Here is a 40,745-nt window from a genome sequence, read left to right as displayed (position 1 = left end):
CTCCCCGGTCGGTCAGATGACGGTCATCGCATGGGCTGCTCGATGGGCATTACTTGCACGGTCGTCAAGATTTCGCGAATGAGTGAGGTCACGTCAGAGCTGGACCGGCCGGCGACGATGCCGCTGACGGGCAATTCGAAATCGAAATAACTCACGGTCTCCGGGAGGGAGGCGCCGGCATCCAGCTCCTTCCATCGAAGTACATCGGGGTGACCTTGGAATCTTTCTCCACCCGAAATCGCACAGTGCCGCGACCGAAGCAGGTGCCCCGGGAACATGAAGTCCCCGTAGACCTTGGTACTCGCCGTCCTTTCGAACCACCGTTTCAGTGGATTGGTGTCGAGAGGTGACCAATCGAGGTTGCAGGCCAAACCGGCTGCGACCAGGTCGATGCCCGTGGCGAGCCGGAATGTCTCCTTGATATGTCCGCCGCCGGGGCGGGCGCCGACCTCCAGGAACACCATTCCCTCTGCGGCCTCGATCATTTCGAGATGAAATGGGCCATTGTCGATACCCACTGCCCGAAGATACTCGACCGCTGCCGTGCAACGCCCGCCGTCGTCGTCGACTTGAATCGATCCCTGCGGAACTCCCTGGGCGAACTCGAGGCACGTGCCCAGATATCTGCTGGCGACGATCGCCACCGGCGCACCGGCAAGCATCACGCCATCGAAGTGGAAGATCGGCCCCTCCACATATTCTTCGAGCTGGAAGCGCTTCGGATCCCAGTCCTCCACACCTGCAGGGTGGTCGAGAATCGCAGCGCCGGCGTCAGCGTAGGTGGCGAAAACGACAACATTCTTGCTGGCGGTTCCATCGAGTGGTTTGAGCACTGTCTTCCCATACCAGGGAGCGACATCGGCGGACGACGCGGTGAGCGCCTCGTCGCAGCGAACAAATCGGGGCACGCGAAGTCCGCATCCTGCGACTGCGGCTTTCATCGCCACCTTGTCGTTCACGATGTGGACCTGCTCCGGGGATACTCCTTCGACGCCGAGGCTACGCCGTATCTGCGCTGCGTCCATCATCTCGTATTGGGAAACGCTGATCACTCTGTCGAAGGCATCGTCGGGGGAGAACAGGGTGCGAACCTCCTCGGCCACACCGGCGTGACCCGGCCGTTCAACCCTCGTACAGGGAAGGTCGGGCGGCACGGTGGCAAGTTGCGCAGCTGTGCCGACGTACACGACATCGTGAATTCCATGATCTATGACCCGGTGGTATTCGATGAAGGAATAGGGAACGCGGTGGAGGATGAGCAGTTTCATTCGGAAGACTCCGCTGGATGGAATGCCGATGGGCGTAAAAGGCTTTCGCCTTCCAGTATTGTCGCGAGCCGGCCGACGTGAAGCCAGGGACCCTGGGGGGAGAGATCACCCACCTTGCGCGGTCGTCATCGAATCGCGGACCGGCCGTGGGTCAAGTCCCGATACTCGGTGGCGATCGCACCGACCACTGCGGACTTCGCATACCGGATCCCGTCGATGCCGGCCACCCCCATGATCTCGATCGCAGTGCCACACAGAAATGCGGCATCGAACGATCCGATCTCGTCGTACGCGATGTCGCGTTCCGTGACCGAGAGATTCAGTCGCGGACACAGCTCATCGATGATCACCCTTCGGGTAATCCCGTCGAGGGCCAATTCGGTAGTGGGTGTGAACAGTGCGTCCCCGTCGACGAAGAACACGTTGGAGCCGCTCGACTCGCAGACAGCGTCGGCTGTCGAGAGAAAGAGCACGTCATCGTAGCCGTCAGCCCTGTGGCGGTGGCTCAAGTAGCTCAACGCATAGGTAGACGACGTTTTCGCCTGATACGGGTGGCACGAGGCGGGTGCCCGCCGCCACGCTGTCGTCGAGAGCCGATAGTGCTCCGCGGCCGAATGCGAAGGAAAGGGAAGGGCGAACAGGACCACCTTGCTGGACGATCCCTGCGCCTTGAAGCTCACATCGGCGTCGTCGTAGAAGACGAGGCACTTGATGTACGCATCGGTGAGATCGTTGGCCCTCACCAACTCGCGGCACGCATCGGCCAAGTCCGCATCCGAATAGTGCACTGTGTGCCCGAACAACTCGGCGGACCGTCGCAACCTGGCTATGTGGTCGTCACATCTGAAGATGTTTCCGCCGTACGTGCGGATGCCGTCGAACACCGAAGTGGCATAGGACAACCCGTGGGTGGCAGGCGACAGACTCATGTCGTCGAATCGGACGCACCGGCCGTCTTCCCAGGCTATTTCGCTGATCATCTAGTCTCCCAGCCGCGCTCTGGCGTATTCGTGCATCGCCTGTGTACGCCGTGTGTTGACCGGAATCAGCCAGTTCTCCAGGTCGACGATGTGAATTGCGCCTACCCGGACCTTGGCGTCAATGGCGCCTCGGCCGAGGCAGACGTCCGAGAAACCCAGCCGATCCGCGAAATGATACATGTGATAGTAGTCGGCGATATACAGATTCAACCCACGCGGAATTCGGTCGTGGTCCAGTCCCCGAACGAGTTTCGTGAACACGCCACGGTGATCGTCGGCATAGCTCAGTGATCCGGCCAACGGAGTAGTCGAAGACTTGTCGTAGTCCACCTTGACGAAGTATTTGGCACCTTCGGACGAGCGTGCAAGCATACGCAGCACATCTCTCGTATAGAGGTTCTTGGCGTGTCCGTATTTGGCCACGTTCAATGCCTGCAGGCCGGCGAAATCGTCCAGGACTCGACTGTCTTCCGCCACGTCCGAGAGACGGTGTATCTCGGTGGTGCACGCCGCCTCGGCCTTTCTCGTGATCCTGACTATCGATTTGTATTGACTGGCTCCTACCGCTGTTCGCAGGGCGAGGTCCACACTTCGCGAAGACCGGAAGAATGCCGCCTTCATGAAAGGAACTGCAATGACGTCGGCGCGCGGGCGACTATCGTTTCTGCGAAGGGAAGGGACCAGCAACCAGTCGGCGGTTGATGCCAGGCTCGACAACTCCGCCAGTGTCGAATCGTCGGGCTCGTCGCACACGGGCATGTAGAAGTATCCGGGTGCGACGTACGCCCGCTCGCGATGCAGGGCGTCGTCGCTGCTCACGCTGTCTCGGAGTACCGCGTTCCAGTGGGCGATGTCCCTCAGCGGAAGTTGTGGCCGTGGAACGTTGTGGCTGTTACAGAACGCATCTCGTTGGGGCAGCCATTCCATGGTCTTCCTCCTTTCCGTTCCCGTTCCGATCGGCGGTCGTGTGCGACAGCCCGGAATTCTCGAGAAGACGTCGCTCCCCGTTGAAATGGAAGACTCGATTGGCAAGTCCGGTCAGCCCGGGATTGTGCGTGATGATGAAGAAGAGTGTGTCCGGCAAGGCAGAGATCACGGTCTGCAGTATCGAGAGCTCTGCTCCTGTACTCAACTCGGAAGTCGCTTCGTCGAGAATTGCGACCGCAGGGCGAGTGATCAGGAGGTCGAGGAGCGCCAGCCGCTGCAGTTCCGTCTTGCTCAGATTCAACTGACCGGTGGCGGGGACGGGCTCGTCGAATCCGGACGGTAATCGTCCGACGACGTCTGCCACGTCGAGATAGTCGACGGCGCGTGCCAATTCGAGCGGTAACGGGCTGTTGAAGTGTTCGATCAATCTGCCCGGCTTGAAGATCGGACTCGACGTCAGGAGGAGGACGTCGTCGGCGTGGGAAGTCGAGACGTATCCCGTCGTCCGGCCCAATGTCGAGACGACGCCTGTCGTGGGCTGCAGGCTGCCGACGACCAGCTTCGCAAATGTCGATTTGCCGACCCCGCTCGGGCCCATGACGACCACGACGTCTCGGCTGGCGAAGGACTCGGAAAGCTCCTCCAGCAGCACAGCCCCGGTGTGCGGCGCGACGTACGTCACCTCCGAAAACGACACGAGCGCTGCGTCGTCGAGGGCCGCATCGGTCCGGCACGGCGCAGGGCCGGTCGGAGGCGTGCGGAGACGATCCGCGCTGTCGAGAACCTGTCTGAGGTCCACCAGGCAACGGCCCACCCGGGCGAAGACCGCGATGAGGCTGTACGAGAGACTCAGCGCGAGAACACCGCCGAGGCCGGGTCCCCCGCCGGCCTGGACGAACACGGTCGAACCGACGACGACCGACAGGAAGAGCACACCCATCAAATCGAGCTTGTAATTGAACCAGCGGCGCGCGCCCGCATTGTCCATCGACGCGAAGGCACGATTCATCAGACTGTTGTTCAGCCAATTGACGAGGGTCGAGTTGTCGCGTGCCAAGTCGAATCTCGCCGAGCTCCAGGTAATGGCCTCGACCCGCTCCAACACGGTCGTCGTCGTGCCGATCTCTCTGTCGTTGAAGTCCTGCAGCCGCCTTCCCGATCGCTTCGAACTGTGCCAGTAGGCGAAGCACATCCCCGCAAGGGGCAGCAGGACGAAGATGTTCCTGCTCGCGACGAACGCGGCGGTCGTGAGCAGCAACGTCACCGCACCCAGCGTATTCAGAAGTACTTCCGGCAGAAGTTCGTCGATACGTCGTTGATCCCACGTCAGTTTGCTCTGATAGTCCTGATCGACGTCGTCGAAGTCCGACCTGGAGGGCTTGGGACTCATGACCGTCGAGAAATAATTCCGACACTTTCGGGATGCCGCCATGATGCTGCGTTCGACTATGAACAGGGAGGTGAACATCGACAGGAGCGCCCCGGCGGACAGTGCGGCGATGAGGATTGTCACTGCTGTCCGAGCATTCGTGGTCGTAATTCCGCTGGCAGCTGTGTAGTCACCGACAATCGTCAGAACGTCGCGGCACGCGAACAGGACGCATGCGACAATTACGACCTTCGCGACACCCAGGCTCATCAGACTGTGGCGTGACGAGGTCGAGAATTCCGGTCGGTCCACGTCCTGAGGACGACGAGCGACCGGCCGATCCTCGTGAGCGAGCCGCCTTGTGCAGTCGTGAACTGGATTCGCGGCACGTGGTGTGGGGTTTCGCATCACCTCCACGACCTCGCCCCCGGCCACTACCCATATCTCGTCTGCGGCATCTCTTTCATCGGGCTTGTCCGTTGCATAGATGACCGTGGTGTCGTGCCACGGCCCGCGCAGAAGCGAGGCCAGCAGCCCCCTGGCCAGGTCGTCGTCCAGCCCTGCCGTGGGCTGATCCAGGTACACGAACGCAGGCTCTGCCACTATTGCCCGTGCCAGTTCCAGCCGCTTCCCCTGCCCGCGGGACACGTCCCAGCATTCGGTCCGGTCGCGTGCCTTGCTCGAGAGGTAGTCGCCGTAGAAGGTGTCGGGAAGTCGGGACAGTGTCAAGGCTCGACGGGCCTCGTCGTCGGTGAATTCGCTTCGATAGAGACACAAGTTCTCGTAGAGCCCGCCAGGGAATATCCACGGTTCATCCGGTACGAAGAACGTTCGGTCGCTCACCTCGCTGCTGCGGCGTGCACCGATTTTCAGAACGGATGTCTTGCCACTGCCTGCGGCGCCGACTACGGCGATGTGCTTCGCCGTTGTTGCCGGTAGGCGTGTTGCCGTCGCATCGGTGTCCAGTGGGTGGGGACTGGACAAGTACTTCGCAACGTTGGCGTGCCCGACGATGCCCTGAGAAAGGCTCTGAACAATGAAGGGGATATTGTTGGCGACGGATTTCAGACCTCCGACCAGTGCCATTGTGGACAACAGGCCCGCCGGATCGACGTACCCGACGTGGACCAGCTGGGCAAATACCGCGGCAAGTATGGCCACGATCGGAGTGAGTGTCGAGATGAGATTGATCCGCGCGACGAGACGGGCCGCCTTCAGGAGCGCGCGCTCCTCGCCGTCCCGTTTGTCGCCATAGCGCAGAAACAGTTCGTCGTTCCAGTTCTTGAGCCACACGAGCAGGCGATTGTTCATCGAGAACAGGCCGACGTCGATGCGATCTGCCGCCGTCGCCGACAGTGCGGCATGTGCGGCATTCAGTTGTCTGGCGTTCCCGTAGATCACCACGGAACTGATGAGGATCACGATCAGAGCCGCCAGCGCACTCAGCCCCAGTGCCACGAAGAAGTACGCGGAGGTGAAGGTGACGGTTACGAGTGCCAGGATGATGAAAATGAGTCCTGACCAAGCATTTTCGACGCGCGCTGCCTCCCGGTCCAGCAGGGTGACCAGGTCGGCTGGTTGGCCGGAAGGGGTAATGCTGCGTTTCTTGCGTAGCAGTCGTTGTTCGACGTATGTCCGGGCGCCGATTCCTACCACGTCCGCTTGCATGAAAGTGTGGTTCAACGCAAGCCACGCCACGTACGTCAGCACGATGCAGGTGATGCCGAGCGTGAGGTTCGTCGTGAGCGCGGAATCGCCGGCGACGAGGCGCTGGATCAGCGACTTCAGCGTGATCGCGGCACCGAAGGCGCATCCTGCGTTGATCGCGATGGCCACGAGCCCGAGCACGATGTCACGACGGAGCCCGCCGAAGACGGATCGGCCGAGTCGCTCGCCTCCGAGCGCGTTCATGCTGTCCCGCTGCGCCGCGTCGCACCACCGCCGCCATCTGGCAAGGTGTGAGGCGTTGGGCACCGGGTCTCGCCGAGTTCGGGGTGTGGGAACCTCGAACCAGACGATTTTCCTGAGGACGCTCAGCATGTGGAGTACGTGGGGGCCACCGGGTCGGCCAGGGCGATCGACGCGATTCTGTCGCACAATTGCGTGATCATCTTCCATCCGTCGGCGAGTGCTTCACGGAGTTCTCGGATCTCGGCCGCCGTTGCTCCATCGAGCAGGTCGATGCCCATGCTCACGTGCTGGCCGTCGTCTTCTCCGTGTTCTTGGAAGTGCGGAATTGCCGGAAACGCTCGTGCCGCTTCTCGATGCCAGATTTCGCCACTACCTTCCAGCACCACATGCATCAGCAGAGTGCGCACCATGTCGCTCCGGTACAGCATCTGATGTCGGAACCACTCCATCGCCGAGACGAACGTTGCATCGGTGACGGGCGTGTGCGCTGTACCCCGTTGGGTGCGCAGGTTGTCGTTGTGGCCCAGTTCCTCGACCAGATGGTCGAGCGCTACCTGCTTGTGTGCCACATCGGAAGTCATCGCGACACGCAGGTGCAGCAGGTCCTGAAACACGTCCGACCAGGTCTGCTGGCAGTCGAGCAGCCGTTCCCGAACGTGTGGGTTGTCGAACGCAGGGTCGTCGATCAGCCGTAACAGGTCGCTGGTTCCGAATTGCTGCAGGTATTTCTCGTTGTCGGCCAGGAGCACAGCCGCCCGATTCGGTGCCTCGCCTGCAAATACCGCGTTGGGCTTGTCTGCGTCCTCGTAGAGCGCCTTGCCGTTGAACTGGATCGAGAGCGCCCAGAAGCCGTTCCGGGTTCCTTCGAAGCCGTGCCAGGTGTCGCCGGGGACGAGGATCATGTCGCCCGCATCGACCTCCTGCTCCGCACTGCCCATCGTTCGTCCGGAACCCTCGCAGATCAGGATCAGGCTGGGCTCCGGGTGCTTGTGCACCGCGAGCACCTCACCGCACTCCAACCTGACCCAGCTGATCGCCAGATTGCTGGAAGCAGGAATGAATTGCGCCAACTGAGGGTGCTGGCTGAATATCTTCACGACCCCCAGGTTGTGGATGTCCCCGCCGACAACGGCTTCGTTGATCGTCTCGAGTGCGCTTCTGGCGATTATGTGCATAGATTTCTTCCTTCTGTGGGATCGACCTACCTCGAGCTCTTTGTCGTCCCCAATCGTGGGCACACGCCTTCCCGTCGAACAGGTACCCCAGGGTTGAAAACGTCACCCCCCCAGTGGAAAGGGTGTAGAAAACTCTCCCCAGGGTGTCTATCCGCATCAGCCGAGCGCCGCCGAAGATAGCTGAACACCGCAGTAAGAATGAAAGGCGAGTTTCGCATTGATTTCCGAAACGATGCTCGAAGCCGAGCAGAAATTTGTCCGCTCCGGCGTGATCGGCGTCGGGGGCACATGCCTTCAGACTGCTGAAGCGACGGCCGATGAATTATCCGGCCGCACTATCGAGAATGCGCTACGACGATGGGAAGCGGGGCACGCGGAGTTTCCCCATGCCGCCGTCGCGGCCCATTACCAGACAGTCGGGCGTCACGGGGTCCGGCCCCATCTGGTCGCCATGCTGCGAAACTTCCACAGCGACAACCGTTCGCATCATGTTCTCGGCGCCTGGCTCCCGATGACGTTCGATGCACAGAACGGCGACTACCTGTCCTACGTCGGGCTCGACTATTTCGACCAGGTCGTCCGGTCCGACGACGCGCGGCGCGTGGACGCATTCGTGGCTGCCGCGGCCATGGACCTTGCGTTGCTGGAGGCGCGAGCCCTCGGCAGGTCGGCACACGCACCCCAGGTGGCTCGGGCGCGCGCAGCGGCACGGGTCGTGACACAACTCGACAGGCTCGCCCCCGATTTCTCGCTCGATCCTTCCGTCGCCGCGGCCGGCCTTGCGGCGCTGGCTCAGCCGGGCACCGACTACGGTTCGTTTGTCTCAGTCGCCGCGCCGGCGCTGAACGGCGTCCCCGAAGAGATCGGAAGTGCAGTCCGGCTGACGTTGTTGCCGACGACTCGCCTGCACGACGAGCAGATGTTCATCCGCTGCATCCAGATCTTCGAAGGTCTGTATCGTCAAGTTGCGACGGCGATTTCGAGGGCAATCCGTGATCTGTGCCGCGGTCGGGCAGCAGCGGCAAAGGATCGCCTCGACCGGGCATCGATTCGACTCGAAGCGGTGCCTGCGCTCTTCCGGGTTCTCACGACGATGCCGGTTGACGCCTTCGCGATCATTCGCGGCTTCACTCACGGGCGGAGCGCGGTGCAGTCGCGCGCGTTTCGTGAAGTCGAGTTCGCGTGCGCTCCACTCGATCCCCGTGACTTCGAGCACGTTGCGACAATCGATGTCGGGGACACCACGTTGCAGGACGCCTATCTCGCGATGCGCAAGACGCATCCGGACGCAGGCGTTGTCGAGGAGTCGATGCGGCGCCTGGACCGTGCGTGGGTTGCGATGAAGCGAGGCCACTGGGGCATCACCCTGAAAGTCATCGGGACGGTACCTGGTACCGGCGGGACGGCAGGCGCGTCGTATTTAAAACAAGCTGCGATGATGTCACTCTTCCCGCGGCTGTCCGAGGTGGCGTGACCATGAGCGACATCAACCACCGGGTCCGAAAACAAATCATGGGATACATCGTGTCCCAATCCATTTCAGCCGTCTGTGAACTGGGTGTGCCCGACCGGTTGGCGGACGATGCGTGCTCGCTCGGCGATCTCGCGGCGAGCGTGGGTGTCGACGCCGACGCGCTCGGTCGATTCCTGCGGGTCCTCGTCGCGGAAGGCTTGTTTGCGGAAGACGGAGGACGGTTCGCGTTGACGGAGGCCGGTGAGCTCCTGCGGGCAGACACTGCGGGCTCGCTTCGGCACTTGGTCGGTTTGATGTCGAACGAGGCCTACCTCGTGTGGGGGCACGCGGCCCATTCGATCCGCACGGGGAAGGAATCGTTTTCGGCAGCCTTCGGCAAGCCGTACTTCGAATGGTTGTCCGACAATCCGTCGGCGGCCGACGAGTTCGCACGGGGCCAGGCAGGGCTGGTCGAGTTGCGATTGTTGCCTTTGCTCGACCACGACTGGTCCGGCGTGGGAACGGTCGTCGACGTCGGAGGCGGGACCGGCGCACTGATCACCCGGTTGCTCGATCGGCACGCGCATCTACGCGGAATTCTGTTCGATCTGCCCCATGTGGTCGAGGAAGCGCCGTCGACGTTGTGTTCGGCCGGTATCGGCGAGCGAACGACGGTTGTGGGGGGAAGTTTCTTCGACGACGTCCCGGGGAACGGTGACGTGTACGTGCTGTCTCAGATTCTGCACGATTGGGACGACGTGTCCGCCGGCAAGATCCTCAGCAGTTGTCGGCACGCGATCCCGGCAAGTGGACGATTGATGATCGTCGAGCAGATCCTCCCGGAATCGGCGACAACCCACCCCATGGCTCTGCTGGATCTCCACATGCTGGTTCTCCTGGGAGGCCGCGAGCGCACGATCACCGAATGGCGCCGACTGTTGACCGACCACGGATTCATGCTGGATTCGGTGACGCAGGGTCCCCGATCATCCGTCATCGAGGCGGTTCCGGTGTGAGCCGGCTGCCCTCGCCCGCGAGGGCGAAGAGCCCGTCGTCGGTCTGCTCGACGAGTCCGTCGATCAGCAGGGAGTGGAGTGCGCGGTCGCGTTGCCCGGGGTCGTCGAGCCACACCTGGTCGAGTAGGACGCGTTCGACCGGCGCGGTGCTTTCGCGGAGCACGGCCATGAGCTTGCCGCGCACCTGACGGTCGGTGCCTGCGAATTTCTGGACCTTCCGGCGCTCCCCGGTGTGCGCGGGACGTCCGGCGTCGACCCAGGCGCAGTTCGGCAGCGGGCAGCGGGTGCATTCGGGGGAGCGGGCGGTGCAGACGGTGGCGCCGAGTTCCATCAGGGCCGCGGAGAACGTGGCGGCGCGGGCACGGGTCCGGGGGAGCAGCGCGGACACGTCGGCGAGGTCACGGGTGGTCGACGGGTTTCCGGGCTCGGCGCTTCCGTGCACCGCCCTGGCGACCACGCGCCTGACGTTCGTGTCGACGACGGGGACCCGCTGCCCGTAGGCGAAGCAGGCGACGGCCCGTGCGGTGTAGGCGCCGATGCCGGGCAGTCGGAGGAGGGTGTCGACGTCGCTCGGCACCACGTCGCCGTGGTCGGCGGCGAGCACACCGGCGCATTCGTGGAGTCTCAGCGCGCGACGCGGGTAGCCGAGCTTGCCCCACGCGCGCAGGACGTCGGCCTGACTCGACGCGGCCATGCGAGACGGGACCGGCCAGCGCTGCACCCATTCCTCCCAGATCGGGGCCACCCGGACGACGGGAGTCTGCTGCAGCATGATCTCGCTCATCAGGATGTGCCAGGCGGTGACGCCGTCGCGGCGCCACGGCAGATCCCGCGCCTGTACCTCGTACCAGCTGAGCAGCGCGGAGGAGTCAACGGCCACTTCGTCCTCACAAGTCCCTTCGTTCACGGGTGAAACAGAATTTCCGGGCTCGTCATAATCCCGTCGCGACGGTGCCACACGCCCGGTGCACAATGATCCCATGCCTAATTCGAACCCGGTGTCCGCGTGGAAAGCCCTTCGTCAGGGTAACGACAGATTCGTCAGCGGCACCTCGCTCCATCCCAGCCAGGGCGTCGCCGATCGGGCGAAGCTCGTCGGCGGCCAGCACCCCACGGCCGTCCTGTTCGGTTGCGGAGACTCCCGCGTCGCCGCCGAGATCATCTTCGATCAGGGTCTGGGCGACATGTTCGTCGTCCGCACCGCGGGTCACGTGATCGACGACGCCGTGCTCGGGTCCATCGAGTACGCGGTCGGCGTGCTGAACGTGCCGCTGATCGTCGTGCTCGGTCACGACAGCTGCGGTGCCGTGAAGGCGACGCTCGACGCCCTCGACGACGGCAACGTGCCGCCCGGCTTCATCCGCAGCATCGTGGAACGCGTCGCGCCGTCGATCCTCCAGGGACGTCGCGAGGGCCTGAGCAGCGTCGACGAACTCGAGGGTCGCCACGTGGTGGAGACCGGTGCACTGCTCATGCAGCGTTCGCGGATCATCGCGGAGAAGGTGGAGAGCGGCGCGTGCGCCATCGCGGGTGTCACGTACAAGCTGTCCGACGGCCGCACTCACCTGCAGGGCGCTGTCGGGGACATCGGTGAGCTCACGGACTGACCGCGACACGCCGCAGCCGCTGAGCCGTTGCCGCGCGACGCCGAACTACCGTTGACGTCGTGCTGGAACCGAATGGACCGTTGCCCCCCGAGATTTACTGGCGCCGCAGGGCGCTGGCGATCGGCGGTGCCATCGTGGTGTTGCTGCTCGTGGTGTGGTTGATCAACTCGCTGCGTGGTGGCGGTGACTCCGAGACGGATCCGGCGGCAGCGAGTTCGTCGTTGACGACGCCTGTGTCGATTTCCCCGACAGCCTCGGGTTCGTCCACGTCCAGCGGAGGTTCGGGCGGTTCCGGTGGTGGCGGCGGTGGCGCCGCTGCCGCCGGCGGCGAGGCGTCGTCGGGTACGTCCGGGTCGTCGGGGGCGTCGAGCAGCGGTGCCTCGAGCAGCGCCGCTCCCAGCGGTCAGCCGGTCGCTGCGGGACAGTGCCCGGACCAGTCGCTGGCCATCAAGGTGGCGGCAGACAAGCCGACGTACCTGCCCGGTGAGGAGCCGAGCTTCACGACGGTCGTCACCAACATCGGCACCACGCCGTGCGAACGCGATCTGGGCAGCAGCCTGCAGCAGGTGCTCGTCTACACGATCGACGGCGCGGTGCGCCTGTGGTCCAACATCGACTGCTTCCCGCAGTCCGCGGCCGATGTGCGCACTCTCGCCGCGGGCGAGCAGGCCCAGTTCACCGTGAAGTGGTCGGCCAAGACGTCCGCCCCGGACTGCCTGACGCAGCCGGAACCCCAGCGTGATCCGGTGGGGCCCGGCGCGTACACGGTGGTCGGGCAGCTCGGTCAGCTCCGCAGTGCGCCGGAGCCGTTCAACCTCAGCTGATTCTCGGTGCGGGGTCGACGCGTGAGCGTCGATCGAATTCCTTGTCGAGCTCGGTGAGGTCGGGGTCGGCGAGCAGCGCCGCGAGCAGGATGCGGGCCTGACCTGCTCTGAGGTCGGTGGAGAACAGCGCCCCCGCCGAGACGAGGTCGTGTCCGCCGCCCCCGCCGCCATAGGTGGCGGAGGCCGGGCCGTGCGGCACCCGGGTGGTGACCACGACCGGGATTCCGGCGGACGTGCAGTCCCGGACCGCCTCGACGATCGCGGGGTTCGCGTTCCCGGACCCGAGCCCGTCGATCACCAGCCCCCGGGCTCCGGCCGCGATGCACGCGTCGAACTGGACGCGGTCCGCGCCCGGATAGGCGGCCACGATGTCGACGCGGGTTCCGGAGATCGGATGCCACGACAGCGGATCGAGACGGTGCGGCAGCAGGTCGCCGGTGGGGTGGACGGATCGGAACGCGTCCAGGGACGTCGTGTCCGCCTTGCGCGTTCCGGACGCCCGGTGCAGGACACCTCCGAACGCGATGAGGACACCCGCTCCGCGCAGGGCCGGGTTCGTTCCCGCGACGATCGCGTCGGCCAGGTTGGCGCGGGCGTCGGATTCCGGATGGTCGAAGGTGCGCTGCGCACCCGTGAAGACCACCGGCCGCGGGTCGTCGTGGTGGAGGTCGACCAGGAAAGCGGTCTCCTCCATGGTGTCCGTTCCGTGTAGGACGACCACCGCGTCGAGATCGGGGTCGCTCAGCTCCGAGGTGACGGTGTCGCGGACCCGGTCCATGTCGGCGAACGTCATGCTCGAACTGTCCTTCGACATCACGTCGACGACACGGATTTCCCTTCCGGTCCGGGTGCTGCCCAGCAGATCGGAGCCTGCGACCGCGGGCCTGCTGACACCCTGCCCGTCCCGCGTGCTGGCGATGGTGCCTCCGGTGGTGACGACGGCGACTTTCGGCACTGTTGTCCTTCCTGCTAGGCGTTGGGGCGGTCGGATGCCAGGGTCCGGATGCGGTTCCTCGCGCCGTACCATCCGATCACCAGCAGCGGGGCGATGATCGCGATGGATCCGACGGTCCAGGTTCCGACCGGGTGATCGAACGCCATCAGTATGACGACGCATCCGAGGAACACCAGAGTGAGGAGACCGGTGTAGGGGGCGCCGAACATCCGGAAGCCGGGACGGGTGAGGGTGCCGTCCTTCGCGAGTTTCCACAGTTTCAGCTGGCACAGAACGATGACGGCCCAGGCGCTGATGATCCCGAGTGCGGCGAGGTTCAGAACGATCTCGAATGCCTGCGTGGGAACGACGGCGTTGAGTCCGACGCCGAGCAGGATGACGAATCCGGTGAGGGCGATGCCGCCGTACGGTACTCCGGCCTTGTTCATCCGGGCGGCGAACGACGGCGCCGACCCGGCCATGGCCATCGAATGCAGTATTCGTCCGGTGGAGTACAGACCGGCGTTGAGAGACGACAACGCGGCCGTGAGCACCACGAGGTTCATGATCGCGTCGGCGCCCTGCACGTTGATGGAACCGAAGAACGTGACGAACGGGCTTTCGCCTGCGTGGTACTCGGTGTAGGGGAGCAGCAGCGACAGCAGCAGCACGGATCCGACGTAGAAGACGAGGATCCGGATGATGACCGTGTTGATCGCCTTGGGAATGACCTTCTGCGGGTTCTTCGTCTCGCCGGCGGTGGTGCCGACGAGTTCGATCGAGGCGTACGCGAACACGACGCCCTGGATCACCACGACCGCGGGCAGCAGGCCGTTGGGGAAGAGTCCGCCGTTGTCGGTGATCATGCTGAATCCCGAGGTGTGGCCTTCGATCGGCGTCCCGAACAGCACGAAATAGATGCCGAAGCAAAGGAACGCGGCCAAGGCGACGACCTTGATGAGCGCGAACCAGAATTCCAGTTCGCCGAACACCTTGACGGACACGAGGTTCAGCCCGAGGACGAGCACGACGGCGGCCAGGGCGAAGACCCATTGGTCGACGTTCCCGAGCGGTGCCCAGTACTTCTTGAAGAAGTTCATGTACAGAGCGACGGCGGTGACGTCGACGACGGCCGTCATCGCCCAGTTCATCCAGTACAACCAGCCCGCGGCGAAGGCCATCTTCTCGCCGAAGAATTCGCGGGAGTACGACACGAACGACCCGGAGGTGGGCCGGTGCATGACGAGTTCGCCGAGGGCCCGCAGGATCAGGAAGGCGAAGAACCCGCAGAGGGCGTAGACGAGGACGAGTGCGGGCCCGGCCTGCTGGAGGCGTCCGCCTGCGCCCATGAACAGGCCGGTGCCGATCGCACCGCCGATCGCGATCATCTGGATCTGTCTCGGGCCGAGCGCTTTCCGGTAGCCGAGATCTTCCTCGACGAAGATGTCTCCCGAGGTGTCGTCCTTCTCGATCGTCACGAGACCACCTCCGCGGTCGCGGCGACGGGCATCTGGCGTGGCGAACCGGACGCTCTCAGGTTGGCGAGATGCTCGGGGCTCAGGAGCCGGTCGAGTTCGTCCCGGTCGAGCAGGCCCGCCTCGATCACGAGGTCCGCGACCCTGCGGCCGGAGATCAGGGCCTCCTGCGCGATCCGGGTCGAGGCGGTGTACCCGATGTACGGGTTGAGTGCGGTGACGAGCCCGATCGAGTCCTCGACCCGGGCCCGCAGCAGATCGGCGTTGGCCGTGATGCCGAGCACGCAGCGGTCGGCCAGGATCCGGCAGGCGGCGCCGAGGTGGCGCATCCCCTCGGACAGGGAGTGCACGATGATCGGTTCGAACGCGTTGAGTTGCAGTTGGCCGGATTCGGCGGCCATCGTGATGGTGACGTCGTTGCCGATGACCTCGTAGGCCACCTGATTGAGGACTTCGGGGATCACCGGATTGACCTTGCCGGGCATGATCGATGAACCGGCCTGTACCGGGGGGAGATTGATCTCGTTCAGGCCCGCGCGCGGTCCCGACGACAGCAGGCGGAGGTCGTTGCACACCTTGGACAGCTTGACGGCGATCCGCTTGAGCACGCCGGAGAGGTGGACGAACTGACCGACGTCCTGGGTGGCCTCGACCAGGTCCGTTGCGAGCACGAGGGGGAGTCCGGTGAGTTCCCGCAGTGTGTCGCAGGCGGCCTCGGCATAGCCGGCGGGCGCGTTCAGGCCCGTGCCGATGGCGGTGGCGCCGAGGTTGATCTCGTGGACGAGGAGAGCGGCCTCGCCGAGGCGGGCGCGGTCCTCGTCGATCATCACCGAGTAGGTGGCGAATTCCTGGCCGAGCGTCATCGGCACCGCGTCCTGGAGTTGGGTACGCCCCATCTTCACGGTGTCGGCGAACTCCACGGCCTTGGTCGCGAAGGCCTCCTGCAGGACCCGCAGTGCGTCGAGGAGGTCGTCGATCGCAAAGATCGTCGCGATGTTGACCGCGGTGGGGTAGACGTCGTTGGTCGACTGGCTGAGGTTCACGTGCTCGTTGGGGTGGAGTTCCGCGTAGTCCCCGCGTCCGTGGCCGAGGATCTCGAGCGCCCGGTTGGCGATCACCTCGTTGGCGTTCATGTTGGTCGACGTGCCGGCGCCGCCCTGGATGACGTCGACGACGAACTGCTCGTGCCAGCGGCCGTCGACGATCTCCCGGCATGCCTGCCCGATCGCGTCGGCGCGGCGGCGATCGAGGATCCCGAGTTTCTCGTTGGCGCTCGCCGCGGCCCATTTGACGTATGCGAGTCCACGGATCAGACAGGGGTTGGTGGAGATGGTGCGACCGGTGATCGGGAAATTCTCGACGGCCCGCAGCGTGTGGATTCCCCAGTAGGAATCCGCAGGCACTTGGCGGTCGCCGAGCAGATCGTGTTCTGTTCGCGTTTCGAGCACTTGATCAATTCCTCACGGGGATTCGCGCGAGCGTTGCTCTGCACGGATGCGGTGGACGGAGTCTGCTGCTCGAAGAGGGTAGATTCTCGGTCGAGCCACCCGGCTATCCACCTGCCAGGCTGTCAGACAGGTGCAATTGTTACCTCGCTCACTCGCAGCCGTCAACCCGGGGCCCGCGCCGTGTTGACGTCGTCGCGGGGAAGTGAGCAGAATATCCCCATGAACCTGTCAGACAGCTGGGCAGCCAGGCGTCCTGTCACGGCGCGGGTCAGTGCCGCCGAGGCGGTCCTCGCGGATCTTCGTGACGCGATCACCTCGGGTGAGCTGTCGGTCGGTGAGCGACTTCCGTCCGAAGCGTCCCTCGCGGCGCGGCACGGAGTCAGCAGATCGGTGATCCGGGAGGCCCTGCGTTCCTGCCACGCGCTCGGACTCACGGAGACGAAATCGGGCCTCGGGACATTCGTCGTCAGCGATTCGATCGCCCGCGACCTCGACTTCGGAAACTACGCGGCCAACGAACTCGTCGAGGCGCGCCCCCACGTCGAGATTCCCGCCGCCGGATGGGCGGCGCAGCGGCACACCGCCGAAGATCTCGCCGCCCTGCGTGGCCTGGTGGACCAGATGCGGGACGAGGACGACCCGCTCGTGTGGGTCTCGCTGGATGCGCAGTTCCACGCGTACATCGCCCGGACGAGCCGGAACCGCGTATTCGAATCCGTGATCGTCGACATCCGCGAAGCCCTCACCCGCCAGTCCGAAACGCTGAATCTGGTTGCGGGACGGCAGCAGAAGTCGAACGACGAGCACGACCGGATCGTGGACGGCATCGCATCCGGAAACTACGACAAGGCGGCCCGCGCCATGGCCGAGCACCTGGACGCGGTGCGGGTCGCACTGGAATCCGTGGTCGGAGAAGGCAGCCCGGACCGCCGACGGTGAGCTGCGACCGCCGACGGTCAGTCGTACGGGCCGGAGATCGACGTCTCGGCGAGCCGGGACAGGCCCTCGCGGATGTGGCGCGCCCACAGCCCGCCGATCCCCTCCACCGACTGCAGGTCGGCGGCCGTCGCGGCCAGCAGCGACTGTAGCGTGCCGAACGAGCCGACCAGCCGGTGAATCTGGTTGAACTGCAACCGGGGAACGCGAGTCAGGACGCGGTAGCCGCGGGGGCTCATCGGCGCCTCGAGCGCCTCGATGGTGCCCGGGTAGCCGAACGCCCGCGCCAGCGTCGTGAGGTCGAGAAGATCTGCGTCCGTGATCCTGTCGAGCGCGGTGAGCGACTTCTCGACGTCCTCCGCGGGCGCCGGGCCCGAACCGGCCAGATAGTCGCGCACGATGAGTTCCCTCGCCACGTCGTTGTCGCCGACGAGTTCCTCGAGTTGCAGTGCGAGCTGCCGCCCGTCCGTCCCGAGTTCGAGCACGTCCTGCTCGATCTCCACGGACACGCGCCGCACCATCTCCAGGCGCTGCACCACGGTCAGGGCGTCGCGGAGCGTGACGAAATCCTCGATCTCCACCACCGACAGCTGGCGGGTCACCTCGTCGAGCCGCGCCTTGTACCGCTCGAGGGTGGCCACCGCCTGATTGGCGCGCGACAGGATCGTCGCGGACCCGTCGATGACGTGCCGGATGCCGCCGACGTACACGCTGACGATGCTCATCGACTGGCTGACCGACACCACCGGGTACCCGGTCTGCATCGCCGTCCGCTCGGCGGCGCGGTGACGGGTGCCGGACTCGACGGTCGGGATCTTGTGGTCGGGCACCAACTGGACGTTGGCGCGGACGATGCGGGACCCGTCGGTGGACAGCACCACGGCGCCGTCCATCTTCGACAGCTCACGCAGGCGGGTCGGGGCGAACTCCACGTCCAGTTCGAAGCCGCCGTCGCAGATCTCTTCCATCTGCTCGTCGTAGCCGAGGACGATCAACGCACCCGTTCGGCCGCGCAGAATGCGTTCCAGACCGTCGCGAAGTGCAGTTCCGGGAGCCAGCCGGGCAATCGTTTCGCGCAGTGCAGACGACGACTCGGCATCGTTCATCGCGCAATACTCCCGCTGAGGTAGACGTCACTTGTCGGGGACCGCCGCGCGAACACGTCCGGACCCGCGTTTAGATTACCTATCCATGAGTGGTACCTGGACTTTGCCCGACGACCTGACCCTGCCCGGCCGGGTCGGAAGCTTTCCCGCCGCAGGTCAGCCGGTGCCGCACCACTGGTCGAGGTGCTTCGGGTGCGGAGACCAGTCGCCCGCCGGGATGTCGATGAGCTTCACCGCCGGGGACGGTCTCGACGTGTGGGGGCGGCTCGAGGTGGCACCCCGCTACCAGGGCGGTCCTGGGGTGATCCACGGCGGCATCCTCTCGACCGCGTTCGACGAGGCGCAGGGCATGGTGTGCCGGTCCATCGTCGACGGACCGGTGGTCACGGGACATCTCGAGATCGACTTCGCCAGGCCCATACCGCTGGGTTCCGTCCTCGAATTCCATGCGCGGATCGACGGGTCGATCCGCCGCAAGGTCTATACGAGCGCCGAGGCGCGCATCGTCGAGGGGCCCACCGCCGACCCCGGCGTGGTGGTGGCGACGTCGCGGGGGTTGTTCCTCACCGTCACGGCCGAACACTTCGAGAAGACGAAGGACTTCGTGGACGGCGTGCCGGAGCGCCCGTTCGGAACGTCGTCGATCTGAGCGTCGGCGTCACCGCAGCGACGCGATCGCCGCTCCCAGGTTCCCGACCTCGGTGACCTTCATGCCCTTCGGCGCGGCCCCGGAGTCGAGGGGAACGATCGCGCGGGTGAACCCGAGGCGGTGCGCCTCGGCGAGCCTGCGCCCGACGCCGGGCACCCGGCGAACCTCGCCGGCCAGTCCCACTTCGCCGAGGATCACGAGCCCGTCGGGAACGGGACGGTCCTTCACCGCGGACGCGACGGCGAGGGCCAGCGCCAGGTCGGCGGACGGCTCGGTCATCCGCATTCCGCCGACGGTGGCGGCGTAGACGTCGTTCTTCGCGATCGGCACCCCGCACCGGCGGTCGAGCACGGCCAGGACCATGGCCACCCGGGCGCTGTCGAGTCCGCTGACGGCGCGGCGGGGCGCGGGCATGGACGTGGCGGCGACGAGTGCCTGCACCTCACCGAGAAGGGGCCGCTTGCCGTCCATCATGACGGTGACGGCGGTTCCGGGAACGGCTTCGGCACGGTGGTGGAGGAACAGTCCGGACGGGTCGCTGATACCGGCGATGCCGTCTTCGCGCAGTTCGAAGCAACCGACCTCTTCGGCGGCACCGAACCGGTTCTTGACGCCGCGCACCATCCGCAGCGTCGAATGCTTGTCGCCCTCGAAGTGCAGCACCACGTCGACGAGATGCTCGAGCGACCGCGGACCGGCCACCGCACCGTCCTTGGTGACGTGGCCGATGAGGAGCACCGGCACCCCGCTGGCCTTCGCGAGGGAGGTGAGGGCGCTGGTGACAGCCTTCACCTGGGTGACGCCGCCGACCACGCCGTCGACGTCGGCGGCCAGCATGGTCTGCACGGAGTCGACGATCAGCAGGGTGGGACGCACCTGCTCGACGTGACCGAGGATGGTCGCGAGATCGGACTCGGCGGCGAGATAGACCCGCTCGTGGACGGCGCCGGTACGGTCGGCCCGCAGTCGCACCTGACCGGCGGATTCCTCACCGGTGACGTAGAGCGACCGGTCGTCCGGGCTGCGCCGGGCCCACTGGTGGACCACCTCGAGAAGCAGGGTCGACTTGCCGACGCCGGGTTCGCCGGCGAGGAGAACGACGGAACCGGGCACCACACCGCCGCCGAGGACACGGTCGAGTTCGTCGATGCCGGTGGCCTTGGCGCGGGTGGACGTGCTGTCGATCCGCGTGATCGGAGTGGCGGGGGTCGACGGAAGGACCGCTCCGGCTCCGGCTTTCGCGAGCGAGGCGCCGGGGCGGCTCGCGACGGACGCGACGATCGGGGCCTCGTCCATCGAACCCCAGCTACCGCATTCGGGGCACCGCCCGACCCATTTGGGAACCGTGCACTGGCACGACGAGCAGCGGAAGCTGGATTTGAGTTTGGCCACCGGGCCAGCCTAGGTATCGGGTCCGACAGCGGACCCGGGCCGGCTGCTAGTGTCCGCCGCCCTCGGCTTCGGTTCCGGGCGACTTGTCGGAGACGTGCCGCTCGGTCTCGTGGCCGGCGTCGACGGGAACGGACACGGTGATGTCCCCGGCCTTCTCGAACGCGAACGTGACGGGGAAGGTGAGGCCCGGGCGGACGCCTTCCTTCAGGCTGTTCAGCGTCACCAGGACGACGTCGGTCGGCGCGTCGGCGGTCTCGCCCGTCTCGGCGGCGGCGTCCGCGCCGGCTTCGGCGTCCCCGAGCGGCAGGCCGGCGACGAGTGCGCTCTGCGGCGGAATCTCGAGTCCGCCGGACTTCTCGCCGAGCGTGACGGACTGCGCGAAGTCGGTGCTGATGCGGGTCAGCTTGTCCGGGGTGTCCTCGTTGTTGTTGATCGCGGTGAACGCGAGGACGGCGTTGCTGCCCGGCTCGAGGCTGTACTCGGCGGAGTCGGGGTAGACGACGTGCACGTTGCGCAGGGCGATCGACCCGGCCTCCGCGCTGTTGCCGTTGACCGCGGCGACCTGACTCGACGTCTGGGTGATCTGGCCCGCACTGCACGCGGACAGCGCGAGGGCCGCGCCGGCAGCGAGAGCGACGGCGGTAGCGACTCGGCGAGTCGACTTGTCGAGAGCAGTCACGAGTTGTCCTCCGGTGTCAGGTTCGCACTTCAACTAGGCAGAGTAGTAGTTCGCCCGCGTGGCCTGCTCGCTGGGTACTCACAATGGTTGTCTGCGTGCGGTTTCGGTGCCGGAGAACGGCCTTATCGGGGTGTCCGGAATGCACGTATCAGGACCCCTGTCAACCCCTAGGGTCAGGCCATGATGCCCCTGACCTGCACCGTTGATGCGACCAGGATCCGGACACGTGTTAAACTCGAATGATCGAAAGGGGCACGGGACAGATGATTTTTAAGGTCGGAGACACCGTCGTATACCCCCATCACGGTGCGGCGCTGATCGAAGCAATTGAAACCCGCACCATCAAGGGTGAGCAGAAGGAATATCTCGTTCTCAAGGTTGCTCAGGGCGATCTCACCGTACGGGTTCCCGCAGACAACGCAGAGTACGTGGGCGTACGCGACGTCGTCGGCCAGGAAGGTCTCGACAAGGTCTTCCAGGTACTGCGGGCTCCGCACACCGAAGAACCCACCAACTGGTCACGCCGCTACAAGGCGAATCTCGAAAAGCTCGCGTCCGGTGACGTCAACAAGGTTGCCGAGGTCGTTCGTGACCTGTGGCGTCGTGAGCAGGACCGCGGGCTGTCCGCGGGAGAGAAGCGCATGCTCGCGAAGGCGCGGCAGATCCTCGTCGGCGAACTCGCGCTGGCCGAAGGCACCGACAGCGACAAGGCCGAGACCATCCTCGACGAGGTCCTCGCGGCCGCGTCCTAGACAGTCGCGATACACGCAGTGGCCGAGGGAAGAGGTCCTGTAGTCGCGCTGGTTCCCGCCGCAGGTCAGGGAGTGCGTTTGGGCGAGAACAAGCCCAAGGCATTCGTTGATCTCGGTGGGACGACCATGCTGACACGCGCGGTCGACGGGCTCCTGCAGTCGGGGGCTGTCGACCGCGTCGTCGTGATCGTGCCGGAAGAACTCGTCGAGTCGACGCGCAACCTCCTCCCCGGTGACGTCACCGTCGTGGCCGGCGGCAGTGAGCGGACCGATTCGGTTCGCGCCGGACTCGCCGTCGCCGACGACGCCGAATACGTCCTCGTGCACGACGCCGCCCGCGCTCTGACGCCGCCGTCGCTCATCGCACGAGTTGTCGCGGAGTTGCGGTGCGGCCGCACCGCGGTCATCCCCGTCCTCCCGGTGGCGGACACCATCAAGACCGTCGACGTTCTCGGCGCGGTCACCGGCACACCCGAACGGTCCGAACTGCGGGCCGTGCAGACTCCGCAGGGTTTCACCGCGGAACTGCTGCGCCGCGCGTACGCCGCCGCCGACGGCATCGCCACGGACGACGCCGGCCTGGTGGAGCGGCTCGGCGAACGGGTCCGCAGCATCGTCGGCGAACCCACAGCATTCAAGATCACCACGCCGCTGGACCTCGTGCTGGCCCGCGCGCTGGTGGAAGAGGGAGCGCGCTAGTGCGAGTCGGAATCGGGACGGACGTCCACCCGATCGAGCAGGGACGGCCGTGTTGGATGGCAGGTCTGCTGTTCGAGGGCGAGAACGGCTGCGCGGGTCATTCCGACGGCGACGTGGCCGTCCACGCACTCTGTGACGCGCTGCTCTCCGCCGCCGGCCTCGGCGATCTCGGCTCCGTCTTCGGAACCGGCAGGCCCGAGTGGTCCGGGGTGAGCGGCGCCGCGATGCTCGCGGAGGTCCGCCGACTCCTGGAGGAGGACGACTTCGGTGTCGCCAACGCCGCGGTCCAGGTGATCGGGAACCGGCCGAAGATCGGCCCGCGCCGGGACGAGGCGCAGAAGGTGCTCAGCGACATTCTGGGAGCGCCGGTTTCGGTGTCCGCGACCACCACGGACGGGCTCGGTCTCACCGGGCGCGGCGAGGGGATCGCCGCGATGGCCACCGCATTGGTCATTCCCGATCGAAGCGCCAGGTAGGATCGCTGGTCGTGACCCTGCGCCTATTCGACACCGAGACGCGGGCCTTGCGTGACTTCGCTCCGCTGGCCCCTGGACACGCATCGGTGTACCTGTGTGGCGCCACGGTGCAGGGCGACCCCCATATCGGTCACGTACGCAGCGGAGTCGCCTTCGACGTGCTGCGACGCTGGCTGCTCGCCCACGACTACGACGTGGCGTTCGTCCGCAATGTCACGGACATCGAAGACAAGATCCTGAACAAGGCCGCCGAGGCGGGCAGGCCGTGGTGGGAGTGGGCCGCCACGTTCGAGCGGTCCTTCACGTGGGCCTACCAGCAACTGGGTGTGCTGCCGCCGTCCGTCGAACCGCGCGCCACCGGGCACATCACGCAGATGGTCGAGATGATGCAGCGCCTCATCGACAACGGCCACGCGTACGCGGCGGGTGGCGACGTCTACTTCGACGTCCGCAGCTACCCCCGGTACGGCAGCCTGTCCGGGCACAAACTCGACGACGTGCACCAGGGCGAGAGCGCCGGCGAATGCAAGCGCGACCCCCGCGACTTCACGCTGTGGAAGGCGGAGAAGCCGGGCGAGCCGTCGTGGCCGACGCCGTGGGGCCGCGGCAGGCCGGGCTGGCACCTCGAGTGCTCGGCGATGGCCGAGTTCTATCTCGGGGCGGCGTTCGACATCCACTGCGGTGGCCTCGACCTGGTGTTCCCGCACCACGAGAACGAGATCGCGCAGGCCAAGTGCGCCGGCGACGACTTCGCGCAGTACTGGCTGCACAACGGCTGGGTCACCATGGGTGGCGAGAAGATGTCGAAATCGCTCGGCAACGTTCTCTCCGTGCCGAACGTCCTGAAAAAGGTTCGGCCGCAAGAGCTTCGGTACTATCTCGGCAGTGCCCACTACCGGTCGATGCTCGAGTACTCCGACACCGCGCTCGACGAGGGCGCGGCCGCGTACCGCCGCATCGAATCGTTCGTCACGCGCACGCAGGAGCGCGCCGGTGAGGTCGAGGTCGGCCGGTGGACGGCCGCGTTCGCTCGCGCGCTCGACGACGACCTCGCCGTCCCCGCCGCGCTCGCCGAGGTGCACGGCAAGGTCCGCGAGGGCAACATCGCGCTCGACGGGGGAGATCTCGAGGGTGCGCGCGCGATCGCGTCGCAGGTCCGGGCCATGCTCGGAATCCTCGGCGTCGACCCGCTGGACGAGCACTGGACTCAGGAGACCGCGGACGCGTCCGCGGCAACCGATGCCCTGGACGTTCTGGTCCGGGCCGAACTCGAGCGCAGGCAGACTGCCCGCGCCGAGAAGAACTGGGCTGTGGCCGACGAGGTGCGTGACCGTCTCATCCGGGCGGGCATCGAGGTCACCGATACCCCCAACGGGCCCGAGTGGTCACTCAAGGCAGGACAGTAGTAATGGCTGGAAATTCGAGTAGGCGCGGAGCCGTCCGCAAGGCCGGTACCAAGAAGGGGCAGGTCGCCGGTTCCGGTGGGCAGCGGCGCAAGGGGCTGGAAGGCCGTGGTGCCACGCCGCCCGCGGAGGCCCGAACCAAGCATCCCGCCGCCAAGCGGGCCGCCCGCGCCGCCCGGGACGCCGAGAAGCAGCCGGGCCGCGGTCGTCAGACCGCCGGTCGCAAGGTGCTCGACGGCCCCGAGACCGTGCTGGGCCGCAACCCCGTCGTCGAGTGCCTGCGCGCCGGTGTTCCCGCGACCGCACTGTACGTCGCGGTCGGGACCGAGAGCGACGACCGACTGAAGGAATCCGTCCAGCGCGCGGCCGACGCGGGCATCTCCATCCTCGAGGTTCCCCGCACGGATCTCGACCGGCTCAGCGCCAACGGCATGCACCAAGGCGTCGCGTTGCAGGTGCCGCCGTACCGCTACGCGCACCCCGACGACCTGATCGCGGAGGCTCGCAAGCACCAGGAGGCGCCGCTGCTGGTGGCCCTCGACAACATCACCGACCCCCGCAACCTCGGTGCCGTCGTCCGGTCGGTGGCCGCGTTCGGTGGTCACGGCGTGGTAATCCCCGAGCGGCGCAGTGCGTCGGTCACGGCGGTGGCGTGGCGCACGAGCGCCGGTGCCGCGGCGCGACTGCCGATCGCCCGCGCCACCAATCTCACTCGCACGCTGAAGGACTGGGCGTCCAAGGGCGTCCAGGTGGTCGGGCTCGACGCGGGTGGCGACACCACGCTCGACGAGTTCGACGGCAGCGGCCCGGTGGTCGTCGTGGTCGGCTCGGAGGGCAAGGGACTGTCGCGTCTGGTGCGCGAGAACTGCGACGCCATCCTCAGCATCCCGATGGCGGGCCCCGTCGAATCGCTCAACGCGTCCGTCGCCGCGGGTGTCGTGCTCGCCGATATCGCCCGTCGTCGCCGGGGTTAGTTTTCCGCCCCGATCACTTCGGGATCGGCGACGTCACCACCCGGTGGAAGCGCACCCGGTGTCCGGGCCGCAGCTGCGCGGCCATCGGCAGGTCGGCCTCGGCGACCACGGCGATCACCGGGTAGCCGCCCGTCACCGGATGGTCGGCGAGGAACAGGATCGGCTGACCGTTCGGGGGCACCTGCAGGGCGCCCGCCACCATGGCCTCGCTCGGCATCTCGTCCCGCACGGATCGATGCAGCGCTCCCGGGCCCTCGAGTCGCGCCCCCACCCGGTTGGTGTCGGAACTGACCGTCCACGTCTCGCGGAGAAGGGCGTCGACGGACGCGGGCGTGAACCAGTCGTCCCGCGGTCCGAGGCGGACCCGCATCGTCAACGGATCCTCGGGGGTGACGGGTGGCGGGATGATCTCGTCCGCGGGCCAGTCGCCGGCATCCGCACCCACGAGCAACCGGTCGCCCTCGGCGACGGGATCGGGGCCGAGGCCCGACAGCGTGTCGGTGGACCGGCTCCCCATCACCGCGGGCACGTCGAACCCTCCCCGCACCGCGACGTAACTGCGCAGCCCCTCGGTCGCGAACGCGATCTCCAGTAGATCCCCCGTGTCCAGGTGGAGCATCGTGTAGTCGGGTCGGGGTTCGGAATTGACGGTGACGGGATTGCGGGCGCCCGTGACGGCGACGGAGACGGTCCCGGCCGCCCGCACGGCGAGCCCGCCGAGCGTGACCTCCAGTGTGGCTGCTCCGGAGTGGTTGCCCACCAACCTGTTTGCGCTGTCGTGCGCCTCGCGGTCGGCGGCACCCGACTCACCGACACCAATGGACGCATAGCCGGGGCGGCCGCGATCCTGCACGGTGGTGAACGGTCCGGTGCGCACGACCTCGAGCCAAGCCATCGTCCGATTGTCCCGCATCCCCGCGTCGTCTGGATACGCTCTCGACCATGTTGACCGCGACTCTGTACGGCCTCGGCACGGCCGTGCCCCTGCTGATCGGTGCCGTCGTCGGGCTGCGCTACGACCTGCCGCGGCCGGTCCTCGCGGCACTCATGGCGTTCGGTGCGGGAACGATGGTGGCCGCCGTGTCCACCGAATTGTTCCAGCCCGCGTTCGAGACCGAAGGGATCTGGACGGCAGGCGCGGCCCTGTTCACGGGGGCACTCGTCTACGTGGTCGCAGACCGGCTCATCGAGCAGAAGCTCGGTGCCGGCGCTCTCGGCTGGGCGTTGATGCTCGGCGCGCTGCTCGACGGCATCCCCGAGAACACCGCCCTCGGGGTGACGATCAGCAGTGCGGGCGGGGTGGTGCTGCTCGTCGCCGTCGCGGTCGGAAACGTACCCGAGGCGGTCGCGGGCGCGGCGTCCATGCGGTCACAGCCGCACTTCAGCCGCGGCCGCGCCCTGTCGGTGTGGGTGGCCACCGCCGTCTTGCTGGTGCTGGTGGTGATCGGTGCCGACGCCGTGTCCGACACCATCTCCGACGGCACCATCGCGACCATCCAGGCGTTCGCCGGTGGCGCGACAATCGCCGTCCTCGCGGACTCGCTGATGCCCGAGGCCTACCGGGAAGGCGGGTGGTGGGTCGGGTTGTCCACCGCGCTCGGGTTCCTCGTCGCGTTCGGGCTCGGCGCCTAGTCCGCTCAGGCGGGCAGGGTTGCGACCGGGTAGCCGTGCGCGGCAGCGACTTCGGTGGACAGCAGCGTGCCGTCGTGGGTGGACAGGCCTGCGGCGAGGCCGGGGACGGTCGCGGTCGCTTCCTGCCAGCCCTTGTCGGCGAGCGCGACGACGTAGGGAAGGGTGGCGTTGGTGAGGGCGTAGGTGGAGGTGCGGGGGACGGCGCCGGGCATGTTGGCGACGCAGTAGAACACCGAGTCGTGGACCTGGTAGGTGGGTTCGGCGTGGGTGGTAGGCCGTGAGTCCTCGAAGCAGCCGCCCTGGTCGATGGCGATGTCGACGAGCACCGAACCGGGCTTCATCCGGGAGACCAGGTTGTTGGATACGAGGGTGGGGGCCTTGGCTCCGGGGACGAGGACGGCTCCGATGACTAGGTCGGCGTCGAGGACGGCCTGCTCGAGTTCGAGGCTGTTGGAAACGATGCTCTTGACCTGGCCGTGGTACTGGGCGTCGATCTCCCGCAGCCGCGCGATGGACAGGTCGAGGACGGTGACGTCGGCGTGCATGCCGTGCGCGATGGCGATCGCGTTCTTGCCGGAGACACCGGCGCCGATGACGACGACCTTGGCCGGTCGCACCCCGGGGACACCGCCCATCAGAACGCCGCGGCCGCCGCCCTGGCGCATCAGGTGGTAGGCGCCGGCCTGCGGGGCGAGGCGTCCGGCGACCTCGCTCATCGGGGCGAGCAGCGGCAGCGAGCCGTCGGCGCCGGTGACGGTTTCGTAGGCGATGGAGGTGGTCTTCGACGCCAGCAGGGCGTCGGTGCAGTCCTTGGATGCGGCGAGGTGCAGGTAGGTGAACAGCACCTGGTCCTGGCGGAGGCGGGGGTATTCCTCGGCGATGGGTTCCTTGACCTTCAGCAGCAGGTCGGCACTTTCCCACACCTGATCGGCGGTCTCGAGGATCTGAGCGCCTGCGGCTTTGAAGTCTGCGTCGGCGAAGGACGAGCCGACCCCGGCGCCGGTTTCGATGATCACCTCGTGGCCGCGGCCGACGAGTTCGTGGACACCGGCGGGGGTGATGGCCACCCGGTATTCGTGGTTCTTGATCTCGCGGGGGATGCCGATCTTCATGAGAACTCCGTGCTGTTGGAAATTCGATTGGTAGGAGCCAATGGTGAAGAAAGCGATCATTCATGCCAATAGTTCTGAATATAATTCTCAAGATTGGGGTTCCGGCTCGCGACCATTCGGCCGTCGGCGGCCTGAGCCGGTTCTCGTCGAACGATGTTCGAGAGCGGCTCCGCCCCGTGAGTACTTGTTAACCGCCCGCCGTTAATAAGTACTCACGGGCGGCGGAGCTGCAGGATCAGCATGGCCGTGTGCAGCGACGTCCGGGACTCGGCGTCGTCGAGGTCGACACCGAGCAGACGCTCGATCGTGGCGAGCTTCGCGTAGAGCGTGGGGCGCGAGAGGTGGAGCCTCTTCGCGAGTTCCGTCTTGTTGCCGCCGAGTTCGAGGAAGCTCCGCAGGACTTCGACGCTGTCGCCACCGTGGCGCGCCCGATGCTCCAGCAGGCCGCGGAGTTCGGTCTCGGCGAACGCCTGCACCCGCGGATCGGTCCGGATCAGGGCGAGGAGACCGCGCAACCGGATGTCGGCTGCCCGGTGAAAGGCCTTGTCGTCCGGCGGCAACGACAGCGCGACGTCGGCGATGTGCGCGGATTCCGCGAGGCCGCCGGCGGCGTCGAGGAGCCGGGTCGATTCGGGGCCGACGCCGATCGTGCAGTGCAGGACGCCGTCGAGCCGGGTGAGTGCGGCGCGGATCGCCCCGCAGAGTTCGGTCAGCGCGCCGGGTGTGGACGCCGGCGGATGGGACAGGAGTAGGTCGATCTGCCCGGCCCGGGTGTTCGCGGTCAGTGCCGTCTGCCGCGACGTCCGGACCGCGTGACGCACGGCGTCGAGCATGGTGATCCGGCGTCGCTGGGCCAGAACCTGGTCGGCGCTGGCGGTTTCGCCGACCCGGACCGTCATCGGCAGGTACGTCAGTGCCGGCCGGAGGCCGAGTGCGTGGGCGCGCGCGGTCGCCTCGGCCTCGTCCTGGATGCGTCCGCGGCGGAGTTCGTCGATCAGCCCGCTCTGGGCCTGCTGCTCGAGCGCGGTCCGGTCCTGTTCGACCATGCGGTGCAGTGCGAGCGCCTGGGCCGCGCGTTCGAGGGTCATCCGCGCACGACCTTCCGCGGCGACGGGGCGGGGGGCGACGAGTCGTCCCCATTCCTGCCGATGCGCGCCGACGGGCGTCGTCGTCCACGACTCGGGCCCGTCGACCGCGGTCTGATGCGACACAGGTGTCAGCCGCGACCGGCGTTCCCACTCGGCGAGGAGGTCCGCCGTCGCGGTGCCCTGCGCCGCGAACGCCAGCACCTGCCGGTTGAGGTCTTCGAGCACGATCGGGGCGCCGAGCATGCCGGCCGCGGCGTCGACGATCTCGCCGAGCGACGCCCGCTTCATGCTGAGGTCGGTGAAGACCTCGTGGGCGTGCCGTGCGAACGCGACCTCGTCGTACTGCTCTGCGACGATCGACCGGTGCACAGCCTCGGTGACCTCGACGAACTTGATCTGACGGTGTAGCGCGATCACGGGGAACGACAGTCTGTCGGCGGCGCGTGCCACACCTTCCGGGACCGTGTCGACGTGGACGCCGAGTTCTACGACGAGTCCGGCTGCGCCCGCCGCGGCCAGTCCTTCCAGGTATTCCACGCTCGACGAGTCGTCGGCGAGGGGCTGCCCGGTGGTGAGGACGAGTTCGCCGCCCTGGAGGAGGTTCGACAGGTCGGGTAGATCGCTGACGTGCACCCATCGCACCGGCCTGTCGAGCGGTCCGCCGCCGATCACCTCGGGCGTCCCGGCTTGGACGACCGGGAGCGCCAGGATGTCGACGATGGTGGGCAGCATTTACGCAGTGTAAATCAGAAGGCGGATTGCTATACAGATCGTCGGGCTCTGGGGGCTGGTTCACGGACCAGAGTGGAGGCATCACGCGATCCGTGCGGATCGCCCCGGTATCCGCTCTCTCGGTAAGGACACCCATTTCATGACACACAGCGACGGCGCCGCGCAGACCCGAACGATCTCGCACTCCGGCGAAGGCCGGATCATCTCGCACTCCGGCGAAGGCCGGATCATCTCGCACTGGTTCGACAACAAGAGCTTCGCCGGCACGAGCGGCAACACCGCCCCCGTCACCAACCCGGCCACCGGTGCCGTCACCGGTCAGGTCGCCCTCGCCAGCGTCGAAGACGCCCGCGCCGTCATCGACTCGGCCGCCGCCGCCTTCCCCGCCTGGCGTGACACGTCGCTGGCCAAGCGCACCCAGATCATCTTCAAGTTCCGGGAACTGCTCAACGAACGCAAGGGCGAACTCGCCGAGATCATCACCGCCGAACACGGCAAGGTCGTCTCCGACGCGCTCGGCGAAGTGAGCCGCGGCCAGGAGGTCGTCGAATTCGCCTGCGGCATCGCGCATCTGCTCAAGGGCGGCATGACGGAGAACGCCTCGACGAACGTGGACGTGCATTCGATTCGTCAGCCCGTCGGCCCCGTCGGCATCATCTCCCCGTTCAACTTCCCCGCGATGGTGCCGATGTGGTTCTTCCCCATCGCCATCGCCGCCGGCAACACCGTCGTGTTGAAGCCGTCGGAGAAGGACCCCACCGCCGCGATCTGGATGGCCGAACTGTGGGCCGAGGCCGGACTCCCGGCAGGGGTGTTCAACGTCCTACAGGGCGACAAGACGTCCGTCGACGAACTCCTGACGAACCCGGCCGTCAAGGCCATCAGCTTCGTCGGCTCCACCCCGATTGCCCAGTACGTCTATGCCACCGGCACCGCCCATGGCAAACGCGTCCAGGCGTTGGGTGGGGCGAAGAACCACGCCATCGTTCTCCCCGATGCCGACCTGGATCTGGCCGCCGACGCCATGGTCAACGCCGGCTTCGGATCCGCGGGTGAGCGCTGCATGGCCATCTCCGCCCTCGTCGCCGTCGGCGACATCGCCGACGAACTCGTCGCCAAAATCAAGACGCGCACCGACACGTTGAAGATCGGCGACGGCACCAAAGATTCCGACATGGGTCCGCTGGTGACGAAGGTGCACCGCGACAAGGTCGCCTCCTACATCGACGCCGGGGAGAAGGACGGGGCCACCATCGTCGTGGACGGCCGCACCGTGCAGGCCGACGGCGGGGCGGACGGGTTCTGGCTCGGCCCGACGCTGATCGACCACGTCACCACCGACATGAGTGTGTACACCGACGAGATCTTCGGACCCGTCCTGTCCGTGATTCGCGTCGAGAGCTACGACGAGGCGCTGGAACTCATCAATTCCGGTCCGTTCGGCAACGGCACCGCGATCTTCACCAACGACGGCGGCGCGGCCCGCCGGTTCCAGAACGAGGTCGAGGTCGGGATGGTCGGCATCAATGTGCCGATTCCGGTCCCGACCGCGTACTACTCCTTCGGTGGCTGGAAGAACTCGCTGTTCGGCGACACCCACGCCCACGGCGCCGAGGGCGTGCACTTCTTCACCCGCGGCAAGGTCGTCACCAGCCGTTGGCTCGACCCGAGCCACGGCGGCATCAACCTCGGCTTCCCCCAGAACAACTGAGCAGGAAAGGACCCACGGTCATGACGACGACAGTCTCCCAGGAACTCCTGCCCACCGGTCAGCCCCTCGACGCGGCCCGTGCCGAGGGTGAGCGCGCCTACGCGCTCGACCGCGCGCACGTGTTCCACTCGTGGTCGGCGCAGGAGCAGATCACGCCGATGACGATCCTCGCGTCCGAGGGTTCGTACGTGTGGGACGGTGCCGGGAACCGCATGCTGGACTTCTCGTCCCAGCTGGTCAACACGAACATCGGGCACCAGCACCCCAAAGTCGTTGCCGCCATTCAGGAGCAGGCCGCGAAGCTGTGCACCGTCGCACCGCAGTACGCGAACGACGCCCGCTCCGAGGCCGCGCGGCTGATCGCCGAGCGGACCCCGGGTGACCTGAACAAGGTGTTCTTCACCAACGGTGGCGCCGACGCCAACGAGCACGCCGTGCGCATGGCCCGTCTGCACACCGGCCGCTACAAGGTGCTCTCCCGCTACCGGTCGTACCACGGTGGCACGGACACCGCGATCAACCTCACCGGCGACCCGCGTCGGTGGCCCAACGACTACGGCAACAGCGGAGTCGTCCACTTCCACGGACCGTTCCTGTACCGGTCGCAGTTCCACTCGGAGAACGAGCAGCAGGAAACCGAGCGCGCGCTCCAGTACCTCGATCAGCTGATCCGCCTGGAGGGGCCGAATTCGATCGCGGCGATCGTGCTCGAATCCGTTCCCGGGACCGCGGGGATCATGGTGCCCCCGCCCGGCTACATGGCCGGCGTCCGCGAGATCTGCGACCGCTACGGCATCGTGTTCATCGCGGACGAGGTGATGTCGGGGTTCGGCCGGACCGGAAAGTGGTTCGCGATAGACCATTTCGGTGTGGTACCCGACCTGATCACATTCGCGAAGGGCGTCAACTCCGGTTACGTTCCGCTCGGCGGTGTCGCGATCAGCGAGAAGATCGCGGCGACGTTCGCCAACCGGCCGTACCCGGGCGGACTCACCTACTCGGGACATCCGCTCGCCACCGCCGCCGCGGTTGCGACGATCACTGCGATGGAGGACGAGGGGATCGTCGAGAACGCGGCGCGGATCGGCAGGGAGATTCTCGGTCCCGGGCTGCGTGGCCTCGCCGACCGGCACCCGTCGATCGGTGAAGTGCGCGGGCTCGGCGTGTTCTGGGCGATCGAGCTCGTCGCCGATCGTGCCACGAAGGAACCGCTCGCCCCGTACGGTGCGTCCAGCCCGGCGATGAACGAGGTGATCGCGGCGTGCAAGGCAAGTGGTCTGTTGCCGTTCGCGAACTTCAATCGCATTCACGCTGTGCCGCCCTGCACCGTCACCGAGGCCGAGGCCCGTGAGGGTCTCGCGATCCTCGACACGGTTCTCGACATCGCGGACGCACACCGCAACTCCTGACACACCCCGTCCGACGACACCCTCGTGTCCCGACACTCGATCCGTCCCGCGGTCAATGGCGCCCGCGGGGCGGATCTTTCTCTATTCCACGACAACCACTCGGCGCCCGGATCTCAACGGAGAGAATCTATGAGCTCGATTTCGTCCACGCTCGCCCCGTCCCTGCCGGAAGGCTATGTCGAAGAACGGGATCGGCCGCCGGTCCCCGACGTCGCCATCCTCGACCAACTGACCGCCGACGCCTTCGACCTGCACGTCGACACCGCCGGAACCGGTGAGAACCCGCAATTCCGGGTCACGCTCTACAGCGGAGGGGCGACCGTGTCGCTCGAACGGGTGCTCCGACTCCTCGGCAGTCTCGACCTCGAGGTCGTCGACCAGCGGACGTCCGTGTTCCGCCGCGCCGACGGTCTGGTGTGCCGGCTCTACGACTTCCGGGTGTCCGCGGGACCGCTCGTCGCGTCCGCGATGGCCGCGGGATCCGTCGAACCCGAGGCCGTCGTCGAGACGTTCCGGGCGATGTGGTCGGGCCGGGCGGAGGCGGATCGGTTCAACGTGCTGGTACTCGCCGCCGGCCTGGACTGGCGTGAGGTCGTGCTCCTGCGCGCCTACGCACGCTTCCTGCGGCAGAGCGCTCTGCCCTACGACCAGGGCCGGATCGAGGCGGTGCTGCTGTCGCGTCCCGAGTTCGCCTCTGCGGTCGTGGGTCTGTTCCACGCGCACTTCGATCCGCGCGGGCATTTCGCCGGCGACGTCGAAACCCGCCGAGCCACGGTCGAGTCACTGCTCGAGGAGGTCGAGGGCCTCGACGCCGACCGGATCCTGCGCGCGTACGTGAATCTCGTCTCGGCGACGACCCGCACCAACTTCTACCGGGACGGGACGCTCGGTCCGTCGCGGCCCCAGTTGTCGCTGAAGTTCCGCTCCGGCGAGATCGACGAACTCCCGCGGCCGCGGCCGCTCTACGAGGTCTTCGTGTATTCACCGGACATGGAGGGTGTGCACCTGCGGTACGGACCCGTCTCGCGCGGTGGGCTCCGCTGGTCCGACCGTCCCGACGACTATCGCACCGAGATCCTTGGACTCGTCAAGGCGCAGGCGGTGAAGAACGCCGTGATCGTGCCCGCAGGCGCCAAGGGCGGTTTCGTCGTGCGCAACCCGTCGTCGACCGGCCTGGACTGCTACCGGCAGTTCATCTCCGGGTTGCTCGACGTCACCGACAACCGTTCGGACACCGCCGAATCGGTGCACCCGGACGGCGTCGTCTGCCGCGACGGCGACGACCCCTACCTGGTGGTGGCGGCGGACAAGGGCACGGCCACCTTCTCCGACGCCGCCAACGAGGTGGCCCGGACTTACGACTTCTGGCTGGGGGACGCGTTCGCGTCCGGTGGTTCGGTCGGCTACGACCACAAGAAGATGGGCATCACCGCGAAGGGTGCCTGGGTGAGCGTCACCCGGCATCTGTCCGAACTCGGAATCGACGTCGATTGTGACAGCTTCACGGTGGCGGGGATCGGCGACATGAGCGGCGACGTGTTCGGGAACGCCATGCTCGCGACGTCGGGGATCGGCCTGGTCGCCGCGTTCGACCACCGGCACATCTTCGTCGACCCCACTCCCCGCCGCGAGCAGGCCCGGCAGGAACGCCGCCGGTTGTTCGAACTGCCGAGGTCGTCGTGGGCCGACTACGACCGGTCCCTCATCAGTGCGGGCGGGGGTGTCTGGTCGCGGGAGAGCAAGTCGATTCCGGTGAGCAGCCAGATGCGGGCGGCGCTCGGACTGGCAGAGTCGGTGACGACGCTGACGCCGCCGGAGATGATCCGCGCCATCCTCGCCGCCCCGGTGGATCTGCTGTTCAACGGCGGCGTCGGGACGTACGTCAAGGCGTCGTCGGAGTCGCACACGGATGCGGGGGACAAGGCGAACGACAACGTCCGGATCGACGCCGGCCGGCTGCGCGCACGGGCCGTCGCCGAGGGCGGCAACCTGGGCGTGACTGCACTCGCCCGCATCGAATTCGCCCGCACGGGTGGACGCGTCAACACGGACGCACTGGACAACTCGGCCGGCGTGGACTGCTCGGACCACGAGGTGAACATCAAGATCCTGCTCGACTCACTGCCGGTCGACCGACGGCTCGACCCGTCCCGGCGCTCGGACCTGCTCGGGACGCTCACCGACGACGTGTCGGACCTCGTCCTCGCGAACAATCGTGCACAGAACCGGGTGCTCGGCGACGCCCGGTCGAACGCCCACCGGATGGTGGACGTGCACGCACGGATGGTGAACGACCTGGTCGACAAGCGCGGTCTGGACTGCGAACTGGAGGCGCTGCCCACCGCCGACGGCTTCACCGAGCTGTCGGAGGCGGGCCTCGGGCTGACCTCGCCGGAACTGGCGACCCTCCTCGCGCACGCCAAACTGGATCTGAAAGCGGAACTGGAGGATTCGGACGTCTTCACCGACGGGTACTTCTCCGAACGGCTTTGCGCGTACTTCCCGGCCGCACTGCGCTCCGTCCTCCCCATCGACACGCACCCCCTCCGCCAGGAGATCCTCGCCACCGAGATCGTGAACGACATCTTCGCCCGCGGCGGGCTCACGTACGCGTACCGGTTGCGCGAAGAGACGGGGGCCGGGCCCGCGGATGTGGTGCGTGCGTTCGTCATCACGTCGGAAGTGTTCGGGCTCGAGGAACTCTGGTCCGACATCGCCGCGGCGAAACTGCCGCCGACCGCGGAGTACGAATTGGTCGTCGAGGCCCGCAGACTGCTCGACCGGGCGTCGCGGTGGTTCCTCGCCAACCGACGTCAGCCGCTGTCGGTGGACGCCGAGATCGACGAGTTCCGGCGTGACGTCCACGCGCATTCCGTCGACGTCGGCGGATGGCTCCGCGGCGCCGAGGCGCGGGCGATGGAGGAAACGCGCCGCATCTACGACGAGGCGGGCGTCGAGACGTCCATCGCCCGGCGCATCGCCGACGGCCTCTACCGGTTCAGTCTGCTCGACATCGTGGACGTCGCACGAGAAGTGGGACGCGACGTTGCCGAGGTGGCGCCGCTCTACTTCGCCCTCTCCGATCACCTCGGCGTGGATCGCTGGCTGATCAAGGTGTCGGCCCTTCCGCGCGGCGAACGGTGGCACACGCTCGCCCGGGTGGCGCTGCGGGACGATCTGTACCGTTCCGTCCGGCTCCTGACCCGGGACGTGTTGTCCTCGGGTGAGCCCGGCGATTCGGCGGACTCCCGGATTCTGCTGTGGGAGACGACGAACAGCGCCCGGATCGAGCGAGCTCGACGGACGCTGGGGGAGATCGACGCCGCGTCAACCCACGACCTCGCGTCGCTGTCGGTCGCGGCGCGCCACGTGCGGTCCATGGCCTGATGCGCTTCGCGCCTGTGAGTACTTGTTAACCGCGGGCGGTTAACAAGTACTCACAGGTGGAGCTATAGGGTGCGTGCCGGATCGGCGGCGGGTGCGTCGTCCTCGTCGTCGTCGGGCACGAAATCGGCTTCGACGGCGGACGCCGGTTCCTTCCAGACCCACGGCTGACCGTCCTGGACGACGCGCCGGTACGCGTACAGCACGATCGACAGCGACAGGACGAAGACCCCGACGATCAGTTCCTTCGTGCTGCCGTAGCCGGTGATGGAGGCGCTGAGAGCGCCGACGACGACCATGATCGTGTCGATCACCACGAGGAGACCGGCGATGTACAGCCACTGCTTGCCGAGCTTGATCGGGCGAGGGGCGTCCGGTTCGTCGCGGCGGAGGTTGAGGAAGCCGGTCAGCGACAGGATGTGGCAGATGAGGTAGCCGACGATGCCGGCGACGATGACGGCGAGGGCCTCGCCGACGAACAGGATCAGGATGACGTTGACGAGCAGATCCAGCGACATCGCGCGTCCTGGAACCTTGAAGCGGTTGAGTTCACCGAGTTGCTTGATGGTGAGCCCCTCCCGGGCGCTGCCGTGGAGCACGCGTCCGCCGTCGGCGGTGGTCATCACCATCAGGAGAACAAGGCCGGCGATGAGGCAGATCGCCATCACGATGTCGCCGCCGGGGAAGAGGCTCTCGAACACGGTCAGGTAGAAGGAGACGGGGTTCTCGGCGACGTCCGCCTGATCGACGAGTCCGCCGACGCCGAACGGGACCAGGATGTAGACGGCGATGACGAAGAAACCGGCCAGTCGCAACGCAATTCGGCTGTCGCGGATGGTGTCGCGGAACTCGGGCACGAACGAGGCGACCGCCTCGATGCCGTAGACCGACCAGGCGAGGACGAACATCCAGGCGATCGCGGTGCGCCAGCCCGCTTCACCGCTGGCGGCGATGTCCCAGTGCAGGTTGCTCATCGACCAGTTGTCGGACAGGAGCGGAGCGGCAGCGAACACGACGATCGGGACGAGGACGAGGGCGCCGGTCGCGTACATCAGCCACATCGCGGGTCGCATCCCGAGGACGTTCAGTCCCCAGCCCATGACCAGGACGCCGAGTGCGATGACGTGGGGCAGTCCGATGGTGGCCAGGCCCGTGGAGAACGTCCACGTCTGCTCGGGGAACCATTCGGCCTGCACCAGCTTCCCGATCTGGAGGCCGTAGATGGCCAGCGAACTCGACCACGAGAACCAGTAGCCGTAGGTCGCGAGCGGACCGACGAGGGTCGAGCGGGTCCGCCAGCCCTGATGGGCGTACATGGAGATTCCGCCGACCTTGTCGACGAACATGCTGGCCATCTCGGAGTAGATGAAATTCTGCAGGCACGCGAGGACGGCGACGGCGCCGAGGAGGACGAGCGTCGTCCAGGCGCCGATCAGGCCGATTGCGTAGCCCATGCCGACGAACAGTGCGGCGGGGATGGAGAGGCTGATGGTGAAGCCGTCCCACCACCGCAGGTTCTTCTCGTATGTGTGGTCGTCGGCGAAGGAATCGTGCAAGCTCACGGGATTCTCCAGTTCTGGGCCTTGTCGGCGCAGTGTGTGTATTCAGAATGCGGCCCTCGGCGACTCGAGTCGAGTGGGTGGAGGCCGACGGGCCGCCGCAAGTATGTGATTCAAGACACTAACACCGCGCAATGCGTCGCACAAGATGAGAATGCCCTCGCAATGCGTATTCATCGACGCTTAACATTCATGAAATGCAGCATTTTGTGCCCACAACGCCACTGATCTCGTCGTTCTGGATAGAGTCGGTCCATGTCTCAGCACACTCTGGACGAACTGGACCGCGCGATCCTGCGGCAACTCGAGGACGACGGGCGGCGAGCGTTCCGGGAAATCGCCCGGAATCTGGGCTCGTCCGAGGCGACGGTGCGGGCTCGCGTGAAGCGACTGCAGGATCTGAACATCCTGCGCATCGTCGCGTTCGCCGATCCCGAGCGGCTGGGCGACTCGCAACTGGCACTCGTGTTCCTGACGGTCGACCCCGGGCGGCACCAGGACGTGGTGGATGCGCTGACCGAGATGCCGGAGATCACGTACGTCTCGACACTCCTCGGGCGGGCCGACATCTGCGTCGAGGTCGGCACCGCCAACAACGCGGAACTGTGGGCCTTCCTGAATCAGTACGTCAGCACCATCGAGGGCGTGCGCACCACGGAGACCATCTCGATCCTGAAGGTGCACAAGCTGCGGTACGGCACGCCCTCGAAGGAGTAGTCCTACTGCGTCGCGCCGAACACCGTGCGGTGCCACGCTTTCCGCGACACTCCGGTGATGTCGCTCATGACGTGCTTGACGGTCAGGTACTCCTCGAACGAGTACGTGGACATGTCCTTGCCGAAGCCGGACGCGCCGACCCCGCCGTGCGGCATCTCGCTGATGATCGGGATGTGATCGTTGACCCACACGCATCCCGCGTCGATCTCCCGTGATGCGCGCTGCGCGCGGTACAGGTTCGTCGTCCATGCCGACGCGGCGAGACCGTAGTCGGTGTCGTTGGCGCGGCGGATCGCGTCGTCGTCGCCCGAATGACGGCTCACGGTGAGCACCGGTCCGAACACCTCGTCGCGGTAGATCTCCGCATCCTCGGTGACATCCGCGATCAGGGTCGGGAGGTAGAACGCTCCGGGCAGGTCGGGGGCGGATCCGCCGGTCACGATCCGGAAACCGGCGGCGCGGGCGCGCTGCACCATGCCGTCGACCCGGTCGCGGTGCGCGAGTGTGATCAGCGATCCGAGGTCGGTGTCCGGGTCGTAGGGATCGCCCACCACGACCCGTTCCATCAGTGCGGCCACCCCGGCGACGAACTCGTCGTACAGCGAGTCCGCCACGATCGCGCGGGTCGCCGCGGTGCAGTCCTGTCCGCCGTTGATCAGCGACGCCGCGACCGCGCCGTGCACTGCCGCTTCGAGATCGGCGTCGTCGAACACGACGAACGGGGCCTTGCCGCCCAGCTCGAGCTGCACGCGGGTGCCGTTCACGGCCGCCTGCGCCATCACCGTCCGGCCCACGGCGGTCGACCCGGTGAAGGTCAGCACGTCGATTCCGCGGTGTCCGGCGAGCGCGGCGCCCACCTCGGCGCCGGTACCCGTCACCACGTTGAACACGCCGTCGGGCAGCCCGGATTCGGTGGCCAGCCGGGCGAGGCGGAGCGTCGTGAGGGGCGTGAGCTCGCTCGGTTTGAGCACGACCGTGCACCCGGCGGCCAGCGCCGGAATCACCTTCCAGACCGCCATCTGCAGCGGATAGTTCCACGGCGTGATCGACCCGACGACGCCGACGGCGTCACGCCGGATGCTCGATGTGTGGTCAGGGGAGTACTCCGCGGCGGCCTTGCCCTCGAGATTGCGGGAGGCTCCGGCGAAGAAGTCGATGTTGTCGATGCTGCCCGGGACGTCGAACTCGCGGGCGAGCCGGATTGCCTTGCCCGTCTGCGCGACTTCTTCGCGGGCGAACAGTTCCGCGTCGCGCTCGAGTGCGCGGGCAAGGGTGGTGAGAACTGCTGCGCGCTCGGCCGGGGCGGCACCCGACCAGCCGGGGAAGGCGGCACGCGCCGACCGGACGGCGGCGTCGACGTCCCGGGCGGTCGCGAGGGTCAGTGCCGTGACGGGGGCGCCCGTCGCCGGATCGATGATGCGGTGGATGGCACCGGAGCCCTCGGCCGGGGATCCGGAGATCCAGCAGCCGGGCACGGTGGTCGGCAGGTCGAGCGAGGGGGACGACGGAAGGGGGACCGAGACGGTCATGAGATCACTCCAAGACGGGGGCGAGAAAAAAGATTCACTCACAGTAGAAGAGCGCACTCGTGTTGGCTACCTGTCGCCACGAATTCAGTCATAAAAACGCAACTCCTACTGCGCATTGCGTCAAAAATTATCAACTTGCCACTTGAATTCGCGGGCAGAAGGCGTCACGATTGACGCATGCCGGATCGGACCTCTGCGTTCGACGGCCTGCCGAGACGATCGGCCCGGATTCGACCTCTGACGCTGGACCAGTCCGAATTCGACTGAACCGAAACATAATTGAGGACTACGATGACTGCAGTCACCGAAAGAACCACGACCGGACTCGAAGCGTCCGCTCGCCGCCATCTGTGGGGGCATTTCTCCCGCCACGGGGAGAACATCACCCCGCCGATCATCACCCGCGGCGACGGCGCCCG

General features: G+C 66.6%; 33 protein-coding genes. 16 read left to right on the top strand and 17 right to left on the bottom strand.

Translation table 11 applies throughout. The features are described from left to right. Positions 1–23 precede the first annotated feature (23 nt). The 5 genes from ACFTZB_RS11565 to ACFTZB_RS11545 form a co-directional block, all read right to left on the bottom strand. Positions 24–1,268, bottom strand: a complete 1,245-nt coding sequence (locus tag ACFTZB_RS11565) for an acetyl-CoA carboxylase biotin carboxylase subunit family protein (RefSeq protein ID WP_378431699.1) — start codon at positions 1,266–1,268, stop codon at positions 24–26. Positions 1,269–1,393: 125 nt separating this feature from the next. After that, positions 1,394–2,248 carry an aminotransferase class IV gene (locus ACFTZB_RS11560; protein WP_378431697.1) on the bottom strand — a complete coding sequence of 285 codons (855 nt, stop codon included), beginning with the start codon at positions 2,246–2,248 and terminating at the stop codon, positions 1,394–1,396. After that, positions 2,249–3,175, bottom strand: a complete 927-nt coding sequence (locus ACFTZB_RS11555) for a hypothetical protein (protein ID WP_378431696.1) — start codon at positions 3,173–3,175, stop codon at positions 2,249–2,251. Then, positions 3,141–6,584, bottom strand: coding sequence for an ATP-binding cassette domain-containing protein (locus ACFTZB_RS11550; protein ID WP_378431694.1), 3,444 nt, complete (start codon positions 6,582–6,584; stop codon positions 3,141–3,143). Before ACFTZB_RS11550 ends, ACFTZB_RS11555 begins: the two co-directional genes overlap by 35 nt. After that, positions 6,578–7,693: a cupin domain-containing protein gene (locus tag ACFTZB_RS11545; RefSeq protein ID WP_378431693.1), complete on the bottom strand. Its 1,116-nt coding sequence runs from the start codon at positions 7,691–7,693 to the stop codon at positions 6,578–6,580. Before ACFTZB_RS11545 ends, ACFTZB_RS11550 begins: the two co-directional genes overlap by 7 nt. 154 nt (positions 7,694–7,847) lie before the next feature. On the opposite strand from ACFTZB_RS11545, the gene ACFTZB_RS11540 reads away from it, so the two are divergent. Beyond that, entirely contained in the window at positions 7,848–9,104 is a 1,257-nt protein-coding gene (locus ACFTZB_RS11540) for a hypothetical protein (protein ID WP_378431692.1), read from the top strand. Positions 9,105–9,106: 2 nt separating this feature from the next. Beyond that, positions 9,107–10,099 carry a methyltransferase gene (locus ACFTZB_RS11535; RefSeq protein WP_378431691.1) on the top strand — a complete coding sequence of 331 codons (993 nt, stop codon included), beginning with the start codon at positions 9,107–9,109 and terminating at the stop codon, positions 10,097–10,099. Here ACFTZB_RS11535 and ACFTZB_RS11530 read toward each other — a convergent pair. Next, complete coding sequence (locus tag ACFTZB_RS11530; RefSeq protein ID WP_378431690.1) at positions 10,077–10,979, bottom strand: A/G-specific adenine glycosylase; 903 nt, start codon at positions 10,977–10,979, stop codon at positions 10,077–10,079. The genes ACFTZB_RS11535 and ACFTZB_RS11530 overlap by 23 nt on opposite strands. 100 nt (positions 10,980–11,079) lie before the next feature. On the opposite strand from ACFTZB_RS11530, the gene ACFTZB_RS11525 reads away from it, so the two are divergent. Next, positions 11,080–11,706, top strand: coding sequence for a carbonic anhydrase (locus tag ACFTZB_RS11525; RefSeq protein ID WP_276139070.1), 627 nt, complete (start codon positions 11,080–11,082; stop codon positions 11,704–11,706). A 59-nt stretch (positions 11,707–11,765) separates the two neighbouring features. After that, positions 11,766–12,530 carry a hypothetical protein gene (locus ACFTZB_RS11520; RefSeq protein WP_378431689.1) on the top strand — a complete coding sequence of 255 codons (765 nt, stop codon included), beginning with the start codon at positions 11,766–11,768 and terminating at the stop codon, positions 12,528–12,530. Here the strand turns inward: ACFTZB_RS11520 and ACFTZB_RS11515 are convergent. Genes ACFTZB_RS11515 through ACFTZB_RS11505 form a run of 3 tightly spaced genes read right to left on the bottom strand, consistent with a single transcriptional unit; the run spans position 12,523 to position 16,387 of the window. Further along, complete coding sequence (locus ACFTZB_RS11515; RefSeq protein ID WP_378431688.1) at positions 12,523–13,485, bottom strand: asparaginase; 963 nt, start codon at positions 13,483–13,485, stop codon at positions 12,523–12,525. The two genes, ACFTZB_RS11520 and ACFTZB_RS11515, sit on opposite strands and share 8 nt — an antisense overlap. A gap of 14 nt (positions 13,486–13,499) precedes the next feature. Further along, entirely contained in the window at positions 13,500–14,942 is a 1,443-nt protein-coding gene (locus ACFTZB_RS11510) for an amino acid permease (RefSeq protein WP_378431687.1), read from the bottom strand. After that, positions 14,939–16,387, bottom strand: coding sequence for an aspartate ammonia-lyase (locus ACFTZB_RS11505; RefSeq protein ID WP_378431686.1), 1,449 nt, complete (start codon positions 16,385–16,387; stop codon positions 14,939–14,941). Before ACFTZB_RS11505 ends, ACFTZB_RS11510 begins: the two co-directional genes overlap by 4 nt. 219 nt (positions 16,388–16,606) lie before the next feature. Between ACFTZB_RS11505 and ACFTZB_RS11500 the strand changes: the two genes are divergently transcribed. Further along, positions 16,607–17,326: a FadR/GntR family transcriptional regulator gene (locus ACFTZB_RS11500; RefSeq protein WP_378431685.1), complete on the top strand. Its 720-nt coding sequence runs from the start codon at positions 16,607–16,609 to the stop codon at positions 17,324–17,326. A gap of 17 nt (positions 17,327–17,343) precedes the next feature. On the opposite strand, the gene disA is transcribed toward ACFTZB_RS11500, so the two are convergent. Further along, positions 17,344–18,429, bottom strand: coding sequence for a DNA integrity scanning diadenylate cyclase DisA (gene disA, locus ACFTZB_RS11495; protein WP_012691546.1), 1,086 nt, complete (start codon positions 18,427–18,429; stop codon positions 17,344–17,346). A gap of 85 nt (positions 18,430–18,514) precedes the next feature. Here disA and ACFTZB_RS11490 point away from each other — a divergent pair, with 85 nt between their 5' ends. Continuing rightward, positions 18,515–19,078: a PaaI family thioesterase gene (locus ACFTZB_RS11490; protein WP_378431684.1), complete on the top strand. Its 564-nt coding sequence runs from the start codon at positions 18,515–18,517 to the stop codon at positions 19,076–19,078. Positions 19,079–19,087: 9 nt separating this feature from the next. Here ACFTZB_RS11490 and radA read toward each other — a convergent pair whose 3' ends face one another. Together radA and ACFTZB_RS11480 are read right to left on the bottom strand one after the other, a co-directional pair. Next, a complete protein-coding gene (gene radA, locus ACFTZB_RS11485) occupies positions 19,088–20,470 on the bottom strand; it encodes a DNA repair protein RadA (protein ID WP_378431683.1) in 1,383 nt (460 codons plus the stop codon). Between the two features lie 46 nt (positions 20,471–20,516). Beyond that, positions 20,517–21,149 carry a hypothetical protein gene (locus ACFTZB_RS11480; RefSeq protein WP_378431682.1) on the bottom strand — a complete coding sequence of 211 codons (633 nt, stop codon included), beginning with the start codon at positions 21,147–21,149 and terminating at the stop codon, positions 20,517–20,519. Between the two features lie 263 nt (positions 21,150–21,412). On the opposite strand from ACFTZB_RS11480, the gene carD reads away from it, so the two are divergent. From carD to rlmB, 5 genes are read left to right on the top strand one after another with little or no spacing between them, the layout of a single operon-like run. Then, positions 21,413–21,901: an RNA polymerase-binding transcription factor CarD gene (gene carD / locus ACFTZB_RS11475; protein ID WP_005262216.1), complete on the top strand. Its 489-nt coding sequence runs from the start codon at positions 21,413–21,415 to the stop codon at positions 21,899–21,901. An 18-nt stretch (positions 21,902–21,919) separates the two neighbouring features. Further along, positions 21,920–22,600 (top strand): 2-C-methyl-D-erythritol 4-phosphate cytidylyltransferase, encoded by a 681-nt coding sequence (gene ispD, locus ACFTZB_RS11470; protein WP_378431681.1) that lies wholly within the window; start codon positions 21,920–21,922, stop codon positions 22,598–22,600. Further along, positions 22,600–23,076, top strand: a complete 477-nt coding sequence (gene ispF / locus ACFTZB_RS11465) for a 2-C-methyl-D-erythritol 2,4-cyclodiphosphate synthase (protein ID WP_378431680.1) — start codon at positions 22,600–22,602, stop codon at positions 23,074–23,076. Before ispD ends, ispF begins: the two co-directional genes overlap by 1 nt. 11 nt (positions 23,077–23,087) lie before the next feature. Beyond that, the gene (cysS, locus tag ACFTZB_RS11460) at positions 23,088–24,482 is read left to right on the top strand and encodes a cysteine--tRNA ligase (protein ID WP_378431679.1); all 1,395 of its coding nucleotides are present in this window, start codon (positions 23,088–23,090) and stop codon (positions 24,480–24,482) included. Positions 24,483–24,484: 2 nt separating this feature from the next. After that, entirely contained in the window at positions 24,485–25,453 is a 969-nt protein-coding gene (gene rlmB / locus ACFTZB_RS11455) for a 23S rRNA (guanosine(2251)-2'-O)-methyltransferase RlmB (RefSeq protein WP_378431678.1), read from the top strand. A gap of 13 nt (positions 25,454–25,466) precedes the next feature. Here rlmB and ACFTZB_RS11450 read toward each other — a convergent pair whose 3' ends face one another. Next, complete coding sequence (locus tag ACFTZB_RS11450) at positions 25,467–26,348, bottom strand: biotin-dependent carboxyltransferase family protein (protein ID WP_378431677.1); 882 nt, start codon at positions 26,346–26,348, stop codon at positions 25,467–25,469. A gap of 47 nt (positions 26,349–26,395) precedes the next feature. Between ACFTZB_RS11450 and ACFTZB_RS11445 the strand changes: the two genes are divergently transcribed. Beyond that, positions 26,396–27,085, top strand: coding sequence for a ZIP family metal transporter (locus tag ACFTZB_RS11445; protein WP_378431676.1), 690 nt, complete (start codon positions 26,396–26,398; stop codon positions 27,083–27,085). A gap of 5 nt (positions 27,086–27,090) precedes the next feature. On the opposite strand, the gene ald is transcribed toward ACFTZB_RS11445, so the two are convergent. Both ald and ACFTZB_RS11435 read right to left on the bottom strand, forming a co-directional pair. Next, complete coding sequence (gene ald / locus ACFTZB_RS11440; RefSeq protein ID WP_378431674.1) at positions 27,091–28,197, bottom strand: alanine dehydrogenase; 1,107 nt, start codon at positions 28,195–28,197, stop codon at positions 27,091–27,093. Between the two features lie 212 nt (positions 28,198–28,409). Next, complete coding sequence (locus tag ACFTZB_RS11435) at positions 28,410–30,017, bottom strand: PucR family transcriptional regulator (protein ID WP_378431673.1); 1,608 nt, start codon at positions 30,015–30,017, stop codon at positions 28,410–28,412. A gap of 139 nt (positions 30,018–30,156) precedes the next feature. Between ACFTZB_RS11435 and ACFTZB_RS11430 the strand changes: the two genes are divergently transcribed. The 3 genes from ACFTZB_RS11430 to ACFTZB_RS11420 all read left to right on the top strand — a co-directional run bounded on the left by ACFTZB_RS11430 (position 30,157) and on the right by ACFTZB_RS11420 (position 36,524). Continuing rightward, positions 30,157–31,728 (top strand): CoA-acylating methylmalonate-semialdehyde dehydrogenase, encoded by a 1,572-nt coding sequence (locus ACFTZB_RS11430; RefSeq protein WP_378431672.1) that lies wholly within the window; start codon positions 30,157–30,159, stop codon positions 31,726–31,728. A 20-nt stretch (positions 31,729–31,748) separates the two neighbouring features. Then, positions 31,749–33,137: an aspartate aminotransferase family protein gene (locus ACFTZB_RS11425; protein WP_378431671.1), complete on the top strand. Its 1,389-nt coding sequence runs from the start codon at positions 31,749–31,751 to the stop codon at positions 33,135–33,137. Positions 33,138–33,266: 129 nt separating this feature from the next. After that, positions 33,267–36,524, top strand: coding sequence for an NAD-glutamate dehydrogenase domain-containing protein (locus ACFTZB_RS11420; protein ID WP_378431670.1), 3,258 nt, complete (start codon positions 33,267–33,269; stop codon positions 36,522–36,524). 62 nt (positions 36,525–36,586) lie between these two features. Here the strand turns inward: ACFTZB_RS11420 and ACFTZB_RS11415 are convergent, their stop codons facing one another. Next, a complete protein-coding gene (locus ACFTZB_RS11415; protein WP_378431669.1) occupies positions 36,587–38,083 on the bottom strand; it encodes an APC family permease in 1,497 nt (498 codons plus the stop codon). Between the two features lie 252 nt (positions 38,084–38,335). Between ACFTZB_RS11415 and ACFTZB_RS11410 the strand changes: the two genes are divergently transcribed. Continuing rightward, on the top strand, positions 38,336–38,797 hold the full coding sequence (locus tag ACFTZB_RS11410; protein WP_378431667.1) for an Lrp/AsnC family transcriptional regulator: 462 nt from the start codon (positions 38,336–38,338) through the stop codon (positions 38,795–38,797). Between the two features lie 2 nt (positions 38,798–38,799). On the opposite strand, the gene ACFTZB_RS11405 is transcribed toward ACFTZB_RS11410, so the two are convergent. Then, positions 38,800–40,326 (bottom strand): gamma-aminobutyraldehyde dehydrogenase, encoded by a 1,527-nt coding sequence (locus tag ACFTZB_RS11405; protein WP_378431666.1) that lies wholly within the window; start codon positions 40,324–40,326, stop codon positions 38,800–38,802. Positions 40,327–40,745: the final 419 nt, after the last annotated feature.

It is taken from the genome of Rhodococcus sp. NPDC057014 (genome assembly GCF_042673295.1).
Classification (GTDB): Bacteria; Actinomycetota; Actinomycetes; order Mycobacteriales; family Mycobacteriaceae; genus Rhodococcus_F.
The sequence above is the reverse complement of the archived record's forward strand: the minus strand, read 5'-3'. Positions and strand labels throughout refer to the sequence as shown.

Bases quoted from the DNA above. Each gene is read 5' to 3' on its own strand.
- ACFTZB_RS11565 (WP_378431699.1), bottom strand. From the start codon at position 1,268: ATGAAACTGCTCATCCTCCACCGCGTTCCCTATTCCTTCATCGAATAC.
- ACFTZB_RS11560 (WP_378431697.1), bottom strand. From the start codon at position 2,248: ATGATCAGCGAAATAGCCTGGGAAGACGGCCGGTGCGTCCGATTCGAC.
- ACFTZB_RS11555 (WP_378431696.1), bottom strand. From the start codon at position 3,175: ATGGAATGGCTGCCCCAACGAGATGCGTTCTGTAACAGCCACAACGTT.
- ACFTZB_RS11550 (WP_378431694.1), bottom strand. From the start codon at position 6,584: ATGCTGAGCGTCCTCAGGAAAATCGTCTGGTTCGAGGTTCCCACACCC.
- ACFTZB_RS11535 (WP_378431691.1), top strand. From the start codon at position 9,107: ATGAGCGACATCAACCACCGGGTCCGAAAACAAATCATGGGATACATC.
- ACFTZB_RS11525 (WP_276139070.1), top strand. From the start codon at position 11,080: ATGCCTAATTCGAACCCGGTGTCCGCGTGGAAAGCCCTTCGTCAGGGT.
- ACFTZB_RS11500 (WP_378431685.1), top strand. From the start codon at position 16,607: ATGAACCTGTCAGACAGCTGGGCAGCCAGGCGTCCTGTCACGGCGCGG.
- disA (WP_012691546.1), bottom strand. From the start codon at position 18,429: ATGAACGATGCCGAGTCGTCGTCTGCACTGCGCGAAACGATTGCCCGG.
- ACFTZB_RS11490 (WP_378431684.1), top strand. From the start codon at position 18,515: ATGAGTGGTACCTGGACTTTGCCCGACGACCTGACCCTGCCCGGCCGG.
- carD (WP_005262216.1), top strand. From the start codon at position 21,413: ATGATTTTTAAGGTCGGAGACACCGTCGTATACCCCCATCACGGTGCG.
- rlmB (WP_378431678.1), top strand. From the start codon at position 24,485: ATGGCTGGAAATTCGAGTAGGCGCGGAGCCGTCCGCAAGGCCGGTACC.
- ACFTZB_RS11450 (WP_378431677.1), bottom strand. From the start codon at position 26,348: ATGGCTTGGCTCGAGGTCGTGCGCACCGGACCGTTCACCACCGTGCAG.
- ACFTZB_RS11445 (WP_378431676.1), top strand. From the start codon at position 26,396: ATGTTGACCGCGACTCTGTACGGCCTCGGCACGGCCGTGCCCCTGCTG.
- ald (WP_378431674.1), bottom strand. From the start codon at position 28,197: ATGAAGATCGGCATCCCCCGCGAGATCAAGAACCACGAATACCGGGTG.
- ACFTZB_RS11435 (WP_378431673.1), bottom strand. From the start codon at position 30,017: ATGCTGCCCACCATCGTCGACATCCTGGCGCTCCCGGTCGTCCAAGCC.
- ACFTZB_RS11430 (WP_378431672.1), top strand. From the start codon at position 30,157: ATGACACACAGCGACGGCGCCGCGCAGACCCGAACGATCTCGCACTCC.
- ACFTZB_RS11425 (WP_378431671.1), top strand. From the start codon at position 31,749: ATGACGACGACAGTCTCCCAGGAACTCCTGCCCACCGGTCAGCCCCTC.
- ACFTZB_RS11420 (WP_378431670.1), top strand. From the start codon at position 33,267: ATGAGCTCGATTTCGTCCACGCTCGCCCCGTCCCTGCCGGAAGGCTAT.
- ACFTZB_RS11410 (WP_378431667.1), top strand. From the start codon at position 38,336: ATGTCTCAGCACACTCTGGACGAACTGGACCGCGCGATCCTGCGGCAA.
- ACFTZB_RS11405 (WP_378431666.1), bottom strand. From the start codon at position 40,326: ATGACCGTCTCGGTCCCCCTTCCGTCGTCCCCCTCGCTCGACCTGCCG.